General features: G+C 70.7%; 48 protein-coding genes and 1 pseudogene (2 of these 49 only partly in view). 13 read left to right on the forward strand and 36 right to left on the reverse strand.

Features of this window, described 5'->3' with window-relative positions:
* The 3 genes from KBX26_RS07155 to KBX26_RS07165 all read right to left on the reverse strand — a co-directional run.
* Window positions 1-129, reverse strand: the 5' portion of a protein-coding gene (locus KBX26_RS07155) for an RNA polymerase sigma factor (protein WP_245233678.1). Its footprint begins 426 nt before the window's first position; 129 of the gene's 555 nt are visible here — the first part of the coding sequence; its start codon is at window positions 127-129; its stop codon lies off the left edge, out of view.
* Between the two features lie 108 nt (window positions 130-237).
* Complete coding sequence (locus KBX26_RS07160; RefSeq protein WP_247680300.1) at window positions 238-1221, reverse strand: serine hydrolase; 984 nt, start codon at window positions 1219-1221, stop codon at window positions 238-240.
* 364 nt (window positions 1222-1585) lie between these two features.
* Window positions 1586-2056, reverse strand: coding sequence for a hypothetical protein (locus KBX26_RS07165; RefSeq protein ID WP_247680301.1), 471 nt, complete (start codon window positions 2054-2056; stop codon window positions 1586-1588).
* A gap of 387 nt (window positions 2057-2443) precedes the next feature.
* On the opposite strand from KBX26_RS07165, the gene KBX26_RS07170 reads away from it, so the two are divergent.
* A complete protein-coding gene (locus KBX26_RS07170; protein ID WP_030334188.1) occupies window positions 2444-3247 on the forward strand; it encodes an HAD family phosphatase in 804 nt (267 codons plus the stop codon).
* Between the two features lie 67 nt (window positions 3248-3314).
* Here KBX26_RS07170 and KBX26_RS07175 read toward each other — a convergent pair whose 3' ends face one another.
* Window positions 3315-4061 (reverse strand): oxidoreductase, encoded by a 747-nt coding sequence (locus KBX26_RS07175; protein WP_210858057.1) that lies wholly within the window; start codon window positions 4059-4061, stop codon window positions 3315-3317.
* 455 nt (window positions 4062-4516) lie between these two features.
* Between KBX26_RS07175 and acs the strand changes: the two genes are divergently transcribed.
* The 4 genes from acs (at window position 4517) to KBX26_RS07195 (ending at window position 13425) form a co-directional block, all read left to right on the forward strand.
* Window positions 4517-6481 (forward strand): acetate--CoA ligase, encoded by a 1965-nt coding sequence (gene acs / locus KBX26_RS07180; protein ID WP_210864990.1) that lies wholly within the window; start codon window positions 4517-4519, stop codon window positions 6479-6481.
* Between the two features lie 233 nt (window positions 6482-6714).
* Complete coding sequence (locus KBX26_RS07185) at window positions 6715-9510, forward strand: immune inhibitor A domain-containing protein (protein WP_030334182.1); 2796 nt, start codon at window positions 6715-6717, stop codon at window positions 9508-9510.
* Between the two features lie 335 nt (window positions 9511-9845).
* A complete protein-coding gene (locus KBX26_RS07190) occupies window positions 9846-12281 on the forward strand; it encodes an immune inhibitor A domain-containing protein (RefSeq protein WP_210865060.1) in 2436 nt (811 codons plus the stop codon).
* Between the two features lie 211 nt (window positions 12282-12492).
* On the forward strand, window positions 12493-13425 hold the full coding sequence (locus KBX26_RS07195) for an alpha/beta fold hydrolase (RefSeq protein ID WP_030334178.1): 933 nt from the start codon (window positions 12493-12495) through the stop codon (window positions 13423-13425).
* A 4-nt stretch (window positions 13426-13429) separates the two neighbouring features.
* Here KBX26_RS07195 and KBX26_RS07200 read toward each other — a convergent pair whose 3' ends face one another.
* Together KBX26_RS07200 and KBX26_RS07205 are read right to left on the reverse strand one after the other, a co-directional pair.
* A complete protein-coding gene (locus KBX26_RS07200; protein WP_030334177.1) occupies window positions 13430-13795 on the reverse strand; it encodes a hypothetical protein in 366 nt (121 codons plus the stop codon).
* Window positions 13792-16665: an SseB family protein gene (locus KBX26_RS07205; protein WP_210864991.1), complete on the reverse strand. Its 2874-nt coding sequence runs from the start codon at window positions 16663-16665 to the stop codon at window positions 13792-13794. The genes KBX26_RS07200 and KBX26_RS07205 overlap by 4 nt, the downstream gene beginning before the upstream one ends.
* A gap of 152 nt (window positions 16666-16817) precedes the next feature.
* Here KBX26_RS07205 and mycP point away from each other — a divergent pair, with 152 nt between their 5' ends.
* Window positions 16818-18041 (forward strand): type VII secretion-associated serine protease mycosin, encoded by a 1224-nt coding sequence (mycP, locus tag KBX26_RS07210; protein ID WP_210864992.1) that lies wholly within the window; start codon window positions 16818-16820, stop codon window positions 18039-18041.
* Between the two features lie 85 nt (window positions 18042-18126).
* Here mycP and KBX26_RS07215 read toward each other — a convergent pair whose 3' ends face one another.
* Both KBX26_RS07215 and KBX26_RS07220 read right to left on the reverse strand, forming a co-directional pair.
* Window positions 18127-18420 (reverse strand): WXG100 family type VII secretion target, encoded by a 294-nt coding sequence (locus KBX26_RS07215; protein ID WP_030334171.1) that lies wholly within the window; start codon window positions 18418-18420, stop codon window positions 18127-18129.
* A gap of 21 nt (window positions 18421-18441) precedes the next feature.
* Window positions 18442-18762: a WXG100 family type VII secretion target gene (locus KBX26_RS07220; protein ID WP_030334170.1), complete on the reverse strand. Its 321-nt coding sequence runs from the start codon at window positions 18760-18762 to the stop codon at window positions 18442-18444.
* 288 nt (window positions 18763-19050) lie between these two features.
* Between KBX26_RS07220 and eccE the strand changes: the two genes are divergently transcribed.
* The 4 genes from eccE (at window position 19051) to rarD (ending at window position 23022) form a co-directional block, all read left to right on the forward strand.
* Entirely contained in the window at window positions 19051-21009 is a 1959-nt protein-coding gene (gene eccE, locus KBX26_RS07225; protein ID WP_374224227.1) for a type VII secretion protein EccE, read from the forward strand.
* Between the two features lie 87 nt (window positions 21010-21096).
* Window positions 21097-21483 carry a phage holin family protein gene (locus KBX26_RS07230; RefSeq protein WP_030334166.1) on the forward strand — a complete coding sequence of 129 codons (387 nt, stop codon included), beginning with the start codon at window positions 21097-21099 and terminating at the stop codon, window positions 21481-21483.
* Between the two features lie 127 nt (window positions 21484-21610).
* Complete coding sequence (locus KBX26_RS07235) at window positions 21611-22108, forward strand: GNAT family N-acetyltransferase (protein WP_210864993.1); 498 nt, start codon at window positions 21611-21613, stop codon at window positions 22106-22108.
* Window positions 22105-23022 (forward strand): EamA family transporter RarD, encoded by a 918-nt coding sequence (rarD, locus tag KBX26_RS07240; RefSeq protein ID WP_030334162.1) that lies wholly within the window; start codon window positions 22105-22107, stop codon window positions 23020-23022. The genes KBX26_RS07235 and rarD overlap by 4 nt, the downstream gene beginning before the upstream one ends.
* Window positions 23023-23130: 108 nt before the next feature.
* On the opposite strand, the gene KBX26_RS07245 is transcribed toward rarD, so the two are convergent.
* Both KBX26_RS07245 and KBX26_RS07250 read right to left on the reverse strand, forming a co-directional pair.
* Window positions 23131-23838: an anti-sigma factor gene (locus tag KBX26_RS07245; RefSeq protein ID WP_210864994.1), complete on the reverse strand. Its 708-nt coding sequence runs from the start codon at window positions 23836-23838 to the stop codon at window positions 23131-23133.
* Entirely contained in the window at window positions 23835-24329 is a 495-nt protein-coding gene (locus tag KBX26_RS07250; RefSeq protein WP_030334158.1) for a sigma-70 family RNA polymerase sigma factor, read from the reverse strand. Before KBX26_RS07250 ends, KBX26_RS07245 begins: the two co-directional genes overlap by 4 nt.
* 249 nt (window positions 24330-24578) lie before the next feature.
* On the opposite strand from KBX26_RS07250, the gene KBX26_RS07255 reads away from it, so the two are divergent.
* Window positions 24579-26708 (forward strand): PhoX family phosphatase, encoded by a 2130-nt coding sequence (locus tag KBX26_RS07255; protein ID WP_210864995.1) that lies wholly within the window; start codon window positions 24579-24581, stop codon window positions 26706-26708.
* Window positions 26709-26811: 103 nt separating this feature from the next.
* Here the strand turns inward: KBX26_RS07255 and KBX26_RS07260 are convergent, their stop codons facing one another.
* Window positions 26812-27594, reverse strand: coding sequence for an IclR family transcriptional regulator (locus KBX26_RS07260; RefSeq protein ID WP_030334152.1), 783 nt, complete (start codon window positions 27592-27594; stop codon window positions 26812-26814).
* Window positions 27595-27748: 154 nt separating this feature from the next.
* On the opposite strand from KBX26_RS07260, the gene KBX26_RS07265 reads away from it, so the two are divergent.
* Window positions 27749-28978, forward strand: a complete 1230-nt coding sequence (locus KBX26_RS07265) for an MFS transporter (protein ID WP_210864996.1) — start codon at window positions 27749-27751, stop codon at window positions 28976-28978.
* On the opposite strand, the gene KBX26_RS07270 is transcribed toward KBX26_RS07265, so the two are convergent.
* The 25 genes and pseudogenes from KBX26_RS07270 to paaA form a co-directional block, all read right to left on the reverse strand.
* The gene (locus KBX26_RS07270; RefSeq protein WP_030334147.1) at window positions 28954-30039 is read right to left on the reverse strand and encodes a polyprenyl synthetase family protein; all 1086 of its coding nucleotides are present in this window, start codon (window positions 30037-30039) and stop codon (window positions 28954-28956) included. The genes KBX26_RS07265 and KBX26_RS07270 overlap by 25 nt on opposite strands.
* A 90-nt stretch (window positions 30040-30129) precedes the next feature.
* Window positions 30130-31683, reverse strand: coding sequence for an NADH-quinone oxidoreductase subunit NuoN (gene nuoN / locus KBX26_RS07275; RefSeq protein WP_030334145.1), 1554 nt, complete (start codon window positions 31681-31683; stop codon window positions 30130-30132).
* Between the two features lie 109 nt (window positions 31684-31792).
* Complete coding sequence (locus KBX26_RS07280; RefSeq protein ID WP_030334143.1) at window positions 31793-33328, reverse strand: NADH-quinone oxidoreductase subunit M; 1536 nt, start codon at window positions 33326-33328, stop codon at window positions 31793-31795.
* Between the two features lie 64 nt (window positions 33329-33392).
* Window positions 33393-35318 carry an NADH-quinone oxidoreductase subunit L gene (nuoL, locus tag KBX26_RS07285; protein WP_030334141.1) on the reverse strand — a complete coding sequence of 642 codons (1926 nt, stop codon included), beginning with the start codon at window positions 35316-35318 and terminating at the stop codon, window positions 33393-33395.
* 12 nt (window positions 35319-35330) lie between these two features.
* Window positions 35331-35630, reverse strand: a complete 300-nt coding sequence (nuoK, locus tag KBX26_RS07290; protein ID WP_030334139.1) for an NADH-quinone oxidoreductase subunit NuoK — start codon at window positions 35628-35630, stop codon at window positions 35331-35333.
* Window positions 35627-36397 carry an NADH-quinone oxidoreductase subunit J gene (locus KBX26_RS07295; protein WP_030334138.1) on the reverse strand — a complete coding sequence of 257 codons (771 nt, stop codon included), beginning with the start codon at window positions 36395-36397 and terminating at the stop codon, window positions 35627-35629. Before KBX26_RS07295 ends, nuoK begins: the two co-directional genes overlap by 4 nt.
* The gene (gene nuoI, locus KBX26_RS07300) at window positions 36394-37035 is read right to left on the reverse strand and encodes an NADH-quinone oxidoreductase subunit NuoI (RefSeq protein ID WP_030334137.1); all 642 of its coding nucleotides are present in this window, start codon (window positions 37033-37035) and stop codon (window positions 36394-36396) included. The genes KBX26_RS07295 and nuoI overlap by 4 nt, the downstream gene beginning before the upstream one ends.
* A 1-nt stretch (window position 37036) precedes the next feature.
* Window positions 37037-38389 carry an NADH-quinone oxidoreductase subunit NuoH gene (gene nuoH / locus KBX26_RS07305; RefSeq protein ID WP_030334136.1) on the reverse strand — a complete coding sequence of 451 codons (1353 nt, stop codon included), beginning with the start codon at window positions 38387-38389 and terminating at the stop codon, window positions 37037-37039.
* Entirely contained in the window at window positions 38386-40899 is a 2514-nt protein-coding gene (locus KBX26_RS07310) for an NADH-quinone oxidoreductase subunit G (protein WP_030334135.1), read from the reverse strand. The genes nuoH and KBX26_RS07310 overlap by 4 nt, the downstream gene beginning before the upstream one ends.
* A gap of 55 nt (window positions 40900-40954) precedes the next feature.
* Complete coding sequence (gene nuoF / locus KBX26_RS07315; RefSeq protein WP_030334132.1) at window positions 40955-42271, reverse strand: NADH-quinone oxidoreductase subunit NuoF; 1317 nt, start codon at window positions 42269-42271, stop codon at window positions 40955-40957.
* Entirely contained in the window at window positions 42268-43419 is a 1152-nt protein-coding gene (gene nuoE, locus KBX26_RS07320) for an NADH-quinone oxidoreductase subunit NuoE (RefSeq protein WP_210864997.1), read from the reverse strand. The genes nuoF and nuoE overlap by 4 nt, the downstream gene beginning before the upstream one ends.
* A 52-nt stretch (window positions 43420-43471) precedes the next feature.
* Complete coding sequence (locus tag KBX26_RS07325) at window positions 43472-44797, reverse strand: NADH-quinone oxidoreductase subunit D (protein ID WP_030334127.1); 1326 nt, start codon at window positions 44795-44797, stop codon at window positions 43472-43474.
* Window positions 44794-45531, reverse strand: coding sequence for an NADH-quinone oxidoreductase subunit C (locus tag KBX26_RS07330; RefSeq protein WP_030334125.1), 738 nt, complete (start codon window positions 45529-45531; stop codon window positions 44794-44796). The genes KBX26_RS07325 and KBX26_RS07330 overlap by 4 nt, the downstream gene beginning before the upstream one ends.
* Window positions 45528-46205, reverse strand: coding sequence for an NADH-quinone oxidoreductase subunit B family protein (locus KBX26_RS07335; RefSeq protein ID WP_030334123.1), 678 nt, complete (start codon window positions 46203-46205; stop codon window positions 45528-45530). The genes KBX26_RS07330 and KBX26_RS07335 overlap by 4 nt, the downstream gene beginning before the upstream one ends.
* Before the next feature lie 14 nt (window positions 46206-46219).
* The gene (locus KBX26_RS07340) at window positions 46220-46585 is read right to left on the reverse strand and encodes an NADH-quinone oxidoreductase subunit A (RefSeq protein ID WP_007454588.1); all 366 of its coding nucleotides are present in this window, start codon (window positions 46583-46585) and stop codon (window positions 46220-46222) included.
* Window positions 46586-46775: 190 nt separating this feature from the next.
* Window positions 46776-48053 carry a geranylgeranyl reductase family protein gene (locus KBX26_RS07345; protein ID WP_030334120.1) on the reverse strand — a complete coding sequence of 426 codons (1278 nt, stop codon included), beginning with the start codon at window positions 48051-48053 and terminating at the stop codon, window positions 46776-46778.
* Between the two features lie 139 nt (window positions 48054-48192).
* Complete coding sequence (locus KBX26_RS07350) at window positions 48193-48417, reverse strand: hypothetical protein (protein WP_030334118.1); 225 nt, start codon at window positions 48415-48417, stop codon at window positions 48193-48195.
* Between the two features lie 85 nt (window positions 48418-48502).
* Window positions 48503-49213 carry a demethylmenaquinone methyltransferase gene (locus KBX26_RS07355; protein ID WP_030334115.1) on the reverse strand — a complete coding sequence of 237 codons (711 nt, stop codon included), beginning with the start codon at window positions 49211-49213 and terminating at the stop codon, window positions 48503-48505.
* Between the two features lie 792 nt (window positions 49214-50005).
* Window positions 50006-51070 (reverse strand): annotated as a pseudogene (locus tag KBX26_RS32930) (cell wall anchor protein); the annotation flags it as partial.
* 374 nt (window positions 51071-51444) lie between these two features.
* The gene (gene mqnC, locus KBX26_RS07365) at window positions 51445-52635 is read right to left on the reverse strand and encodes a cyclic dehypoxanthinyl futalosine synthase (protein WP_030334111.1); all 1191 of its coding nucleotides are present in this window, start codon (window positions 52633-52635) and stop codon (window positions 51445-51447) included.
* Window positions 52636-52833: 198 nt separating this feature from the next.
* Window positions 52834-53952, reverse strand: a complete 1119-nt coding sequence (paaE, locus tag KBX26_RS07370) for a 1,2-phenylacetyl-CoA epoxidase subunit PaaE (RefSeq protein ID WP_210860069.1) — start codon at window positions 53950-53952, stop codon at window positions 52834-52836.
* Window positions 53949-54464, reverse strand: coding sequence for a 1,2-phenylacetyl-CoA epoxidase subunit PaaD (paaD, locus tag KBX26_RS07375; RefSeq protein WP_051708641.1), 516 nt, complete (start codon window positions 54462-54464; stop codon window positions 53949-53951). The genes paaE and paaD overlap by 4 nt, the downstream gene beginning before the upstream one ends.
* On the reverse strand, window positions 54458-55183 hold the full coding sequence (paaC, locus tag KBX26_RS07380) for a 1,2-phenylacetyl-CoA epoxidase subunit PaaC (protein ID WP_210860071.1): 726 nt from the start codon (window positions 55181-55183) through the stop codon (window positions 54458-54460). Before paaC ends, paaD begins: the two co-directional genes overlap by 7 nt.
* A 37-nt stretch (window positions 55184-55220) precedes the next feature.
* Entirely contained in the window at window positions 55221-55532 is a 312-nt protein-coding gene (paaB, locus tag KBX26_RS07385; protein ID WP_030334103.1) for a 1,2-phenylacetyl-CoA epoxidase subunit PaaB, read from the reverse strand.
* On the reverse strand, window positions 55529-56602 hold the full coding sequence (gene paaA / locus KBX26_RS07390; RefSeq protein ID WP_030334101.1) for a 1,2-phenylacetyl-CoA epoxidase subunit PaaA: 1074 nt from the start codon (window positions 56600-56602) through the stop codon (window positions 55529-55531). Before paaA ends, paaB begins: the two co-directional genes overlap by 4 nt.
* A 372-nt stretch (window positions 56603-56974) precedes the next feature.
* Between paaA and KBX26_RS07395 the strand changes: the two genes are divergently transcribed.
* A protein-coding gene (locus tag KBX26_RS07395; protein ID WP_210864998.1) for a hypothetical protein crosses the window boundary here: on the forward strand, window positions 56975-57671 show its 5' portion. 293 nt of this gene lie beyond the right edge of the window; the window shows 697 of its 990 coding nt (coding positions 1-697); its start codon is at window positions 56975-56977; its stop codon lies beyond the right edge, outside the window.

Below are 57671 nucleotides of genomic sequence, written 5' to 3' on the forward strand. Positions count from 1 at the left end.
GTCCTGCGCCAGCTCCGCCGCGGCATCCCCGTCGATGAGCCGACGCAGGCCGTATCGAACGATGTGCGCGTACTCGGTGGCGTAGAGACTGGTGAACCAGTCCTCGTCCCGCTTCTTCGGTGGACCCACCCGAACCCCCATTGCCTCGGTGACTCTCACCCTGGCTTGTGTCGCTGAGGGCCTCGGGATTACCGCGCGGCCAGGGGCGGGTGCCCGACCGGGAAACGAACGCTGCGGTCAGTCGTCGATCGCCTGGTAGACGGTGGTCCAGAAGTCGTGCCACATCGGCAGCCGCTGGTCGCCCGCGTGCGCCCGCTGCATGAACACCATCGCCGTCAGGTCCTCGGCGGGATCGTTGTACCAGGCGGTGCCATAGAAGCCGGGCCAGCCGTAGCTGCCGACCGAGGGCCCGAGGTGCGTACGGCGGGTGCGGACCGACAGTCCGAGACCCCAGCTGATGGCGTCGAAGTACCCCGGCCAGAACCCGGAGTTGGCCTTCTGCTCCGAGGTCAGGTGGTCGCTCGTCATCAGCGTCACCGCCGGCCGGGACAGCACCCGCTCACCGCGATGGGTGCCGCCCGCGAGCAGAGCCGACGCGAAGGCGAGGTAGTCCTGGGCGGTGGACACGAGCCCGCCGCCCCCGGACTCGAACAACCGCGGTCGGCTGAACCGTCCGTCGGGAGCGTCTTCGACAACCGGTGCGCCGTCGGCGGCGTTGTCGCGCTCGTACGCGGTCGCGAACCGGCCGATGCTCTCGCTACCCACGTGGAAGACGGTGTCGGTCATGCCCAGTGGCTTGCAGACCCGCTCCCGGATGGCATCCCCGAAGGACATGCCGGTGGCCCGGGCGATGAGCACACCGGCCACGTTGGCGGCGGTGTCGTACATCCAACGCTCACCCGGCTGGTGGACGAGGGGAAGAGCGCCGAGCTGGCGGATCCACTCGTCCATCGACGGATAAACGAGAGCGTCCAGCGCGTCGGCGATGGGTACCGTTCCCGGCTCGGCGGGGACCATCCCCGTGCCGAGGGTGCCGTCCAGGACGTCCCGCAGCGTTATCGGCCGTGCCGCCGGGACGGTGTCGTCCAGTGGGCCGTGCGGATCGGCGAGCACTGTCATGTCCGCCAGCTCCGGCAGGAGATCGTCGACCGGGTCGTCGAGGCGGAGGGTGCAGTCCTCGACGAGGGTCATCGCGCACACGGCGACGATGGGCTTCGTCATCGAGCCCAGGCGACAGATCGTGTCGGCCGCCATCGGCGTCTGCGACCCCGCCCCTCGAAGGCGAGGCGACCCGTTGCCTCGATGTGCACCTCACCGTGCCGGGCGAGGACGACCACCGCGCCCGGGACGAAGCCGGACTCGACGTGATGCTCAAGCAACCCCCGAACCCGAGCCAGCCGTTTCGACGAGAAGCCACCAGCAGCCACCCGTTACCTCCTCAGCTCGTCCCGTTCGGCAAATTACCCGCCACGCGGCGATCGCACTGTCCGCCACGAGGTCGGGCGGGAGGGCTGAATCCGACCCGCTCAGTTCAAGGACCTCATCGCCAAGGCCGCGAGGGCCGGACGGCTGAAACTGCGTACGCCTAGAGCGGATCCAGGCGCAGCGTGCCGTTTGCGGAGTAGAAGTACCGGCGTACGTGCGTGGCCCAGTCTTCGATCGTGGGGTCCGCCCCCTGCGACAGCCACTCAGACAGATGCGCGTGCTCGTCGGTGTAGCCGTTGTCCAGGAGCCACTGGAGCGTTTCGCCGGTGCCCGCTCCGAAGATCGCGTGCGCATCGAAGCCGATGCCCAGGTCCATGTCGCCGGTGCGGAACTTCGCCCCGTACAGGCGGGGCGAGTCCGCCGGATCGCCGATCAGGAACAGCAGGAACGCTGCCAGGTAAATCTGCTCGTACTCGTCGTTCTCGCCCGGGTCCGGACCTTCGCGCCACGCTCGTTCGAGGTCGAAGATCTCACGGAGCATCGCGTGCTGGGGAACCGGATCGTCCACGTCAACCATCCGGAGCGCTTCCCGACGCGCGACCGGACTGGAGAGGTCCAACGGCGTGGCCATGGGGGCAGGCTAGTCGGCGTGCGGCTCATCAGCGTGAGCTGCGGTGGCGCGCTCCCAGGAGAAAGGGACGACCCCCGTCGGGGGGAGACGGGGGTCGTCGGAGGTTCGGCTCCGGGGGGGTCGAGCCGAACCACTCAGCGGTCACGGGGGGTGCAACCGCTGAGGGTCTGCCTGTTTCGAGGATGTGAAAGCTCGTCGTACGGACAAGTCTGCCTGAGCGGGCCCGTCACGTCGAGTGGTGCCGACTCCACTCAGTGCGAAAATCTCCTCGCAGAGTGTGAGCGTGATCACGCGGAGCGGAGATGGTGCTGCCAGCCCGCAGGTCTGAGGGGTGGCATGACCCCGGGCACCCGCCGACGATAGACCATCCGGCTAGACTTTCGCGCCGTGGGCCGAAGTGCCGCTTTCTTCGATCTGGACAAGACCGTCATCGCCAAGTCGAGCGCCCTGGCGTTCGGTCGGCCGTTCTACCGGGACGGGCTGATCACTCGGCGTGACGTGGTCAAGTCGGCGTACGCGCAGCTGATGTTCCGGCTGGGCGGCACCGACGAGCAGACCATGGCCCGAACACGGGACTACCTGGCTGCGCTCTGCAAGGGCTGGCAGGTGGAGCAGGTCCGCCAGATCGTCGCGGAGACGCTGCACGAGCTGATCAACCCTTATGTGTACGCCGAAGCCGCCGCTCTGATCGAGGAGCACCAGGCGGCTGGGCGGGACGTGGTGCTGGTGTCGGCCTCCGGCGAGGAGATGGTCCGGCCGATCGGCGAGCTGCTCGGGGTGACCGACGTGATCGCCACCCGGATGACGGTGCGCGACGGCCGGTACAGCGGCGAGGTCGAGTTCTACGCGGCGGGCCCGAGCAAGGTGGAGGCGGTCAGCGAGTTGGCCGCCGTCCGGGGTTACGACCTGGCTGATTCGTACGCCTATTCCGACTCGTACAGCGATCGTCCGCTCCTTGAGTGCGTGGGCCACCCGAGCGTGGTCAACCCGGACCGGCAGCTGCGCAAGTTGGCGTCGGAGAACGCGTGGCCGGTGCTGGAGTTCCGGCACCCGATCCCGCTGGGCCGGCGCTGGCGGGAACGGCCTGCGGTTCCGGTGGCCGCGGCGGCCCTGGGGGTCGGGGTGGGTGTGGCCATCGGCATCGCCTGGTACGGGCGGCACCGTCGCACCCGGGCCGCCACCACCGCCTGACCGTTCCTCGCCCACCTGCCCAGGCCTTCAGGTCGCGGGACGGGCCGTTCCGGGGTGGCGGGACTGATCAGGCGGCGGCGAGGATCTCGTCTCCGATGGTGGTGAGCTGGTCGGCGCCGACCTCGACGGCCGCCATGTAGTGGCGTAGCCAGGAGCGCAGCCCGTCGGGGGTGCCGGTGGCGAAGGCACCGGCCGCGCCGACGTACTCCGGTTCCCGCTCGCGGTGCCCGACGTCGACGGCGAGCAGGCCACGCGGGTCGAGGCCGGTGGCGAGCAGCACCAGCCGGGCGGCTCCGCGCGCCACGACGCCGGACGGCCCGGCGAACGGGCGCAGGTTCAGCAGCTCCCCGTGGACGACGGCGGCGAGCACCAACGGGGAGACCTTCGTGCCACCGGCGATGAGGCCGGCGAGCCCGTCCAGCCGGGTGGCGACGACGGGGTCGGCCACCGGGCGGCCCAGTTCGGCTTCCGGCACCAGGTCCCGGGCGGCGAGCACGTGCAGCTTCGCGAGTGCCTGGCGGGGCGCCTTCGGCCACAGCTCGCTCAGGCCCGGCAACGCCCCGGCGACGCGCAGCGCCCCTTGCAGCACCGGGTCGGTGACGGTGCCGGCCCGGACGGCTTCGCGCTCGTGTCCGGCCCCCTCCAGGGCGGCGCTGGCCACCGCGCAGCGCAGGCTGACCTCGGCGGCGACCTGTCCGCCGTGCCGGCGCAGCGCCCGGTGCCCGAGCGCCTGGTCGAACCGTTCGCGGGCCTGCTCGACGGCGGCGGCGATGTCGGCGAGCGCGAGCAACGGGGCGAGCGGGTCGGTGGTCACCCCGTCACGCTAACGACCCGACCCGACCCGGCGGGCCGCACCCGCCCGCAACGCGACCCGGACCACCCGAGCCGCCCCGCCCCGACCCGGCCCGACGCGGCACGGCACGCCGCGGCCACGGCCCGACGCGGCCACGGTCCGACGCGGCCACGGCCCGACGCGGTCACGACCCGACGCGGCCACGGCCCGACGCGGCCACGGCACGCCGCAAGGTCAACACGGGTTTCTTGAAGTCGGGGCGTCCACCTCAGCAGGACACCGCAACTTCAAGGAACCCGTGTCGATCAAGGCGCCCCGCGCAGACGACCCGGGCGGGGACCGGCCAGCACGGGCCGTCGGGCGCGCGGCGGGGGCCACTCGGCGCGACGGAGTGGGCAGCCGTGGCCGGCCGAGGGCCCCGCGACTACCCTCGTGCCATCGAGACCCAGGTCACCCCGAGGATGAGGAGTCACGGCATGAGCGAGGCATTGGCCAATCTGCTGAACGAGACGCGCCAGTTCCCCCCGCCGGCCGAACTCGCCGCGCACGCCAACGTCACCGTCGACGCGTATGCCGAGGCCGAGGCCGACCGGCTGGCCTTCTGGGCGAAGCAGGCCGACCGGCTGGCCTGGTCGAAGAAGTGGGATGAGGTGCTCGACTGGTCGAATCCGCCGTTCGCGAAGTGGTTCGTGGGTGGGCAGCTCAACGTCGCGTACAACTGCCTGGACCGGCACGTCGAGGCGGGCCTGGGCGACAAGGTGGCGATCCACTGGGAGGGCGAGCCGGGCGACACCCGCACCATCACGTACGCGGACCTGCACGCGCTGACCTGCCGGGCGGCGAACGCGCTCACCGACCTGGGGGTGACCGCCGGCGACCGGGTGGCGATCTACCTGCCGATGATCCCGGAGGCCGCGGTGGCCATGCTGGCCTGCGCCCGGATCGGCGCCGCGCACAGCGTGGTCTTCGGTGGTTTCTCCGCCGACTCGTTGAGCAACCGGATCCAGGACGCCAGCGCCAAGGTGGTGATCACCGCCGATGGTGGTTACCGGCGGGGCAAGCCGTCGGCGTTGAAGCCCACCGTGGACGAGGCGGTGGCGAACTCCCCGTCGGTGGAGCACGTGCTCGTGGTTCGCCGCACCGGCGAGGACGTGGCGTGGTCGGAGAAGGACCACTGGTGGCACGAGACGGTGGAGACCGCCTCGGCCGAGCACACCGCGCAGCCGTTCGACGCCGAGCACCCGCTGTTCATCCTGTACACCAGCGGCACCACGGCCCGCCCGAAGGGCATCCTGCACACCACCGGCGGCTACCTCACCCAGGCGTCGTACACGACGCACGCGGTGTTCGACCTGAAGCCGGAGACCGACGTCTACTGGTGCACCGCCGACATCGGCTGGGTCACCGGGCACTCCTACATCGTGTACGGCCCGCTCTCCAACGGCGCCACCCAGGTGATGTACGAGGGCACCCCGGACACGCCGCACAAGGGCCGGTTCTGGGAGATCGTCGACAAGTACGGGGTGAGCATCCTGTACACCGCGCCCACCCTGATCCGGACGATGATGAAGTGGGGCGACGACATCCCGGCCGGCTTCGACCTGTCCTCGCTGCGCCTGCTGGGCAGCGTCGGCGAGCCGATCAACCCGGAGGCGTGGATGTGGTACCGCCAGCACGTCGGCCGGGGCGAGCTGCCGGTCGTGGACACCTGGTGGCAGACCGAGACGGGCTCCATCATGATCTCGCCGTTGCCGGGGGTCACCGCGGCCAAGCCGGGTTCGGCGATGACGCCGCTGCCGGGCATCGTGGCCGACGTGGTGGACGACCAGGGCCAGTCGGTGCCGAACGGTGGTGGCGGCTACCTGGTGCTGCGTGAGCCGTGGCCGTCGATGCTGCGCACCATCTGGGGTGACGACGACCGGTTCATCGACACGTACTGGTCGCGTTTCCAGGGGATGTACTTCGCCGGCGACGGCGCGAAGAAGGACGACGACGGGCACATCTGGCTGCTCGGCCGGGTGGACGACGTGATGTTGGTGTCCGGGCACAACATCTCGACGACCGAGGTGGAGTCGGCGTTGGTGTCGCACCCGTCGGTGGCGGAGGCCGCGGTCGTGGGCGCCACCGACCCGACCACCGGTCAGGCGATCGTCGCGTTCGCCATCCCGCGGGGCAGCACTGACATCAGTGGTGACGCGGGCGAGCAGCTCATCGCCGACCTGCGCAACCACGTGTCGAAGACGCTCGGCCCGATCGCCAAGCCGCGCCAGATCATGCTGGTGCCGGAGCTGCCGAAGACCCGCTCCGGCAAGATCATGCGTCGGTTGCTGCGGGACGTGGCGGAGAACCGGTCGCTCGGCGACGTGACCACGTTGCAGGACTCCTCGGTGATGGACCTGATCTCTTCGGGGATGGGCGGCGTGAAGTCCGACGAGGACTGACGGTAGGCGTACCCCAACGGTGGGTGGCGGCCCGGACGGGCCGTCACCCACCGTCGTCTTTTGTGGAGGCACGTCCGTCGCACATATGTGATACGGGAGTTAAACAGATAACGCATCGATCACGATCCCGCCGTACGGGTTGTTTGTCATTTAGTTTCACGCTCGTCGGGCGGCCCCGATGAGCCCACGCCACCGGATCCGGCCGACGTCCTCTGCCCGAGAAACGGAGTGGCATGAACAGAAACTCCCGTCCGGGGTCGCGCCGACGACTACTCGTCGCGCTACCCGTCATCGCCCTCGCGGCCACGTCACTGACCGTGAGTGGCAGCGCGGCCGCCAAGCCTTCGTCCGACACCCCGCGGGCGGTGATCGGGGCGGACGAGTACTACATCAACTACGCCGAGCCCGAGGTGCAGCCGGACACCGCCGGCCGTGAGGTGAAGGGCAAGGGTGGCGTCTACACCCCTGCCGTGGAGTCCGCGCGCGAGTTCGACCAGAAGCACGCCCGGGGCAACCCGGTGACGGCGCGGCAGCTGGCCAAGGACGAGGCCAAGTCGCTGAAGACGGGCCAGAACCCGCGCAAGTTCAAGAAGGCGCCGACCACCCAGACGGCGAAGTTGCTGACGCTGCTTGTCGAGTTCAACGACAAGGCCAACGACGACTTCACCGACGTGATGGTCCCCAAGACGGTGTTCGAGGACCGCACCTGCGTGCCCGGCACGGTCCAGAACGGCCCGAAGCACAACAAGATCCCGGACCCGGCGCGCCTGCCCCACGAGGACAACAACTCGATGTGGGTGCCGGACTTCTCGCCGCAGCACTACAACAAGATGCTGTACAGCAAGAAGGGCATCACCGAGCGGGTCCGCACCGACCTGAAGGGCCCGGACGGCAAGAAGGGCATCGACCTGTCCGGTCGCACCATGCACAACATGTACCTGGAGATGTCCAAGAACGCGTACACGGTGGACGGGCAGGCCAGCCCGTGGATCACCGTGCCGCACTCGGAGGGCTGGTACGCGGCCAACCGCTGCTTCCAGGACGAGACCGGCGCCTGGGTTCCCGGCCGTGAGCAGTCGATGAACGGCCACCCGGACAACCCGGCCGGCGCGGGCCGCCTGGCGACCGACGCGATCGACGCGCTCGTCGCGAAGGACCCGAACTTCCCCTGGGCCGACTACGACATCGAGGACCAGGCCGACCGCGACGGTGACGGCAACGTCTTCGAGCCGGACGGCGTGATCGACCACCTCGTGCTGGTGCACGCCGGTCAGGGCAAGTCCCGTGGTGGCGGCGCCGAGGGCGTGTACGCCGTGTGGGCGCACTCCTCCACGGTCGCCGGTGGCTACACCATCCCGGGCACCAACATCAAGGCGTCGAACTACATCGTGCAGCCGGAGGACGCCGGTGTCGGCGTCTTCGCTCACGAGTTCGGCCACGACCTGGGCCTGCCGGACCTCTACGACACGTCCGGCAACGCCGACTCCGACGTGGACTTCTGGGACCTGATGGCCTCGGGCTCGCACTCGGGTGAGATCTTCCAGGCGCTGCCGACGCACATGGGCATCTGGGACAAGTGGGTGCTCGGTTGGGCCGACCCGCTGACCATCCGCCCCGGGTCGAACCCGCGCGAGGTGAAGCTCGGCCAGACCTCACGCACCCCGATCGACTCCGAGGACGGCATCAAGGTCGACCTGCCGGACAAGGTGACGACGCTGGCGACCCCGCACAGCGGCACCAAGATGTGGCACAGCAACAACGACCAGGAGTGGGCCGACGTCAAGCTCAGCCGCTCGGTCGACGTGCCGGCGGCCGCCGACTCGAAGTTCTGGATGTGGAACAACTACATCATCGAGGAGGACTGGGACTACGGCTTCGTCGAGCTCTCCACCGACGGCGGCACGACCTGGACCGAGCAGAAGGTGTACGACGAGGGTGGCACTGTTGTCACCACGCCGGACGGTTACCCGGACCCGAACGGCCGGATGAACGACTTCGGCGGCAAGAAGTACGGCCTGACCGGCAGCACCGACGGCTGGCGGCACGACTACGTCGACCTGTCGGCGTACGCGGGCACGACAGTGCAGCTGCGGCTGCGCCTCGCCACCGACGAGGCCTTCGAGGAGCGCAACTGGTTCGTCGACGACTTCTCGGTCACCGGCGGCGGCGCCACCACCTGGAGTGACGACGTCGAGGGCGGCGACAACGGCTGGACCGCCACCGGCGGCACCTTCGTCGACACCACCGGCGCGGGCTGGAAGGTCTCCAGCGGCACCGAGGTCCACGCCCAGTACTACCTGGCGGAGTGGCGCAACTTCGACGGCTTCGACAAGGGCCTGCAGTACACCTACGACACCATCTACTCCCACGAGGCGTGGAAGGTCGACCGGATCAAGTACAACGCGCCGGGCATGCTGGTCTGGTACCGGGACACCGCGCTCGGCGACGTCAACCACGTCACCGGGCAGATGACCGCGCTGCCCAGCTACGGCGCGAAGGGCGGCCTGCTCATCGTCGACTCGCACTTCGACCCGTACCGGCGTACGGGCGAGGCGGCGGAGAAGGACCCGTCGGTAACGGACAACCTGCCCAGCCGTCCGCAGTCGTCGAACGCGGCCTTCTCGTTGCAGCGGACCTACCCGTTCACCGAGTGCCTGGAGGCGGCGGACGAGCCGTACAGCTCGTACTGCACGAAGTTCAAGGGCCAGGCGCCGGTCAAGGCGTTCACCGACGCCAAGGGCTGGTACCCGGGCATCGAGATGCGCGATGGCGCGGCGTACGCCCGGGACAACGACGCGTCGGTGGTCCTGCCGTCGCGTGACAACGCGCCGTACACCACCCGGGTCACCAACCCGGACGGCAGCCCGGCGCCGGAGTTCTACGGCGTGACCCTGGGCGGTGGCGCGATCGTGCTCGGCACCGGCAACCCCGGTGACCAGGGTGTGAACTACGGCGTCTCGCTCACCATCAAGAAGGCGGCCGCGGACAACTCGTCCGCCACGATCTACGTGACGCCGGCCAAGAAGTAACGGTTTCGCAGATCGACAACTGTAACGGTGGGGCCGGTGGCGGAGACGCTACCGGCCCCACTGTCGTAAGTGCGATCAAACTGATCGAGGGATGTCGTTGTATACGTTCGCGTCTGGGTCTGCGCTGCTCAGCGCGGCTGATGAACCGGTGGGGTGTGACGGTGAAAAGCATTCCCAACAAAATCTTGCAACAAATCGACGCGTTCGTCTTCCCACCCGTCCCGCCAGTGTCTAAGTTCACCATTGGTCCCACTAGTGGGATCGATCTCCCACCGGCCCGTACCCCCGTTGGGCCGGTTCCCTCACACCGGAGGTACCACGTGCGCAAAGTCGCAGTGGGTCTGCTCGGGCTCTCACTGACGGCGACAGGCCTGGCTTTCGGCCCGTCCGCCTCGGCGGCGCCTCAGCCCAAACTGCCGGCCACGGCACCGGCCGCTGCCGAACCACAGGCACTGAAGGATGAGCTCCCCGACAAGCTCGAGGACAAGCGCCGCGAGCTGCGTGAGCAGGGCCTCGCCGACGTGCTGAGCGGGCGCAGCAAGCCGATCGAGCGCAACGGCAGCACTGTCGTCAAGGTCGGCCAGGTCGGCAAGGCGGGCACCAACGCCAAGGCGCGCTCCGCCGCCGGCGGCGGCCAGGAGACCAGGGATCAGTACGTCGAGCTCAAGCGTGAGCGGACCGACAAGATCTTCGTGATCCTGGCCGAGTTCGGCGACGAGCGCCACCCGTCCTTCCCGGACAAGGACATGAACCCGGACATCGCCGGACCGGCGACGTTCGACGGTCCGTTGCACAACAAGATCCCCGAGCCCAACCGGGCCGTGGACAACTCCACCATCTGGCAGCCGGACTTCAGCCCGGAGCACTTCCGCCAGCTCTACTTCGGCACCAACCCGGGCGACGAGTCGCTCAAGCAGTACTACGAGGCTCAGTCCTCCGGTCGCTACACCGTCGAGGGTGAGGTGACCGACTGGGTCAAGGTCCGGTACAACGAGGCCCGTTACGGTCGTTCCGACGACCCGAAGGCCGACGACGACCCGACCGGCGACCCCGCCGTCTGCGGCGACAACGTCTGCTCGAACACCTGGAACCTGATCCGCGACGCCGCCAACCAGTGGGTCGCCGACCAGAAGGCCAAGGGCCGGACGGACGAGCAGATCGCCGCCGAGATGAAGTCCTTCGACCAGTGGGACCGTTTCGACTACGACGGTGACGGCGACTTCAACGAGTCGGACGGCTACATCGACCACTTCCAGATCGTCCACTCCGGCGGCGACCAGGCCGACGGTGACCCGCAGCAGGGTGAGGACGCGATCTGGAGCCACCGTTGGTCGGCGTTCAACAGCTCGCCCGTGGGCCCGCCGAACTTCCCGATCGGCGGCACCCAGATCGGCAACACCGGCGTCTGGATCCGCGACTACACGATCCAGCCGGAGAACGGCGGCCGCAGCGTCTTCTACCACGAGTACGGCCACGACCTGGGCCTGCCGGACGACTACGGCCCGGCCGACAACAGCAACGAGCACTGGACCCTGATGGCCCAGAGCCGGCTCGGCGCGAAGAACGACGCCGGCATCGGCGACCGGGGCGGCGACCTCGGCGCGTGGAACAAGTTCCAGCTCGGCTGGCTCGACTACGAGGTGGTCGTGGCAGGGCAGAAGCAGACGCTGAAGCTCGGCCCACAGGAATACAACTCGAAGGAAGCACAGGCCGTCGTGGTCGTGCTGCCCAAGAGGGAATACACCTTCAACTACGGTCCGCCGTTCGAGGGCGCCAAGCAGTACTTCTCCGGTAACGAGGACAACCTCGACAGCAAGATGACGAGGACGTTCGACCTCACCGGCAAGTCCGCCGCGGCGCTGTCGCTCAAGGGCAAGTACAGCATCGAAGCGGGTTACGACTACCTCTACTTCGAGGCGTCGACAGACGGCGGTCAGTCCTGGACCGACCTGGACGGCACTGTCAACGGCAAGCCGATCGGCGTGGACGGTGCCGGTCGCCCGGCCCTCGCCGGCAGCAGCAACGGCGCCTGGGCGGACATCAACATCCCGCTGACCTCGGTCGCCGGCAAGTCGGCGCAGGTCCGCCTGCACTACGTCACCGACGGTGGCGTCTCCGAGGGCGGCTTCTTCGGTGACGCGATCACCGTGACCGCCGACGGCCAGACCGTGTTCAGCGACGGCGCCGAGACCGACGCCGGCTGGAACCTGGAGAAGTTCGAGGTGGTCGGGGCGACCTACACCCGACTGTTCGACAACTTCTACATCGCCGGCAACCGGTCGTACGTCTCGTACGACAAGTACCTGAAGACCGGCCCGTACTTCTTCGGCTACGCGAACACCCGCCCGGACTGGGTGGACCACTACGCGTACCAGGAGGGCCTGCTCATCTCGTACTGGAACACCCGGTTCTCCGACAACAACACCGCCCCGGCCTCCCCGACCAACCCGGGTGGTCACCCCGGTGAGGGTCGCAACCTGTACATCGACGCGCACCCGCGCCCGATCTACAACCTGACCGGGGCACCGTGGCGGGCCCGCGTCCAGATGTACGACGCACCGTTCAGCCTGAACAAGGCTGACTCGTTCACCCTGCACCTCAACAGCCAGCCGCAGTACATCCGTGGCCAGGCCGCTGAGCCGCTGTTCGACGACACCAAGAAGTACTTCTACGAGGAACTGCCGAACCACGGCGTCAAGCTCCCCGCGACCGGTGTCAAGATCAAGGTTCTGGAGCAGGACGGCACCTCGATGAAGATCCGGATCAGCTGACCACTGATCCCGCACCAACCAGCGACGCCCGGGCAGGTCAACTGCCCGGGCGTCGCCCGTTGTACGACACCCGCTGACGACGCGGACCGGCTTCTCCGAGGGACGGTCGAGGCGGCTCCCCTGGCCCCCGGTCCGGGACAACCCGGGGCTTTCCCCTGTTCAACGCGACCACCGGGGCCGCCTGCGGCAACCGGGTCCTAGGCTGTCTGCCATGACCGACCAGCGCGACGGAGCCGTCGACGAGTCCTGTGTCCTCACCGAGGGGCCGTGGACGCACCGTTTCGTCGGTGCCAACGGCAGCCGGTTCCACGTGGTCGAGGCCGGCACCGGGCCTATGGTGCTCTTCCTGCACGGCTTCCCCGAGCACTGGTGGGCCTGGCACCAGATGCTGCCGGCGATCGCCGACGCCGGCTTCCGGGCGGTCGCCGTCGACCTACGCGGCTACGGCGCCAGCGACAAACCACCACGGGGGTACGACGGCTACACCCTCGCCGCCGACATCGCCGGGCTGATCCGCGCGCTCGGTGAACGATCCGCGACCATCGTCGGCAGCGGACTCGGCGGCATGGTGGCCTGGACGGTGGCCTCGTTCCACCCGTCCCTGGTCCGCCGGCTCGTGGTGCTGGCGGCACCGCACCCGTTGCGGCTGCGCGCCGCCATCTTCGCCGACCCACGCGGGCAGTTCACCGCCTCCACGCCGGCGTTGAAGTTCCAGCTACCCCGTTACGAGCACGTGCTGACCCGCGACGGCGCCGCGGCGGTCGGCGAGATCATGCGTCGCTGGGGCGGCCCACAGTGGGTGGCCGGGCCGGACTTCGAGGCGTACGCCGAGCGGTGCCGGGAGGCGATGTGCATCCCGCAGGCCGCGTTCTGCGCGCTGGAGGGTTACCGCTGGGCGTTCCGCTCCCTGCTGCGGCTGCACGGCTACCGGTTCGTCCGCCTGATGCAGAAGCCGCTGTCCACCCCGACCCTGCAACTGCACGGCGCCCTGGACGCCGCCTCCCTGCCCCGGACCGCACTGGGCTCCGGCCGGTACGTCGTCGCCCCGTACGAGTGGCGACTGCTCGACGGGGTGGGGCACTTCCCGCACCTGGAGGCACCGGAGCTGGTGCTCGGTGAGATCCTGCGGTGGGCGAAGACCTGACGCGTCAGACCCGCTGTTCGCGCAGGTCGGTGACCTCGGCGGCCGGTGCCCAACCCTGGTAGACGCCGAAGTCGAAGACCTCCAGCCGCATCGCCTCGGCCACCGGCCAGCGACCACCGGTGTACTCCACCCGCAGCCACGCGTCGTGCTCGCCGAGCACGATGAACGGCTGCCCCTTCCAGGTGCAGGTGGTCCGCACGTACGCCAGATCCTCGATCTCGCTCGCCGGCAGCACCCGGACGTAACGGCCCGCCCGGACCTCCTCGAAGCCCTCACCGGGCTCGGGCTGGTAGAGGCGGATGTCGTCGCCGTCCGGGCTGGCCTGGTATTCCCGGCCCTGCCACCGGGCCACGTAACCGTCGCGCATCACGCCTCACCGACCCGTCGCCAGGTGACCGAGTCGGTGTCCAACTCCGCGACCACCCGCTCGGTGCCGTCCGCGCCGATCCGCCAGAGTTGGGCACCGTGCGGCAGGCGCGCGCTGTCCACTTTGAACTCGGCCACCACGTCGCTGCTCTCACCCGGAGCGAAGCCGTTGCCCCGGAAAGGCGGGCGTTCGATGACCCAGCCCTCCATGGCCCGCATCGCCGACTCGTTCTGACCGCCGTAGGGGATGCGGTAGAGGCTCGGCCGGTGCGCCGGCCAGCGCAGCACGTAGATCTCGTCGGCGTCCGGGGCGAACGGCGAGCCGGGGTAGCTGAGGCCGAGCGCCTCGTGCAGCTGAGCCGGTGTGGTCAGGTGGGACAGTTCGCCGGCCCGGTGCACGAACCCGGACACCCGGTCGTACCCACGGTCCAGGTAGTACGCGAGCTGGCTCGGTGCGATCGCCTTCTGCATGACCGTCGGGCGGGTCGGGTCGACAGCCGTCGGGGCGTACCGGGGGCGGGCGGCCGGTTCGGCCGCGGCTGGTGCCTCCACCTGGTCGACTTCCAGGTCGTCGCCGAGCCCCACCTCGGCGGCCCAGTTGGCCAACGCGACGATCTGCTCGCCGGGCAACTTCGCACCGACCGGCGTGCCCGGGTTGACGGCGAACGACCAGTCCTCGTCGGGCCAGCGCCGGATCAGTTGGGCGAACTTCACCCGGACCGTGTCGACGTCCCCGTCGACGTGGTCGGCGAGGCGCTCCGGCGACGTGTAGACCACCACGTACGTCTCGCCGTCGAGTTGCCCGGTACGCCAGACGAAGCCGGGATCTCCCGGGCGGCTTCCCGCCGCCGAGTCCGGTGCCGCCGGAAGCAGCACCCGGGCCAGCAGCAGGGTGGACAGGAAGGTGTCGGTGCTGCCGGAGCTGGCGGCGCTGAGCAGGTCCTCCTCGACCGTGTTGGCCGGCTCGAACTCGACCGGCGCCGGCTCGTCGGCCGGCGGGTGCGGACCGTCGCCGCCGAACACGCTCTCGCCGCCGAACATGCTTTCAGCGCCGGTCTGCTCCGAACCGGTCAGGCCGGCCGACGGGGCACCGCTGTCGGCGCGGTCGGCACCGAGCGGGGTGTCGACACGGCCGCCGAAACCCGGATCATCGAGGCCACCGCCGGCCTCCGTCGGAATCGAGGGGTGCGGGACGGGCGGGCTCGCAACCGGTTGACCGAGGTTGAACGACGCGGGAGCGGAGGGGCCGGGGGGCGACGGATCGAACAGGCCGGGGCCGGGGGGCGACGAGCCGAACGGCGGCGGGGTGGCCTCGGCGGGGCTGGGGCCGGGAGGCGAGGGAACGAACAGGCCCGGACCGGGGGACGGCGAGCCGAACGGTGGCGGGGCGGCCTCGGCGGGGCCGGGCCGGTGGGCCGTCTCGGCCGGCGCGCCGCTCTCGACCGGGTCGGTGAGGTCGCGGGACTCGATGATGGTGCCCTCGATGACGATGGGCGTGAAGCCGCGGCGCGGCGCGGGTGGCCCGGAGACCGGTTCCGCGACGGACTCCGGCAGGTCCTCCGCCGGCCCGAACCGGCCCGGCCGGTCCTGCGGGATCGCCTGCGTCGCCTCCGCCGAAGGGTCGGGCCGCCCAGGCGCACCTGTCAGGGGAGGCTCAGCGGTCACCCGGAACGCGCGGGTGGGCTCCTCGGCAAGCGGGTTGTGCCGACGCGGCGGCAGCGGCTGGGTGATCTCCTCGCCGGATGCCGGTGCGTCCACGCCCCGGGACGTGCCGAGGCCGCCCTCCGGCCGACGGATCGGCTGGGTGGCTGCCGGGTCCGCTGCCACCTGGAAGGCCCTCGTCGCCGGCTCGTCGGCTGGCGCATCGGCTGGGCGACGGCGCGGAAAGGGCTGACTGCCTCGCCCGAACCGGGTCGGCGGGGCCGCCCGGTCACCCTGACGACCCCCGCTCGGGGCCGGATCACGGGCGGGGCTCGGGTCGAAGAAGGAGCGCCGGGGTGCCGCTTGGGGACCGCTGTTGCCGTTGCCCACGGCGGGGCCGTCGTCGACCGGCCGGGTCGGCGCCGGCCAGCCCCCGCTCGGCCCCTGCTGCTCGGTGGTGGGGGCGGCGGACGCCAACGGGGTGAACCGGGACGGCCGGCCGGTGCGGGGCAGGGCTCCGGCGCCGGGTGCGGGCCGGGGCGGCTCGCTCGGGTGCCGCTGGCCGGCGGCGGGCAGGTCCTCCTGGCCGGCGCGGCGCGGCGGCTCGGCGGGAACCGGTGGCCGGGGTGCCGGGCCCGGCACCGACGGCGTACCGACCCGGGGCAGTCCGCCCCGGCTGGGCCTTCGGGGCGCGATCGGAACACTCTCGGACGCGGGCGAGGCAGCCCCGGTCGCCGGGGCCGATCCGGCGGCTGACGCGGCGTCGCGAGGTGGCATGCCGGGCCGGGTGCGGGCCAACGTCTCGGCTCGCTCCAGCCGAGCGCGGGCACCCATGGCCCGGCCGGGCAGTCGCACGTCGCCCCGGGACAGCTGCGACACGAACCAGGCCGGCAGGTAACCCTCGACCGGCAGCCCTGGGTTGACGGCGAGCCACCACTCATGGTTGGGCCAACCGGCCGCGAGATCGGCGAAGGGGATGCGGCGGTTGCTGCCGGCGTTGTCGCCCAGGCAGGCCCGCAGTGCGGCGGCGGAGGTGAAGGCCAGGACGTGGGTCCGGCCGCCGGTGGTCCAGGTGCCCCATCCGGCGGGTGGCTGGCCGGGCCGCGTCGGCGCGGAGATCGGCAGCAGCACATCGGTGCGGGACAGGAGCCGGAAGTAGAGCTCCTGGTCGTTGGCGCGCAGCGCGTCGCGCATCGCCACCTCGGCCTCCGTGGCCGGCTCCCATGCGGTCACGGCCACCTCCCCTTCCGAGAACAGGCCACAGGTATCGCGTACAACCTACAAGGTGGCACCAAGATCACAATGGCAGGCCGGCGGCGGTCGGTCAGGGTGTCGAGGAGGCGATAACATCCCGTTCCGGAGCCGACACGATACGGAGGGCGTCGATGTCCCGGTCGATCACGCGCCCGGTCCTCGCAGGTCTGGCCGCCAGCCTGTTGACCGTACCGGCCCTTCCGACCGTCGCCGTCGCCGCCGGGTTCCGGGCGGCGCCGGCCTGCGCGACAGCACTCGCCCCCGTCCGGCCGGTCACCGCCACGCCCTGGCCGCAGCAACGGTACGACCCCGCGCGGCTCGCGCCGCTGGCCACCGGCGTCGGGGTGACCGTCGCGGTGGTCGACTCCGGGGTGGACCGGGCGCACCCGCAACTGGCCGGGCGGGTGCTGGCCGGCGCCGACCTGCTCGACCCCGGCGGGGACGGCCGTCGGGACTGCGCCGGGCACGGCACCGGTGTGGCGAGCATCATCGCGGCGGCGCCCCGCCCCGGCGTCGCCTTCCGCGGGCTGGCGCCGGGCGCCCGGATCCTGCCGGTGCGGGTGAGTGAGCAACAGGTGGTGCAGGGGCGGGAGTCGGGGCGTACGGTCAGCGCCGACGAGTTCGCCCGGGCCATCCGGTGGGCCGTCGACCATGACGCCGACGTGGTGAACCTGTCTGTGGTGCTGTACGCGGACGACCCGGAGGTCCGTGCGGCCGTCCGGTACGCGGTCGACCGGAACGTGGTGCTGGTGGCCGCCGCCGGGAACCTGCACGACAGCGGGGACCCCCGACCGTTCCCCGCCGGCTACGACGGGGTGCTCGGCGTGGGTGCGATCGGGGCGGACGGCGGGCGGGCGACCTTCTCGCAGACCGGCCCGTACGTCGACCTGGTGGCACCCGGCAGCGAGGTGCTGACCGCCGCCCCCGGCGCGGGCCACCACCGGGTCGAGGGCACCAGTTACGCGGCGCCCTTCGTGGCCGCCACGGCAGCTCTGCTGCGGGAGTACCGGCCGGAGCTGACCGCCGCCCAGGTCGCGGAGCGGATCATCGCCACCGCCGATCCGGCTCCGGGCGCGGGCCACGGTGGCGGGTACGGCGCCGGGGTGTTGAACCCCTACCGGGCGGTCACCGAGACCAGCGGCGGCCGGCCGGCGGGAGCGCTGCCGGTGGCCGCGCTCGCCGACGATCGGGCCGACCCGGCGCGACTCGCCCGCCAGACCCGCCGGGCCGCCGCTCGGGACCGGGCCCTGTTGGTCGGCGCGGTGGTCGGCATGACGGCGCTCACCGTGGCTCTGCTGGCAGTGGTGGTGCCCCGGGGCGCCCGTCGGCGCTGGCGCCCGGCCGGCCCGGCCTGAGCCCACCCACCCGCGGCCCGAACCTGCGACCGGCCGCGGGCGGGGCGCTGACCCGGACACGGTCAGCGCTCCCGGCCCACATCGCTCACTGGAACAGCCCGGTGTTCTTCTTTTCGGTGTCCAGGTAGTCGGTGGCGGAGTCGTTCACCGCCAGCCTGATGTCACGCAGCATCGCCTGGAGGTCCTGTGAGGCCGAGCGCCACCGCGCCTGCCGCTGCTCGTAGGCCTGCCGCGCCTCGCCCGTCCAGCTCGCCACCAGCGGGGCGGCGTCCCGTTCGAGTTGCCCGAGTTGCGCGTCGAGGGTGTTCAACGCTTTCTGGATGTCAGCGCCGGCCTGCTGCAGCGCGGCGAAGTTGACGACCAGCACACCATGGTCCATCGGATTCCCTCCCCAGCGGGATCAGAGCGGCAACTGGATGCCGCCGCGGTTGGTGCCGGCCACCCGGCTGGCCACCTCGTCGTCGGACACGTCGTACTGCCGGCCGGCGGTGCGGATCGCACCGGCGGTCTCCCGCAGGGCGCGGTGCAGCGCGGCCTGGTCCTGTGACCACTGCTGCTTGACCTGCTCGAACGACCGGCCGCCAGCGCCACGCCAGGCCTGCTGCAACACCTCCAGCTCGGCCAACAGGCCGGTCAGCATGGACTGCAACGACTGGTCCACCTGCTCGAACTTCGCGGCGGTCTGCTGCATGACTGCGGCTTCTGCCTTGGTTTGGGACACCCGGACGTCACCTCGTCTCTCGGATCGCACCTGGCCGTCGACGCGTCCACGGTGGGCGACACGTCGTCGCTTGGCCCGGTCGTCGAGCACTGAGACACGGGTCAGCGAAGGACTTCGTGGCTGACGGTAGCGACCTCGTAGCAGTTCTGCTACCCCCCGGGCTTCCCCTGTGGACAACCGAGGCGGCCATCGGTCGCTTACGATGTGCCGCAGCCACGTCGCGGCGCGTGACGGGCCGTCAGCGGCGGCCGACCGCCCGACCCGGTCCCCACTGGTCGAGGAGGCACGGTGCCGCACCCACCGACCCCTGTCGACTCCGGGGCAGGGGCCCGCGCACCGGCGACCGGGCCGGGCCGACCCACCGACAGTGGCCTGGCGTCGGCCGATCAGCGCGCGCCCCGCCGCCGGTCGACGGTGGGCCGCTGGGTGGCGGTCGGCCGCTGGGCGGCGGTCGGCCGTCGCGCGGGTGCCCGCACGCGAGCCGGCCAACTGGTCACCGCGCAGGTAGCGGCGGCGCTCGTCCTCGTCGCCCTGGGCCGGCCCGCACCAGTCGTCGCGGTAGCCGCCCTGATGGCCGTGCTGCTGGTGGCGGCCGCCTGGGTGCCGCTTCGGGGGCGCTGGCTCTTCGAGTGGCTGGGCACCGCCGTCGGGCACCTCACCCGCCGCCGGGCGCTGACCGGGCCGGCCGGAGCAGCCGAACTGCTCGACCTGGTCGCCCCGGGCACCGTCGTCCGCTCGACCGAGCTGACCGGTGGGCCGGCGGCCGTCCTGGAGGACACCACGGGAATGGTCGCGCTGCTGGAGTTGGGGGACCCGGGCGACCTGCTGGGTGACGCGTCCCAGGCGATCCCCGCCCCGGCCGCGTTGCTCCCGCCGGCCGGGCCGGACCTGCCCCCGCAGCTGGTCCAACTGCTGCTCGCGGGCGCACCGGCACCGGTACCGAGCGCCGGTGGCACGGTCGGCACCTCGTACCGGCAGCTCACCGACGGGCGGCTCGCCGGGCGGGAACGGGCGGTGGTTGCCGTCCGGGTGCTGCGGGTCGACGGTTGGTCCGAGGAGGATCTGCGCCGGGTGCTCGCCGGCACGGTCCGCCGGATCGTCAGGCGTCTCGGGCCGTTGGCCGCGCGACCGCTCGGGGTGCCGGCGGCGCTGCGTGTCCTGGGCGAGTTGGCCCACCAGGACGGCGAACCGGTCCGGGAGTCCTGGGCGGTGATCCGGTCGGGCACCCTGGTCCAGGCCACCTTCCTGCTGACCCGGTGGCCCGACCCGGGCGGTACGGGCGGACGCCGGCTGGTGCCCCGCCTGCTCGCGCTGCCGGCGACGGCCACGACGGTGTCCATGTGCTCGGGTCCGGCGCCGACGATGACGCCGTCGTCGCATTCACCGGCGACCACAACAGTGCCGACCGAGCTGACGGTGCGTCTGGCGGCCGGGACTGCGGCCGAGTTGGCGGCGGCCACGGAGGCGCTGATCCGACTGGTGACCGACCTGGGCGGAAAGTTGCGGCGGCTCGACGGTGCCCACCTGAGCGGGCTGGCCGCCACGCTGCCGCTGGCGTTGCCGGCGTCCGGAGCGCAGCCCCGCCCATCGGCACCCGGGTCGCCGCCCGGCGCCGCGGTGACCGACTGGGAGCTCTCGGTGGGCGACGCGGGGCTGATGGTCGGCACCAACCGGCACGGCCGGGCCGTCACCGTACGACTGTTCCGGCCGGAGAGCACCCGGGTGCTGCTGGTCGGCGGGGTGCGCGCCGCCCAACTGGTGGGCCTGCGCGCGCTGGCACTCGGCGCCCTCGTGGTGGTGCAGACGGTCCGGCCACGCGCCTGGGAGCCGTTCGTCCGGGGGGTTGGCGCACCGGGCGGCACGATCCCGTTGCTGCCGCCGGGTCGGGCGGTCGCCGACGGGGTGGGTACGGCGCTGCGTCCGTTGCTGGTGATCGTCGACGCCGGGCCGGTGGCGGCCGAGGCCGCGCCGGGCCCGCCGTGGCGGGCCACACTGGTGGTACGCGACGAGCTGACACCGGCGGATGTGGACACGCTGAGCCGGGCCGACCTGGCGTTGCTCCAGCCGTTGACCTCCGCCGAGGCCGCCCTGGCCGGAGCCGCGCTGGCGCTGGGCGGCTCGGCCGAGTGGCTGACCCGGATCCGGGAGGACATGGTGGCGGTGGTCAACCGCCGGGCGCTGCGCTGGGCGCTGCTGTCCCCCACACCGATCGAGGGGCAGCTGATCGGGCCGCCGAGGCGCGGCTGACCAGTCGGGCCGCCGAGGCGCGGCTGATCACCAGGATGGCCAGCTGTCGGGTTACGCCGGTGCGTGGTCCGTGGCACGATCCCCGCCATGGGTTTTCTGAAAGGTCTGCTGATTCGGCTGGCCAGCACAGCTCTGGCTTTCTGGCTCGCCACGCTCCTCATTCCGGGCATCTCCCTGGATTCGAACTCGGCCACCGAGACGGTGACCACGCTGCTTCTGGTGGCGGTGATCTTCGGTGTGGTCAACGCGGTTCTCCAGCCGATCATCAAGACCGTCGGCTGCGGCTTCTACCTGCTGACCCTGGGTCTCATCGCCCTGGTGGTGAACGGTCTGCTGTTCCTGCTCACCAGCTGGATCGCCGACCAGGCCGGGCTGCCGTTCGAAGTGGACGGTTTCTGGCCGGCGGCGGTGCTCGGCGCCCTCTTCGTGAGCATCGTGACCTGGATCCTCGGCGCCGTCCTCGACCGGGACTGACCGGCGACCAGCCAGCACCGACCCGGCTTGCCGGGGCCCCGACCTGGTCCGGGGCCCCGGCGGGCCGCTGACCAGAGTTCGGGAATTGGCCGGCCCGGGTGCCCATCCCGGCGGTTAGCGTCGCGGCATGTTCTCACTGACCTACGCCGACGGCCACCTGCTCAGCACCGATCCGGCGCGGATCGATCTGGACCTGGTGCACCACTGGTTGTCCACCGACGCGTACTGGGCGCTCGGGCGGGACCGGGAGACCACCGAACGGTCGTTCGCCGGCTCACTGCCGTTCGGCATCTACCGTCCGGGGGACGGCCGCCAGGTGGCGGTGGCCCGGGTCGTCACGGACGGTGCCACCTTCGCCTGGCTCTGCGACGTGTACGTCGACCGGGCCGCCCGAGGTCGGGGGTTGGGCGGGTGGCTGGCCGGTGCGGTCCGCGACCACCTGGCCGAGCTGGGCGTACGCCGGATCCTGCTCTGCACCAACGACGCGCACCAGGTGTACGCGGGGGTTGGCTTCACGCCGCTGGACAACCCGCAGCGGTGGATGCAGCTCGACCGGCGACCGCCGGTGACCCCGATCACCGGAAAGGAACAAAGCAGCACTACGCCCCTTACGGTGGAAGCGTGACACCACTCCGCCTGGGATACCTCTACGGCCTCGGCGCGTACCTGCTCTGGGGTTTCTTTCCGCTCTACCTGAAGCTGCTGCGACCCGCCGGCCCGCTGGAGATCCTGGCCCACCGGATCGTCTGGTCGGTGGTCTTCGTGGCCCTGCTGCTGGCGGCGCTGCGCAACGTCGGCTTCCTGCGGGCGCTGCTGCGCCGCCCCTGGGCGATGGCGGGGATCGTGGCCGCCGCCGCGCTGATCGCTGTCAACTGGGGCACCTACATCTACGGGGTGAACTCCGACCGGGTGGTGGAGACCGCGCTCGGTTACTTCATCAACCCGCTGGTCGTGGTGCTGCTCGGGGTGACGGTGCTGCGGGAGCGGCTACGCCCGACGCAGTGGGTGGCGCTCGGGATCGGCGCGTCGGCGGTCGCGGTGCTCACCGTTGACTACGGTCGGCTGCCCTGGCTGGCACTGACCCTGGCGTTCAGCTTCGCCGGCTACGGCCTGGTCAAGAAGCGGCTGGGGCTGCCGGCGGCCGAGGGGCTCTTCGTCGAGTCGGCGGTGCTGGCGTTGCCGGCGCTGGGCTACCTGGGATGGCTGACGGCGAAGGCCGACCTCACCTTCGGGCACGTCTCCGCCGGGCACACCGCGCTGCTGGTGCTGGCCGGCGCGGCCACGGCGATTCCGCTGCTCATGTTCGCCGGGGCGGCCAACCGGCTACCCCTGAGCGGCCTCGGCATGATCCAGTACCTGGCGCCGATCCTTCAGCTCGGCTGCGGTGTGCTGATCTTCCACGAGCCGATGCCGCCGGCCCGTCTGGCCGGCTTCGCGCTGGTCTGGCTGGCCCTGATCGTCTTCACCGCCGACGCGGTCCGCAACTCCCGCCGCACCCGGGCCCAGGCCCGGATCCTGGAACCCGTCCCCACCCCGTAATCCCACCCCCCGGCCCCCGCGATCTTGCAGTTTCGGTCGTCGATATGCCCTTCCATGCCCCTTATGAGAGTGCAGAAAGTGCAAGATCGCGGAGGACCGCGCGCAGGGTCAGGGGACGGCGTAGGTGAGGATCGGCGTGCCGTCGGCTCTCTGCAGTTCCACGCTGACCAGCTCGGCGTCGGTGAACCTGGTGGCACCGGTGAAGCTGAGATCGTCACCGGGGGCCGCCAGCCAGGAGCCGATCTGCTCGGTGGCGCCGTTCGGTCCGTGCGCCACGAGCCGGAACGGGTACGCCTTGCCGTAGCTCGTCCGCGCGTCGTACCCGCAGCGCATGGTCACCTCGGTACCCCACTTGGTGCCGGTGAGCCCGAGGTCGGCGTGCACCGGCCCGGCGGCGGCCACCGGTCGCATGGCCACCATCGACACCTGCGGGGCCGGGGTGCCCTGCGCCCCGGGCGGCCCGGCCGGTCGAGGCAGCGCCATTGCGGTGCCCACGCCGACCAGCAGCGCCAGCCCGGCGGCGGCCAGTGTGGTCAGCGCGTACCGTCGCCGGTCCGCGGAGCGTTCCCGACGTCGGCGCTGGCGGGCCTCGGCGAGCAGCGCGGGCACCCTGGGCGGTGCCGGCGGCGGCAGGATCTGCTCCAGTCCCGCCGGGTCGAGGCGTCCGAGCAACCCGGGCAGCACGGCGATCTCGGCGACCGCCTCCCGACACGAGGCGCAGCCGCCGAGGTGCCGCTCGTAGGCCGCCCGCTCGGCAGGGGCCAGGGCACCCAGCACGTACGCGCCGTCGTCGTACGCGAACTCGCACCGGGTCATCCCGTCACCCCCATCTCGGCAAGGACCAACCGTAGAGACCGCAGCGCGTAGTGGGTGCGGGATTTCACGGTCCCCGGCGGCACGCCCAGGCGGGATGCCGCCTCGGCTACCGACCGCCCCTGGTAGAAGCACTCGACCAGCACTTCCCGGTGGGTCGGGCTGAGCCGGTTCAGCGCCTCGGCGACGGTCCACGCCTCCACCGCCCGTTCGGCCTCGTCGATCACCTCGGGCGGTTCGGGCAGGTCGTCGGTGAACACCTCGCCGACCCGGGTGGACCGCCGCCGCCAGGCGTCGATGGCCAGGTTGCGGGCGGTGGTGAACAGCCAGGACCGCACCGATCCGCGTCTCGGGTCGAGTGACTCCGGATGTCGCCAGGCCCGCAGCAGCGTCTCCTGGACCAGGTCCTCGGCCCGCTGCCGGTCCCCGTTGACCAGCCGCAGGGCGTGGGCGTACAGCGCCTCCGCGTGCTCGTCGTGCAGCGCGCGCAGCAGTTGGGCGTCGTGGTCGCTGATGGCGGTCTCCTCGCTTCCGGCGCGCGTGCGGCGGTGGCGTCCGCCTGGGAATACGTGCGGTCACGCCGATCGGTTCAGCCCGAGGTCAGGCCGGTTGCGGGGTGGTTGCCGCCCACGAAGGTGTTCATGCCCGGTTCACACCGTGGCCGACGTGCGCTCACCACGTCCTCCTAGCGTCCGGCTGGTACGCCGCCTGTCGTGCCACCGACTCCTCTGGAGGCCTCCCCCATGAGCGACCGCCCCCGGCTGCTCCCCCTGTTGACCGGCGCCCGCCATGGCACCCGTGACGCCATGACCTGTCTGTACCGGTGCGGAAACGCCTGCGACCACCCGGTGCCGAACACCTCCGACAACGCGTACTTCGGCGACGTGGTGAACGCCGAGATGTCCCGGCGTGGCGTGGTCCGGGCCGGCGCGGTGGGCGCGCTGGTGCTCGGTTTCGGCGGCGCGGCGGCCGGTGCGCTCGCCGGTGCGGCCCCGGCCGTGGCCGCACCGGCCACCACCCCGGACGTCCCGGAGGCCTTCGGTTTCGGCCGTCCGAGCACCGGGGTCGGCAGCGGAGCGCTGACCTTCAAGCCGATCCCACCGAACAAGTTGGACACCCTCGTCGTGCCGAACGGCTACGACCACGCCGTGGTGATCAAGTGGGGTGACCCGGTGCTGCCGGGCGCACCGGAGTTCAACCTGCACCACCAGAGCGCCGCCGCACAGTCCAAGCAGTTCGGTTACAACAACGACTTCGTGGGTGTGCTGCCGCTGGACAAGCAGGGCCGGCGGGCGCTGCTCGTGGTCAACCACGAGTACACCAACGAGGACCTGATGTTCCCGGGCTTCCCCGGCCTGGACGGCCTCTCCGTGGAGCAGCTGCGCACCGCCATGGCCGCGCACGGCATGTCAGTGGTGGAGCTCGAACGAGTCGCGGGCACCGGGCAGTGGCAGCCGGTCAGCAAGGGCCCCCGGCCCTACAACCGGCGGGTCACCGCGCTGAGCACCAAGTTCGACCTCACCGGCCCGGCCGCCGGCTCGGCCTGGTTGAAGACCGCCGCCGACCCGAAGGGTCGTACCGTCGTCGGCACGTTGAACAACTGCGCCGGTGGGGTGACCCCCTGGGGCACCGTGCTCTCCGGCGAGGAGAACTTCAACCAGTACTTCGTGGGCGCCGACGCGGCCCCGGCCGAGCTGAAGCCGAAGCTGGACCGCTACGGCATCGGCACCGCCAGCCGCTACCCCAGCGGCAGCCGCAGGTGGGAGCGCGCGGACGAGCGCTTCGACCTGGCGAAGCACCCCAACGAGGCACACCGCTTCGGCTGGGTCGTCGAGATCGACCCGTTCGACCCGGAGAGCCGCCCGCGCAAGCACACCGCGCTGGGCCGGTTCAAGCACGAGGGCGCCAACGTGATCGTCGCGAAGGACGGCCACGTGGTCGCGTACATGGGCGACGACGAGCGGTTCGACTACCTCTACAAGTTCGTCTCGGACAAGAAGTTCATGAAGGGCAACTCCTGGGCTGCCCGCAAGCACAACCTGACCCTGCTGGAGTCCGGCACGCTCTACGTGGCGAAGCTCGACCAGAGCAGCGCCGCCGAGATCGACGGCTCGGGCAGGCTCCCCACCGACGGCGCCTTCAACGGCCGGGGTCGCTGGATCAAGCTGGTCAGCGGCAACCGCTCGTTCGTCGACGGGATGACCGCCGCGGACGTGCTCACCTTCACCCGGCTCGCCGGTGACAAGGTCGGCGCGACCAAGATGGACCGCCCCGAGGACGTCGAGCCGAGCCTGCTCACCGGCAAGGTGTACGTGGCGCTGACCAACAACACCAACCGCGGCGTCGGCAGCAACCCGAAGGCGGACGAGGCCAACCCGCGCACCGCCAACAAGCACGGGCAGATCCTGGAACTGGTCGAGGACCGCAACGACAACGCCGCGGAGACCTTCGCCTGGTCGCTGCCGATCGTCTGCGGCGACCCGACCGACCCGTCGACCTACTTCGCCGGGTACGACAAGGCCCAGGTGTCAGCGATCTCCTGCCCGGACAACGTCGCCTTCGACGCCACCGGCAACCTCTGGATCTCCACCGACGGCAACGCGCTGGGCAGCAACGACGGCCTGTTCGCCACCGCCGTGGAGGGTCCGCAGCGGGGTCACCTCAAGCAGTTCCTGACCGTGCCGCTCGGCGCGGAGACCTGCGGACCGTTCATCACCGGCGACAACCGTTCGCTCTTCGTCGCGGTGCAGCACCCGGGCGAGATCAGCGGGGCTTCGGTGGAGAACCCGGCCTCGAACTGGCCGGACGGTGACTACGCCAAGCCGGGCGTGGTGGTCACCTGGCGCCTCGACGGCGGCCCGGTGGGCAGCTGAGGTCGTAACCGCGGCCGAGAGGCCGATGACGTTGTTCCCGGTGGTCCGGCGCTGGACCGCCCCGAGAGGCCCTCTCCCAACCGGGGAGAGGGCCTCTCGGCGGTCAGTTGTCGGAGGCGATGCCGTCGGCCACGCTGCGGGCCACGGTGAGCAGCTTGGCGCGTACCACCCGGGCGGAGGTCATCATCTCGCTGGCCGGCAACGCGCAGGCCAGCACGACGCGGCGTTCCATGTCCTTGTCCGGCGCGACGAGCACCGCGGCGCAGGCCACCCCCTGCCGGAACTGCCCCATCTCCAGCTGCATGCCGCGCCGGTCACCGGCGGCCAGGTCGGCCTCGAAACTCTCGGGGGTGGTCAGCGTGGCGGTGGTGAACGGGCGCATGCCGTACTCACGCAGATAGCGGTAGCGCTGGTCGCTCGTGAGGGTGGCGAGCAACGACTTGCCGAGGGCTGTGGCGTGCGCCCCCTCGTCGAAGCCGGGGACCAGGTCCTCCAGGTAGGGCGAGCGGTGCCCCTCGGCGACCGCGGTGAGGGCCACCTGGCCGCCGACGAACCGACCGAGGTAGTGGCTGTAGCCGGTGTCCAGGGCGGCCCGCCGCAGCGTCTCACCGACCGCCGGTGGACCCCGGAACGCGGTGACAAGCTCCCGGTACCGGTCGGCCACCTCCAACCCCACGATGTACGTGCCGTCCTCGCGACGGATCACGTAGCCCTCGTAGGCGAGGGTGCGGACCAGGTGGTAGGTGGTGGCCACGGTCAGCTCACAGCGCCGGGCGATCTGCTTGACGGTCAGGCCCTTCGGGGCGCGACCGACCGACTCCAGCACCCGTAGCGCTCGGGACACGCTGCGAATCAGGTCCGAAGGTTCTGCCAAGGGGTCGCGCACAACCACCTCCGCCGCCGGGGACTTACACCATATGAAAAACAGGCCCGGTGCGAAATGCCTGTTCGGGTCGAGGATGCCAGATCACCATCCACAGCTAGTGCCCCGCCGGTCACCAGGAGTGCGCTGAGCGGGGCTCACGTAGGTTTGCCCAACGATGACCAACACCGCCAACACCCCCGATCCGGCGCTCGCCCGACCCCATCCGGTCCGGGCCAGCGCCGGCGCAGTCGCCACCACCGTGGCCTGCGTACTCCCCGTCTTCCTGCTCGGCGGTCTCGCCGTGCAGATGGGCACCGACCTCGGCTTCTCGCCGGCCGGCCTGGGCCTGGCCGTCTCCGTCTACTTCGGGGTCAGCGCGCTGGCCTCGGTGCCCTCCGGCCGCCTCGTCGAGCGGTACGGACCGGCAGTGGTGGCCCGCAGCGGCATCCTGCTGGCCGCCGGGTCGATGCTGGCCGTGGCCGCCTTCGCCCGGTCGTACCCGGTGCTGGTCGGCCTGCTGGCGCTCAGCGCCGCCGCAAACGCGCTCGGCCAACTGGCCAGCAACACCGCGCTCGCCCAGCACGTGCCGGCGCGACGGCAGGGGCTGTCGTTCGGGGTCAAGCAGGCCGCCATCCCGGTCTCCACCCTGCTGGCCGGGGCGGCGGTACCCACCATCGCGCTCACCGCCGGTTGGCGCTGGGCGTTCGTGGCCGCCGCCGTGGCCGCGCTGACCACGCTTGCCGCCGTACCCCGGCAGCTGCCCGGCCCGGCCCGGCGAGCCGGCGCGACGCGCGCTGCTCGGGCGACGGTGGCGCTGGTGGTGATCGGCGCGGCGGCGACGTTGGCGTCGGGCGCGGCCAACGCGCTGGGCACCTTCCTGGTCGACTCCGCCGCCGCCCGGGGCCTGTCGCCGGGTCTCGCCGGCCTCACTCTGACCCTGGGCAGCGCGGTCTGCGTGGCGGCCCGGGTGGGCGCCGGCTGGTTGGCCGACCGTCGCGACACCGGCCACGTCGCCCTCATCGCCGCGATGCTGCTGGTCGGCGCGGTCGGGCTGGGCCTGCTCGCGGTGACCGGCTCGGTGCCGCTGGTCGTCGGTGTGGTGCTCGGCTTCGGCCTGGGCTGGGCCTGGCCCGGCCTGATGAACTTCGCGGTGGTCCGGCTGCACCCGCAGTCACCGGCCGCCGCCACCTCGATCACCCAGACCGGGGTGTACGCGGGCGGCTGCCTCGGCCCGTTGAGCCTCGGCCCCCTCGCCGCGCACCTCGGCTACCCGGCGATGTGGACCACCGCGGCCGTGGCGATGCTCCTCGCCGCCGCTCTCATGCTCGCCGGCAGCCGACTGTTGACCCGCGTCGCCGCCGCAGCGGGGCGGGGCGGGGATCAGCTGGTGCGGTCGGCGATGTAGTCGCAGAGCGACTCGAGCGCGCTGCGGGAGGGGCCGTGCGGCAGCGGGGCGAGCTGCGCGCGGGCCTCCTCGGCGTAGCTGCGCACCGTCTCCCGGGCCCGCTTGAGCGCCGGGCTCTCCCGCAGCAGCCCCAACGCCTCGGCGTGCAACGCGTCGTCAGTCAACGGGCCGGTCGCCAGGATCTCCCGCAGCCGCACCGACGACGCGTCGGAGTCGTCCGCTTCACGGGCGTAGAGCACCGGCAACGTCGGGACGCCCTCGCGCAGGTCCGTGCCGGGGGTCTTGCCCGACTGCACCGACTCGGAGGCGATGTCCAGCAGGTCGTCGGAGAGCTGGAAGGCGACGCCGATCGTCTCGCCGTACCCGGCGAGGGCCTCCACGTGCTCGGGGGCGGCGCCACCGAACATGCCGCCGAACCGGGCCGACGTGGCGATCAGCGAACCGGTCTTCTCCGCGATGACGTGCAGGTAGTGGCTCACCGGGTCGTCGTCGGGGCGTGGCCCCACGGTCTCCGCGATCTGACCGTGCACCAGCCGGGCGAAGGTGCGCGCCTGCAACCGGACCGCCTCGGGGCCCAGATCGGCGGCGATGTCCGCCGCACGGGCGAAGAGGTAGTCACCGACCAGGATGGCGACCGAGTTGGTCCACCGGGAGTTCGCACTCGGCGCGCCCCGACGCACGGCGGCCTCGTCCATCACGTCGTCGTGGTAGAGGGTGGCGAGGTGAGTGAGCTCCATCACCACGGCGGCCGGGACCACCTGCGCACCGGTCGGGTCACCGAACTGCGCGCCGAGCGCCACCAGCAACGGCCGGAAACGCTTCCCACCGGCCTCCACGAGGTGCCGGGCAGCCTCCGTGACGAACGGGTCGGCGCTGGACACGCTGGCCCGCAACTCGACCTCGACCGTGTCGAGCAGGCCCACCACGGACGCCTCGACACGGGGATCGGCGAGATTGAGACCAAGCGCGCCGAACTGACTCGTGCTCGCCCGACCCCGCCGACCGCCGGAGCCGGAGGCACCTGAACGCTCGCCCGCCGGATTCACCACGCCATCAACCATGCCACACCCGTACGACCTGCTCCGGGCCGGGGATACGCACCGGGGGCCGGCACGTGAACACGCGCCGACCCCCGGTGATCGATCCTTCGGCTATCGAACGAATTCGGCAGCTCCGGTCGCCAGATCGAGCAGCGGCGCCGGGGCGACACCCAACACCAGGGTCGCCAGCACACCGATCATCAACGCGGCGGCGGTGAGCCCACCGGGCACTGTGACGGTCGGGGTGGACTCGCCCGGCTCGGAGAGCCACATCATCACCACGACCCGCAGGTACGGGAACGCGAGGATCATGCTGGTCAGCACACCGGCGATCACCAGCCAGGCCTGGCCACCCTCCAGCGCCGGCCCGAAGATGGCGAACTTGCTGGTGAAACCGCTGGTCAGCGGAATACCGGCGAAGGCCAGCAGGATGAACGTGAACAGCGCGGCGAAGAACGGCGACCGCCGGCCCAGCCCGGCCCAGCGGGACAGGTGGGTGGCCTCGCCGTCGTCGTCGCGGACCAGCGTCACCACGGCGAACGCCGCCAACACCGAGAAGCCGTACGCGACCAGGTAGAACATCGTGCCGGCGAGCCCGTCACGGCTCGGCGCCAACACACCGACCAGCAGGTAGCCGGCGTTGGCGATCGAGGAGTACGCGAGCAGCCGCTTGATGTCGGTCTGGGTGACCGCGAGCACCGCACCGACCAGCATGGTCAGCACCGCCACCGCGCCGAGGACCGGGGTGAAGTCCCAGTTGGCGTCGGCGAACGCGACCTGGAAGACGCGCAGCAGCGCACCGAACGCGGCGACCTTGGTGCAGGCCGCCATGAACCCGGTGACCGGGGTCGGAGCACCCTGGTAGACGTCCGGGGTCCAGACGTGGAACGGGGCCGCCGCCGCCTTGAAGAGCAGACCGATGGCGAGCAGCGCCATGCCGGCGAAGAGCAGCACCGGGCTGGCCGGCGACTCGCTCACCGCCGCGTGGATGGTCGCGAAGTCGACGCCGGCCGAGCGGCCCGGGATGCCGGCGGTGAAGCCGTAGATCAGGGCCACGCCGAACAGGAAGAACGCGGAGGCGTACGCGCCGAGCAGGAAGTACTTCATCGCCGCCTCCTGGCTCAGCAGACGCCGGCGACGGGCCAGCGCGCAGAGCAGGTAGAGCGGCAGAGAGAAGACCTCCAGCGCGATGAACATGGTCAGCAGGTCGTTCGCCGCCACGAAGATCAGCATGCCGCCGATCGCGAACGTGGTGAGCGGGTAGACCTCGGTGAGACCGTTGCGCCCCTCGGCCTGCCGCCGGTCGTCGGCCGACTCGGCGGTCACCGCGGCCTGGGCGACGAACGCCCCGCCCCGCTCGACCGAGCGGTCACCGATCAGCAGCAGCGCCATCGCGGCCAGCACCAGGATCGCGCCCTGGAGGAAGAGCGTCGGCCCGTCGATGGCGAGGGCCTGCCCGACGGTGATGATCCGCTCGTCGGCGCTGAGGACCACCATGGTCAGTGCCGCGAGCACCGCGAGCAGCGCCAACGTCAACTGCACCAGATGCCGCCAGCGCCGCGGCACCAGGGCTTCGACCAGCACACCGAACAGCGCGGCGCCCAGCATGATCAGGATCGGAGCGATTGCCGCGTACTCGATCGACGGCAGTTTCAACTCGGTCACAGTGCCGACCTTTCGTTCGCGACTGCGCAAGCCTCTGCCCGCGACTGCGGGGCTCGCTTCGCTCTCTCCTCGCGCGGGCGGATGGGGCTCGCAAGCTCACTCCTCGCGCTCACCGAGCCGCCTCCTGGACGGTGCCGCCCACGGACGGCGCCGGGTCGGTTCTGCCGATGTCGTCCATGGTCGCCTGGACGGCCGGGTTGATCACGTCAGTGACCGGCTTGGGGAAGAAGCCGAGCAGCACGATCAGCGCGATCAGGGGGGCAACCACGACCTTCTCGCGCAGGTTGAGGTCCCGGCGCATGCCGTCGACCTCGGTCAGCGCCGGGTTCAACGTGCCCTGGGTGGTGCGCTGCACCATCCACAGCACGTACGCGGCGGCCAGGATGATGCCGAGCGTCGCGATGACCGCTACCGGCTTGTTCACAGTGAACGTGCCGATCAGCACCAGGAACTCGGAGATGAACGGCGCGGTGCCGGGCAACGCCAGCGAGGCGAGACCGGCGAAGAACAGCACCCCGGCGAGCACCGGCACCAGCTTGCCCGCGCCACCGAAGTCACTGATCAACGACGAGCCGCGCCGGGCGATCAGCATGCCCACCACCAGGAAGAGCAGGCCGGTGGCCAGGCCGTGGTTGAGCATGTAGAGCACCGCGCCGGTGCCGGCCTGCGTGGTGAAGGCGAAGATGCCCACCCCGATGAAGCCGAAGTGCGCGATCGAGGTGTACGACACCAGCCGCTTGAGGTCGTTCTGGCCGACCGCCAGCAGCGCGGCGTAGACGATGCCGATCACGCCCAGGGCCAGCGCCCATGGGGCGAACCACTTCGACGCCTCCGGGAACAACGGCAGGCAGTACCGCAGGATGCCGAAGGTGCCGACCTTGTCCAGCACCCCGACGAGCAGCGCCGCCGCGCCCGCCGGGGCGGCCCCACCGGCGTCGGGCAGCCAGGTGTGGAACGGGAAGAACGGCGCCTTGATGGCGAACGCGAGGAAGAAGCCGAGGAACAGCCACCGCTCGGTGCCGGTGCTGATGTCGACCTGCGAGAGCGCCTGCCAGTCGAAGGTCTTCCCGCCGACCACCCACAGGCCGATCACCGCGGCCAGCATGAACAGACCGCCGACCAGCGAGTAGAGGAAGAACTTCACCGCCGCGTACTGCCGCTGGTGGCCGCCGTAGCTGCCGATGAGGAAGTACATCGGCACCAGCATGACCTCGAAGAACACGTAGAACAGGAAGACGTCGGCGGCCGCGAAGACGCCGATCATCGTGCACTCGAGGACCAGCAGCAGCGCGAAGTAGACGGGCACCGACCGCTTCGACGACTCGGCGTCGTGCCAGGACGCCAGGATCACCAGCGGCACCAGCACCGCGATCAGCATCAGCATCACCAACGCGATGCCGTCGGCGGCGAAGGTAAAGCTGACCCCCCAGTTCGGAATCCACGAGTACGACTCGCGGAACTGGAACCGGTCACCGCCGGCGTTGAAGCTGACCCACATCACCACCGAGAGCACCAGCACGAGCAGCGACCAGGCGAACGCCACCTGCTTGGCCAGCTCCGGGCGGTGACGCGGCAGGAAGGCCACCACCAGGGCGCCCACCAGCGGCGCCACGGTGAGCACCGAGAGGAACGGGAAGTTGGACATTATGCGGCCTTACCTCCGTCGTCACTGCGTGGTCCGCCGGCGGGGGCGGGCGTATTGAGGTCGATCACGCCAACCACCCCGCCTGCACCGCCAGGAACGCCGCCATCACCAGCAGCGCACCGGCCAGGATCGAGGTGGCGTACGAGCGGACAAAGCCGGTCTGCATCCGGCGGAGGCGGCCCGAGCCACCGCCGACCGCGGCGGCGAGCCCGTTGACGAGCCCGTCGACGCCCCGGTTGTCGAGGTACACCAGCGCCCGCGTGAGGAAGATGCCCGGCTTCTCGAAGACCGCCTCGTTGACGGCGTCGGTGTAGAGGTTGCGCCGGGCGGCGGTGACCAGCACCCCGGCCGGCTGCGGCGCGGTGGCCGTACCGGCCCGGAAGAGGAACCAGGCGAGCCCGGCGCCGAGCACGGTGACCAGCAGCGACAGCGTGGTGATCACGGCGTGCGAGAGGACCGCCTCGTGCTCGGCGTGTTCGCCGCCCAGCCCGGCGGTCTGGGTCAGCCAGTCCGGAACGGACGTGGAGAGCAGGAAGCCGGCACCGACCGAGCCGACCGCCAGCAGGATCAGCGGGATGGTCATCAGCTTCGGCGACTCGTGCGGGTGCTCGATGTCCTCGGTCCACCGCTGCGGGCCGTGGAAGGTGAGCACGAACAGCCGGGTCATGTAGAACGCGGTCAGCCCGGCGCCGAGCAGCGCCGCCCCACCGAAGAGCCAGGCGGTCCAGTCGTCCCGCTCGAAGGCGGCCACGATGATCGGCTCCTTGGAGAAGAAGCCGGAGAACGGGAACATGCCGATGATGGCCAGCCAGCCCATCATGAAGGTCAGCCAGGTGATCTTCATGTGCTTCGACAGGCCACCGAAGCGGCGGATGTCGACCTGGTCCTTCATCCCGTGCATGACCGAGCCGGCGCCCAGGAACATGTTGGCCTTGAAGAAACCGTGCGCCAGCAGGTGCACGATGGCCAACGCGTACGCCGCGCCGCCGAGACCGACACCGAGGAACATGTAGCCGATCTGGCTCACCGTCGACCAGGCGAGCACCCGCTTGATGTCGTCCTTGGCCGCGCCGATGATGCAGCCGATCAGCAGGGTGAGCGCGCCGACGCTGACCACCACGAGTTGCAGCGTCGAGTTGGCGGAGAAGATCGGGTTGGACCGGGCGATCAGATAGACACCGGCGGTGACCATGGTGGCGGCGTGGATGAGCGCCGACACCGGGGTCGGGCCCTCCATCGCGTCCGGCAACCACGCCTGGAGCGGGAACTGACCGGACTTACCGGCCGCGCCGAGCAGCAGCAACAGGCCGAGGACCAGCACTGTGGTGCCGGTCAGCGCGCCGACACCGTTGAACACCTCGTCGTACTGGGTGGTGCCCAGGGTGGCGAACATGATGAAGATGCCGATGGCCAGGCCGGCGTCGCCGACCCGGTTCATCAGGAACGCCTTCTTTCCGGCGGTGGCCGCGCTCGGCCGCTCGGTCCAGAAGGAGATCAGCAGGTACGACGCCAGACCGACGCCCTCCCAGCCGAAGTACAGCATCACGTAGTTGTTGCCGAGCACCAGCAGCAGCATCGCCGCGACGAACAGGTTGAAGTACGCGAAGAACCGACGACGGCCCGCGTCGTGCGACATGTACTCCACCGCGTACAGGTGGATCAGGAAACCCACCCCGGTGATCAGCAGTACGAAGACCGCGGCCAGCGGGTCGAACAGCAGGCCGAAGTCGACGCGCAGATCACCGACCGCGATGAAGTCCCAGAGGCTCAGCTCGACCGACTTGTTCTCCAGGCCACGCAGCTGAAAGAAGAAGCTCAGGCCGAGCACGAACGCGGCGCCGATGGCAGCGACGCCCAACCAGTGCCCCCAGCGGTCGGCCCGGCGGCCGAGCAGCAGCAGGATGGCCGCGCTGACCAGCGGGATCGCCACCAGCAGCCAGACGCCCCCGAGCAGCCCCGTGGCCTGGGCGTATTCCACAGTCTCTTCCACCGGTGGACCCCTCTAGTACTTCAGCAGGTTGGCGTCGTCGACGCTCGCGGAGCGTCGCGTCCGGAAGATGGACATGATGATCGCGAGCCCGACCACGACCTCGGCCGCCGCCACCACCATCACGAAGAACGCCATGATCTGACCGTTGAGGTCACCGTTGATCCGGCTGAAGGTGACCAGCGTCAGGTTGGCCGCGTTGAGCATCAGCTCCACGCACATGAACAGCACGAGCGCGTTGCGCCGGACGAGCACCCCGGCGGCACCGATGGTGAACAGCACCGCCGCGAGGACCAGGTAGTAGTCAGGCGTCATGAGTCTGTCCCCTTCAGCGTGGTCTCCTGCGCGGTCAGCTCCCGCACCGGCAGGATCTCCGGCGTGCTCCGCTCCGAGAGGCGGCCGTCCGGCAGTCGGGCCGGGGTGGCCACCGAGGACGAGGTCGCGAAGACGCCGGGGCCGGGCTTCGGGCCGGGGTAGTTGCCCGGCGCGAACCGCGCCCGCATCGTCGACACCTGGTCGACCTTGTCCTGCTTGCGGCGCTCGATGTGCGCGAGCACCATGGCGCCGACCGCCGCGGTGATCAGCAGCGCCGAGGTCAGCTCGAACGCGAAGACGTACTTGGTGAAGAGCAGTCGGGCGATGCCCTGCACGTTGCCCTCCGCGTTGGCCTGCTCCAGGCCGACCGCCGTGGTGCCCTCCAGCGCCCGGTAGAGCGCGCCGCCCACCAGACCGGCGAAGCCCAGCCCCAGCACGATCGCGGCGACCCGCTGGCCGCGCAACGTCTCGATCAGCGAGTCGGTGGAATCCCGGCCGACAAGCATCAGCACGAAGAGGAAGAGCATCATGATCGCGCCGGTGTAGACGATGATCTGCACCATGCCGATGAACGGCCCGGCCTGGAGCACGTAGAAGACGCCCAGGCAGAGCATGGTGAGCACCAGCCAGAGCGCGGAGTGCACCGCGTTGCGGGCCGCCACCATCCCGATCGCGCCGATCAGTGCGAGCGGCCCGAGGATCCAGAAGGTGACCTCCTCGCCGCCGGACACCGCACCCGCCGCGGCCAGCACCGTAGACGTGGTCATGCGTTCTCTCCCTTGCCGGCCGCGACCCGCTGGGCGGCCTGCTCGGCGCCCGGGAACGTCACGCCGGGGTGCTCCTCGACCTGGTAGCGGCCGGGGCCCATCGGTGACGTCTCCGCACCGGCGGAGGTGCCCGGGTTGTCCAGCGCGCCGACGTAGTAGTCCTTCTCGCTGTCACCCAGCCGCATCGGGTGCGGCGGCTGCTCCATGCCCTCCAGCAACGGCGCGAGCAACTGCTCCTTGGTGAAGATCAGGTCCTGCCGGTTGTCCCGGGCCAGCTCGTACTCGTTGCTCATGGTCAGCGACCGGGTCGGGCAGGCCTCGATGCACAACCCGCAGAAGATGCACCGGGCGTAGTTGATCTGGTAGATGCTGGCGTACCGCTCACCCGGCGAGAAGCGCTGCTCGTCGGTGTTGTCGCCACCCTCGACGTAGATCGCGTCCGCCGGGCAGGCCCAGGCGCACAGCTCACAGCCGATGCACTTCTCCAGGCCGTCCGGGTGCCGGTTGAGGATGTGCCGCCCGTGGTAGCGCGGCGCCGACACCGGCGGCTTGAACGGGTAGTCGGTGGTGACGACCTTCCTGAACATGTGCGAGAAGGTGACACCGAATCCCTTGAACGTTCCGGTGATCGCGCCCACGTCACACCTCCCTGGAGTCCGAGCCGGCAACGATGTTGGCCGGCTCCCGCTCGGCGACCACGCGCGTGATACGCGGGCTCGGTGGTACCTGAAGGTCCATCGGCGGCAGCGGGAAGCTCCCGTGCGGCCGGTTGTCGACCTGTTCCTGCGTCGTCGGCTTCGGCTTCGGACGCCGGCTGGGCCAGAAGATCGTGGCGATCAGCAGGATGCCGGCCGGAATACCGACGGCGATCATCTTGCCGCGGGTGTCCCAGTCCTCGATGGAGCGCAGGCCCGACAGGACCAGGATCCAGACCAGGTTGATCGGCAGCAGCACCTTCCAGCCGAGCCGCATGAACTGGTCGTACCGCAGCCGGGGCAGCGTGCCCCGCAGCCACACGAAGACGAAGACCAGCGCGATCACCTTGCCGAAGAACCAGAGCATCGGCCACCAACCGGAGTTGGCGCCCTCCCAGATGGTGATCGGCCAGGGTGCCCGCCAACCGCCCAGGAACAGCGTCGTGGTGACAGCCGACATGGTCACCATCGCGACGTACTCGCTGAGCATGAAGAGCGCGAACTTCAGCGAGCTGTACTCGGTCATGAAGCCGGCGACCAGCTCGGACTCGGCCTCGGGAAGGTCGAACGGTGCCCGGTTGGTCTCACCCACTGTGGCGATGAAGAAGATGATGAAGCTCGGCAGCAGCAGGATCGCGTACCAGCCCGGGGCCGGAACCGTCTGGCCGAAGATGGTCAGCTCGGTGCCGTCTCCCTGAGCGGCGACGATCCCGCTGGTGCTCATCGTGCCGGCGGTCATGAAGACCGCCACGATGCTCAGCCCCATCGCGACCTCGTAGGAGATCATCTGGGCGCTCGACCGGAGACCACCGAGCAGCGGGTACGTCGAACCGGACGCCCAACCACCCAGGACGACGCCGTAGACGCCCATCGAGGAGCAGGCGAGCAGCAGCAGCACCGCCACCGGCACATCGGTGACCTGCAACGGGGTGTGGTGACCGAAGATGCTCACCATCGGGCCGAACGGCACCACCGACAGCGCGGTGACCGCGCAGATCACCGAGATGGTCGGGGCGAAGAAGTACACGACCTTGTCGGCCGCCTTCGGCAGGATGTCCTCCTTGAAGGCCATCTTCAGACCGTCGGCGAGGGTCTGCAGCAGGCCGAACGGGCCGACCTGGTTGGGGCCGGGCCGCACCTGCATGTAACCCACGACGCGCCGCTCGAACCAGACACCGAGCAGGGTGGCCAGCAGCCCGAAGGCGAACGCGAAGACAATCTTGCCGAGAACCAGCCACCACGGATCCCGGCCGAAGTCGGCCAGCGTGGGGTCCTGGGCGAGGATTGACGGAGTCACTGGTTACCCCCGGAGTTAAGGAGCGGACCCGGGAGACCGGTCTCGTCGGCCGCCACGCGCCCGGCCGGAATGGCCGTACTCGGTGCGGGGACGGAGATCCGGACGACCGCGCCGGACGTCGCCCCGAGGCTGCGCCGCACTGTCGAGCCGGGTGAGTTGGTCGGCAGCCAGACCACGCCGTCCGGCATCTCGGTGAGTTCCGCGGGCAGGGTCAGCGCCCCCCGGTCGGTGCCGACAGTGACGGCGTCACCGTCGACCACACCGAGCGCCTCGGCGGTGCCCTTACCCAGCCGGACCACCGGCGGACGGGCGGTGCCGGCGAGGTTCTCGTCGCCCTCGGTCAGGGTGCCGAGGTCCACCAGCTGGTGCCAGGTGGCCAGCACGGCTTCCCCGGCCTTCGGCTCCGGCACCCGGCCCGGCGCGACCGACGGCGCGGCCGGCCGCGACATCCGCGTCGCCGGCAGCGTGCCCAGCTCGCGGCGCACGCTCAGCACGTCGGCGGTGCCGAGGCGCACGTCGAGCAGCGCGGCCAGCGCGTCGAGCACCCGGCCGTCGGTCATCGCGGTGGTGTTCAGGACCGCCTCGAACGGGCGCAGCCGACCCTCCCAGTCCAGGAAGCTGCCGGCCTTCTCGGCCACCGGGGCGACCGGCAGCACCACGTTCGCCCGCCGGGTCACCGCGCTGGCGCGCAGCTCAAGGCTGACCAGGAACGGCACCGCGTCCAGGGCGGACTCGGCCAGTCGCGGGTCGGCCAGGTCGGCCGGGTCGACACCGCCGACGACCAGCGCGCCGAGCTGCCCGTTGGCCGCCGCGCTCAGGATGCCGTCGGTGTCCCGGCCGGCCTGACTGGGGATCACCCCGGCCGGGATGTCCCACGCCTCACCCAGTTCGGCCCGAGCGGCCGGTTCGGTCACCAGGCGTCCACCGGGCAGCAGGTTGGGCAGGCAGCCCGCGTCGACCGCGCCGCGGTCACCAGCGCGCCGCGGCACCCAGGCCAGCTTCGCGCCGGTACGCCGGGCCACGTCGGCCGCGGCGGAGAGCCCACCCGGCACGGTGGCCAACCGCTCGCCGACGATCAGGATCGCGCCCGGAGCGCTCAGCGCCTCGCTGACCGTGGCGTGCTCGGCGAGCACGCTGGCCTCCTCGCCCGGCACCACCCGGGCCAGCTTGGCACCGAGCTTCTCCAGGCCGCGCGTGGCGAAGGGCGCCAGCGCGTACACCGTCAGGGTCTTCTTCAGGTACGCCTTGCGCAGCCGCAGGAAGAGGATCGGGCACTCCTCCTCGGGCTCCAGGCCGACCAGCACCACCGCCGGCGCGTTCTCCACGTCGGTGTAGGTGACGTCGGTGACCCCGGCGACCGAGCTGGCCAGGAAGTCGGCCTCCTCGCGGGAGACCGGTCGGGCCCGGAAGTCGATGTCGTTGGTGTTCAACGCGACCCGGGCGAACTTGGCGTACGCGTACGCGTCCTCGACGGTCAGCCGACCGCCGGTGAGCACCGCGGTGCCCTGCCCGCTCTCCCGAGCCGTGTGCAGCCCCTCGGCAGCGACCGTGAGCGCCTCACTCCAGGACGCCTCGCGCAGCTCACCGGTCTGCTCGTCGCGGACCAGCGGCGTGGTCAGCCGGTCGGCGGCCCGGGTGTACTGGAAGCCCCACCGGCCCTTGTCGCAGTTCCACTCCTCGTTGACCTCCGGCTCGTCGCCGGCCAGCCGGCGCAGCACCTTGCCGCGCCGCCAGTCGGTGCGCTGCCCGCAGCCGGCCGAGCAGTGCTCGCAGACGCTCGGGCTGGAGACCAGGTCGAACGGGCGGGCGCGGAACCGGTACTGGGCACCGGTCAACGCTCCCACCGGGCAGATCTGCACGGTGTTGCCGGAGAAGTAGGAGTTGAACGGGACGTCCCCGCTGTCCTCCCCGGACTCCACGCCGTACGCGTCGTCCCGGTAGATGTTGATCTCCTCAGCGGACGACCGGCCCATCAGGTCGATGAACTTGTCGCCGGCGATCTCCTCGGAGAACCGGGTGCAGCGCTGGCAGAGCACGCACCGCTCGCGGTCCAGCAGCACCTGGCTGCTGATCGCCATCGGCTTCTCGTACTCCCGCTTGTGCTCGTGGAAACGCGAGTCGGTGCGGCCGGTGGACATGGCCTGGTTCTGCAGCGGGCACTCACCACCCTTGTCGCACATCGGGCAGTCCAGCGGGTGGTTGAGCAGCAGCAGCTCCATCACCCCCTCCTGCGCCTTCTTGGCCACCGGGGAGGTGATCTGGGTGCGGACCACCATGCCGTCGGCGACGGTCTGGGTGCAGGAGGCGACCGGCTTGCGCTGCCCCTCCACCTCGACCAGGCACTGCCGGCACGCGCCGGCCGGGGCCAGCAGCGGGTGGTCGCAGAACCGGGGGATCTCGGTGCCCATCTGCTCGGCGACCCGGATCAGCAGTGCCCCCTTGGGGGCGGTGACCTGGACGCCGTCGATGGTGAGGGTGACGGTCTCGGTCTGCTTGGCTACGTCGGTCATCAGAGTCGCCCTTCATTCGCGACTGCGGGACTCGCAAGCTCGTTCCTCGCGCTCATCAGTGCGCACCCACCAAGGTCTTCTCCGACAGCTTGGGAGCTTTACGACCCTCGATGTAGTCGAGGTAGTCCTGCTTGAAGTACTTCAGCGAGGAGGTCACCGGGCTGGTCGCGCCGTCACCCAGGCCGCAGAACGACCGGCCGAGGATGTTGTCACAGGTGTCCAGCAGGGTGTCCAGGTCTTCGTGGGTGCCCTGACCGGCGAGGATCCGCCGGTAGACCCGGACCATCCAGTAGTTGCCCTCACGGCACGGGGTGCACTTGCCGCACGACTCGTGGTGGTAGAACTCCAACCACCGGTACGTCGCGTAGACCGGGCAGTCCTGGTCCGAGAAGATCTGCGTGGCAGTGGTGCCGAGGATCGAGCCGGCCGCCGCCACCCCCTCGAAGTCGAGTGGCACGTCCAGGTGCTCGGCGGCCAGCAGCGGGGTGGACGAGCCGCCCGGGGTCCAGAAGCGCAGGTTGTGCCCGGGCTGCATGCCACCGGCCAGCTCCAGCAGCTCGCGCAGCGTGACACCCATCGAGCACTCGTACTGGCCCGGGTTGGCGACCCGCCCGGAGAGCGAGTAGATCATCGGCCCGGAGGACTTCTCGGTGCCCATGCTCTTCCACCAGTCGGCCCCACCGAGCACGATCGGCGGCACGCTGGCGATGGTGCCGACGTTGTTCACCACCGTCGGGCTCGCGTACAGGCCGTGGGTGGCCGGGAACGGCGGGCGCAGCCGGGGCTGGCCCCGGAACCCCTCCAGCGAGTCCAGCAGCGCCGTCTCCTCGCCGCAGATGTACGCGCCGGCGCCGGAGTGCACCACCAACTCCAGGTCGTAGCCGCTGCGCAGGATGTTCCGGCCGAGGTAACCCTTGTCGTACGCCTCCTGGACCGCGTTGCGCAGCCGACGCGCGGCGTGCACCGCCTCGCCCCGGATGTAGATGTAGGCGCGGGCGGCCCGGATCGCGTACGACGCGATGATCACGCCCTCGACCAGCGCGTGCGGGTCGTGGGTCATCAGCGGCAGGTCCTTGCAGGTGCCCGGCTCGCCCTCGTCGGCGTTGACCACCAGGTAGTGCGGCTTACCGTCGCCCTGCGGGATGAAGCCCCACTTGAGGCCGGTCGGGAAGCCGGCGCCACCCCGGCCGCGCAGCCCGGAGTCCTTGATCAGCTGGATCAGGTCGTCCGGGTGGGCCTTGAGCGCCTTGCGCAGCGCGGCGTAGCCGTCGAGCTGCTCGTACGTGCCGATGCGCCAGGCGTCCGGCGACAGCCAGCGCTTGGTCAGCACCGGCGTCAGCTTGGCCAGCGTCTCCGGGCGGGGAGTGGTCACTTCTGGGCCCCCGTTTCGCTCGCGTCAGCCGATCCGGCGCCGTCGGCGTCCGTGTCGGCCTTCGCTTCGGTGAGGTTGCGCTCCTGCGCCCCGGCCTCGTCGCCGGCGGGCTTGCCGTCGCCGGCCGGCGCGTTGGCCGCCACGCCGGCCGCCTCGGCCGAGCGCGCGTCGCCGGCCTGTGGCGCGGTGCCGCTGCTGTCCGCCGGGGCCTTCGTGCCGGGCGCGTCCGGCACAGCGGTGCCCGCGTCCGGCTGCCGGGTCTCGGCGGTACGCACCTGCGGCGACTTGTCGTCCGGTGCCTTCACGTCCCGGGCGGTGCTGCCGGCGGCGGCCGCCGGCTCGGCGACCCCGGTCGGGGCGGACGCCCCGTCGCCACCCTTGACCGGCGCGGCGCTGGCCTCGACGGGCGCCGGCTTGGCGGCCTCCGCCTTCGCCTTCGCCTCGGCGGCGGCCTTGTCGGCCTCGGCCTTGCTGCGGATCGGGGTGTTGGGGTCGAAGTTCGGCACCGAGACGCCGTGCTGCTGGGCCAGCCGCAGCCCGCGCAGGGTCGGCTCGCCCGGCCCGCCGTCGGCGACGGCACCGTCGCGGTCGTCGGCGAAACCGGCGAGCTGCACCGCCATCTCCTTGAGGGTGCAGAGCCGGGCGCCCCGGGTCGGCATCGGCCGGCCGCCGGCCCGCAGCTCGTCGACCACACCGACAGCGGTGGAGGGGTCCACGCCGTCGAAGAAGTCGTAGTTGACTGTCATCACCGGGCCGTAGTCGCACGCCGCCAGGCACTCGGCGTGCTCCAGCGTGATCGTGCCGTCGGCGGTGGTCTCGTCGTGCCCGACGCCCAGGTGCTCGGAGAGGGTGTCGTAGACCTCCTGGCCACCGAGCACGTTGCACATGGTGTTGGTGCAGACGCTGACCAGGAAGTCACCGGTCGGCTTGCGCTTGTACATCGTGTAGAAGGTGGCCACCGCGCCGACCTGGGCCTTGTTCAGCCCCAGCACCTCGGCGCAGAACGCGACACCGGCCGGGGAGACGTAGCCCTCCTCGGCCTGCACCAGGTGCAGCAGCGGCAGCAGCGCCGAGCGGGACCGGTCCGCCGGGTAACGGGCGATGATCTCGCGCGCCCGCTCCCGGGTCTCGTCAGTGAAAGTCGTCATCAGCGCCGCCTTCCGTTCGCGACTGCGGGGCTCGCAAGCTCACTCCTCGCACTCACCGGTCACAACCCCCCATGACCGGGTCCAACGAGGCTCCGCCGGCGATCACGTCGGCGATCAGACCGCCCTCGGCCATCGCCGGGAGGGCCTGCAGGTTGACGAAGCTCGGCTCCCGGTAGTGCACCCGGTAGGGCCGGGTGCCACCGTCGGAGACCGCGTGGACGCCCAGCTCGCCGCGGGGCGCCTCGATGGCGACGTACACCTGGCCGGGCGGGACCCGGAAGCCCTCGGTCACCAGCTTGAAGTGGTGGATCAGCGACTCCATCGACTGACCCATGATCTTCGCGACGTGCTCCAGCGAGTTGCCCATGCCGTCGACGCCGATGGCCAGCTGCGCCGGCCAGGCGATCTTGCGGTCGGCGACCATCACCGGGCCCGGGCGGAGCCGGTCCAGCGCCTGCTCGACAAGCTTCAGCGACTCCCGGATCTCGGCGAGCCGGACCTGGTAGCGACCCCAGACGTCACCGTCGGGGTGGGTCGGCACGTCGAACTCGTACGTCTCGTAGCCGCAGTACGGCATGGTCTTGCGCAGGTCCCAGGCGAGGCCGGCGGAGCGCAGCACCGGGCCGGTGATGCCGAGCGCCACGCAGCCGGTGACGTCCAGCACCGCGACGTTCTTCGTCCGCTCGGTCCAGATCGGCTGGCCGGAGAGGAGGTCCTCGTACTCCTTGAGCTTCTTCGGCATCATCTTGAGGAACTCGCGGATCTTGACGACCGCGTCGTCCGGCACGTCCTGCGCCACACCGCCGGGCCGCACGTACGCGTGGTTCATCCGCAGACCGGTGATGGTCTCGAAGATGTCGAGGATGTACTCCCGCTCCCGGAAGCCGTACAGCATGATCGAGATCGCGCCCAGCTCCATGCCGGTGGTAGCCAGCCAGACCAGGTGCGACGAGATCCGGTTGAGCTCCATCATCAGCACGCGGATGGTGGTGGCCCGCTCGGTGATGTCGTCGGTGATGCCGAGCAGCTTCTCGACGGCGAGGGCGTACGCGGTCTCGTTGAAGATCGGGGCGAGGTAGTCCATCCGGGTCACGAAGGTCGAGCCCTGGACCCAGTTGCGGTATTCGAGGTTCTTCTCGATGCCGGTGTGCAGGTAGCCGACGACCGAACGGGCCTCGCGGACCGTCTCGCCCTCCAGCTCCAGGATCAGCCGCAGCACCCCGTGCGTGGACGGGTGCTGCGGACCCATGTTGACCACGATGCGCTCGTCGTTGATCGGGTCGGTGCCCGAGACGATCGTGTCCCAGTCCCCACCGGTGACGGTGAAGACCCGACCCTCGTCGGTCTCACGCTCGCTGGCGTAGTTCGACGTCGTCACTGGTACGACCTCCGCTCGTTCGGCGGCTGGATCTCCGCGCCCTTGTACTCGACGGGGATGCCGCCGAGCGGGTAGTCCTTGCGCTGCGGGTGCCCCTCCCAGTCGTCCGGCATGAGGATCCGGGTCAGGCTGGGGTGGCCGTCGAAGACGATGCCGAACATGTCGTACGCCTCCCGCTCCTGCCAGTCCGCGGTCGGGTAGACGGCGGTCACGCTGGGCAGGTGCGGGGCCTCGACGGAAACAGCGGCCTCCAGCCGGACCCGCCGCCGGTACGTCATCGAGGTGAGCAGGTAGACCACGTGCAGGCGACGCTCGTCGGCGCCCAGGTAGTCCGCGCCGGACACCGAGGAGCAGAGCTCGAACCGCAGCGCCAGGTCGTCGCGCATCACCTGGCAGACCTCGGCGATCCGCTCCGGGCGTACGTGCAGGGTCAGCTCACCCCGGTCGACCACGACCTTCTCGATGGCGTCGTTGAAGGCCGGGTACGCCTCCTCCAGCGCGTCGCGGACCTCGTCGAAGTAGCCCCCGTACGGCCGGGACGCCTCCTCGATGGGCTGGCGCTGGCGGACCAGGCCGCCGTAACCGGACACGTCGCCGGTGCCCTGGTTACCGAACATCCCGCGACCGGCCGGGCTGGCCGGCGGGAACTCGGCGGGGGCGCCACTGGTGGCGCCGGCCGGCACCACCGGCAGCGGTACGCCGCCGTCGTTTGGCTTGTCCGTGGGTGACGTCATTTCGGGCCTGCCTGCGGGTGGAGGTGGTTCTGAGCGTTCATCCAGTTCTCGATGCGCAGCTGCTCCTCGCGGCCCTCGCGGACCGCCCGGGTCCACTCGGCGCGCCGGGCCTTGTCGTTGCGGTACGAGGACGGCATCGAGCCGTAGGGCACCACCGGAACGTCGCCGCGCTCCTGGCGGGCGGCCAGCATCTTGCGACCGTTCGGGCCCAGTGGCTCGTACATGATCTTTTCGCGGAGCTTGAGGATCGCGTCGATGAGCATCTCCGGCCGGGGCGGGCAGCCGGGGAGGTACATGTCGACCGGCACCACGTGGTCGACGCCCTGCACGATCGCGTAGTTGTTGAACATGCCGCCGCTGCTGGCACAGACGCCCATCGAGAGCACCCAGCGCGGCTCGGCCATCTGGTCGTAGATCTGGCGCAGAACCGGGGCCATCTTCTGGCTCACCCGGCCGGCCACGATCATCAGGTCGGCCTGCCGGGGCGACGCCCGGAAGACCTCCATGCCCCAGCGGCCCATGTCGTAGTGCGGACCACCGGCGGCCATCATCTCGATGGCGCAGCAGGCCAGGCCGAAGGTGGCGCCCCACACGGACGACTTCCGAGACCAGTTGACCAGCTTCTCCACCGAGGTGAGCAGGACGCCGGCGGGAAGCTTCTCCTCGATGCCCATCTGACGTTCCTTCCTCAGTCCCAGTCCAGGCCGCCGCGCCGCCACACGTAGGCGTACGCAACGAAGACCGCGACGATGAACAGGACCATCTCCACGAAGCCGAAGATCGGCAGAGCGTCGAACGAGACCGCCCAGGGGTAGAGGAAGATGATCTCGATGTCGAAGACGATGAAGAGCATCGCCGTCAGGTAGAACTTGATCGGGAACCGCCCGCCGCCGACCGGCTGCGGGCTGGGCTCGATGCCGCACTCGTAAGCCTCGAGTTTGGCCTTGTTGTAGCGCCGGGGACCGGCGAAGCGGGCGGCGCCGACGGAAAACAGCGAGAACGCCGCGGCGAGGGCGAACAGCCCGATGATCGGTGCGTAAGGCGAGAGCGACATCGTTTTCTCCTGCTCGTCCTTCCCTGCCCTCGGTGCTTGACGAAAATCACACTATTCACGTCCCTCGCAGTGGCAGTCGGCGGGGGTCGATCTTTGTCGGCGTCGGGGCCGTGACCAGCGCCGATGCCGTCCTACGTATACAGTTCCGGCTGTCGTCGATGACCGCTGGACCCGCAGGCCACTCCTCGCGCTACACGGCGGGAGCGGCTTTCGTCATCGCGTTGATGACCCGGTCCATCGCGTCCCCGCCGCGCGGGTCGGTCAGGTTGGCCAACAACTTGAGCACGAAACGCATCAGCGTCGGATGCGGCATGCCGTGTTTGGTGGCGATCCGCATGATCTCGGGGCGGCCGATCAGTTTCACGAAGATGCCGCCCAACCGGTAGTAGCCGCCGAGTCGGGCCTTCAGCTCGTTCGGGTACGCCAGCAGCGCGCGCTCCCGCTCCGGGCCGGCCGGCCGGGCGAGGGCCTGGACCACGACCTCCGCGGCCAGCTCGCCGGACTCCATGGCGTACGCGATGCCCTCGCCGTTGAACGGGTTGACCATGCCGCCCGAGTCGCCGACCAGCAGCACGCCGCGCGTGTAGTGCGGCACCCGGTTGAAGCCCATCGGCAGCGCGGCGCCCAGGATCGGGCCGTCGGCGTTGGCCTCGTCGGTCATCCCCCAGTCTTCCGGGGTGTTGGCGAGCCAGTCGGTGAGCAGCCGGCGGTAGTTGGTCTTGCCGAACGCCGAGGACGAGTTGAGCACGCCGAGGCCGACGTTGACCCGCCCGTCACCGAGGCCGAAGATCCAGCCGTACCCGGGCAGCAGGTTGTCGCCGCTGTCCTTGCTGCGCAGCTCGAGCCAGGACTCCAGGTAGTTGTCCTCGTGCTTGGCCGGCGAACGGTAGTAGCGGCGGACGGCCACACCGATCGGCCGGTCCTCCCGCTTGGCCAGCCCGAGCGCGAGCGGGAACCGGCCGGAGACACCGTCGGCCGCGACGACCAGCGGGGCGCGGAAGGTGGTGGGCTCCTTGCCCGGCCCGACCTCCGCCTCGACGCCGGTGACGCGACCATCGTCGTCGAGCACGGGGCCCAACACGTTGACGCTGGTCCGCAGCTTCGCGCCGGCCGCCACCGCCCGCTGGGCGAGCAGGTCGTCGAAGTCCAGTCGCGTGCGCACCAGACCGTAGTTGGGGAAGCTGGCCAGCTCCGGCCAGTCCAGTTCCAGGCGCACCCCACCGCCGATGACCCGCAGGCCGCGGTTGTGCAGCCAGCCCGCCTCAGGCGAGGTGTCCACACCCATCCGGATGAGTTGGCGCACCGCGCGCGGGGTCAACCCGTCGCCGCAGACCTTCTCCCGTGGGAACTCGGTCTTCTCCAACAACAGCACCCGTACGCCGTGCCGGGCCAGGTGGTACGCAGTCGCTGATCCACCGGGACCGGCGCCCACGACAATGACGTCGGCGTCGTGTTCCACCGCGGTCATTCGCGCCTCCTCCCGCATGCTCGTGAAATGCTTCACAAGCCAGACGGGACGAGTGTATGACCGGCGTCATACCAGCGCAGGATCAGGGGTACCTAACTCGCCGATGTGACACCCCATGACCGTCCACAGCGGTCAGGTGTCAGGCCGGGCTGGAGGCGTCCAGGCCCGCGTCGACCCGGATCGTCTCCGGCAGATGCTCGCGGAGCGCCCCGCCCGCCGCGCGGTCCAGCGCGGCCAGCACCTCGGCGACCACCTGCCGGACCTCGACCGGGTCGGCCCCGGCCAGCTCGCGCAACTGGGCGATGAGTTCGGCCGCGTCGTCGTCGGTGGCGGCCACCGGGTCCGCCGGGTCTGCTCCGGTCATGCGGTCGAGCGTACGGGGCAAAGTGGACTAAAGCCTGATATTAGCGGAACCTGAATAATGTCCGCGCCCGCTGGAGGGCCCGCCGCTACTGGCGGATCCCCCGGTGCAGGGCCACCACGCCACCGGTCAGGTTGCGCCACGCCACCCGCCCCCACCCGGCCGCGGCCACCCGCCCGGCCAGCGCGGACTGCGCCGGCCAGGCCCGGACCGACTCGGCGAGATAGACGTACGCCTCGGGGTTGCTCGACACCGTACGAGCCACCGCCGGCAACGACCGCATCAGGTACGACAGGTAGACCGTCCGGAAGACCGGGTTGACCGGGGTGCTGAACTCGCAGACCACCAACCGGCCACCCGGCCGGGTCACCCGGGCCAGCTCACGCAGCGCCGCGTCGGTGTCGTTGACGTTGCGCAGCGCGAAGGAGATCGTCACCGCGTCGAAGCTCGCGTCGGCGAACGGCAGGCGCAGCGCGTCCCCCGCCAACAGCGGCACCTCGGGCCGGGCCCGCTTGCCGGTGTGCAGCATGCCCAGCGACAGGTCCACCCCGACCGCGTACGCCCCGGACTGGGCCAGCTCACGCGTCGAGACGCCGGTGCCCGCGCCCACGTCCAACACCCGCTCGCCCGGCCGCAACCCGAGCGCCGCCCGGGTGGCCCGACGCCAGGAGCGGTCCTGCCCCAGCGAGATCACGGTGTTGGTCAGGTCGTAACGCTCTGCCACGCCGTCGAACATCGCGGCGACCTCGTGCGGCTGCTTGTCCAGACTGGCGCGCTGGCCCTGCGGGGTACGGCTCACCCCTCCACTCTGCCAGCCGCCCGCCAATCGACACTCGCTGGGTGGCGTGGCACGCACCACTGACGCGAAAGGGCGGGGTGGTCGCCCACCCCGCCCTCGCGTCGTGCCTGCGTCCCTGACGCCTCAGTCAGGACGCGTACCGCCGTCGCTGTCGCGCCTCGTCCGCGCGCCGTCGCCAGCGGCCCGGTGTCAGTCGGTCGACTTCTCGTCGGCCGGCGAGACCACCACCACCTTGCGGCGACGGGTGAGCACCAGCAGCGCCCCACCCACGAGCAGGATGATCGCGCCGATACCGCCGATCAGGCCGACCTGCACACCGGTCACCGGCAGGCCACCACCGCCCGAGCCGCCACCGGTGGAGCCGCCACCGGCACCCGGCGAGACGGTCGCGCCCGGCGTCGTCGTACCGCTCGGACCCGGCGTCGGAGTGACAGTCGCGCTCGGCGTCTGGGTCGGCGTGGCCGTCGCGGTCGGCGTCGGCGTGACCGTCGGAGTGTCAGTCGGGGTCGGGGTCGGGGTCGTCGTCTCCGTCGGAGTGGCCGTCGGGGTCGGCGTCTCGGTTGGGGTGACCGTCGGCGTCGGGGTCGGCGTCTCCGTCGGGGTCGGCGTCTCGGTAGGAGTCGGGGTCGGGGTCTCCGTCGGAGTCGGAGTCTCCGACGGGGTCGGGGTCTCGGTAGGAGTCGGGGTCGGGGTCTCCGTCGGGGTCGGCGTCTCCGTCGGGGTCGGCGTCTCCGTTGGCGTCGGGGTCTCCGTTGGGGTCGGGGTCTCTGTCGGCGTGACGGTCGGGGTCGGCGACCCGGTCGGGGTGACCGTCGGCGTCGGAGTGGGCGACCCCGTCGGAGTGACAGTGGGCGTGGGCGTCGGCGTCGGGTCCACGGCCAGGTCGACGAAGACGTCGAAGACCGCCTGGTTGTCGCCCTCGTCGACCTCGGTGAAGGCCTTCCGCTGTGCGGTGCTGGCCCGCCGCGGCTGCTCCTCGGGCCTGCCGGCTGCCACGTCCAGACCGTGCGCCACCAGCTCGCCGACCCGCAGCACCGGCTCGGTGACGTCCTTACCGACGGTCACCTTGATGTCCGCCGTGTAGTAGTCACCGGGCCGGATCACCGCGCCGTCGTCCTGACAGAGCGCCTGAGCGACACCGAACGTCTGCGTGGTGCAGGTGTCCGGCAGCGTGTCGAAGGTGACGCCCGCCGGGAGGGTGAGCACGTAGGCGAGGCCGGTGGCCTTGCGACTGCCGTCGTTGTAGACCGCCCAGTCGACCGGCACCGTCTCGCCCGGCCGCACCGGACGAAGGTCGGGGTCGTCACCGTTGACACCGTTCACCACGACGTTCGCGTTGACGTCCTGCACCCAGCTGGTGAGGTCGTACCCGGGCTCGGTGACGGCGATGTCGTGCTCGACCTTGTTGTCTTCCTTGTTGGGGTCCTCGGTCGCCGACCGGATGGTGACCACCAGAGTGCCGGCAGCGCCCTTACCGCCGGTGGAGAAGATCGGGATGCCGAAGTCCTCGCTGGTGCCGGCGGCCAGGTCACCAAGGCGGCAGGTGAACTTCTTGCCGTTCACCCGGCAACCGTCGGGCACCACGACCCGAACCTTGTTCATCGTCAGCTTGCTGGTGTCCACCGTGTAACTGACACCCTTGGCGTCTTCCTTGCTCCGGGTGTTGTCGACAGTGAACTTGAACGGCTTGCTCTTGGCCTCCGTCACGCCCTTGGCCAGGTTGTAGCTGAGCGGCACCAGGGCCAGATCGGCCTGCTCGGCCGCCAGCACCGGGGCGGCAACGGCGGCGATGCCACCGGCCGCGATCAGCGCCACGACACTGGCGCGCACCAGCGTCGAGCGGTGGAACGCTGTCATCAGTCCCCCGGGGGTAGGGAAGAAAGAATGGTTGCGGAACGAGCGGACGCTATCGGAGGCCGTTCTCCCACGCCAGCAGGCGGACCCGATTTCATCCGTCCGGCCCGAGCTGGGCAGACAGTGCGGGCGGGATGGTCACCCATCCCGCCCGTACTGCCGTGCGTTATATGAACGACCCGCAGCGGGCCGATGGAGGACAGCCCCGTACGTCGACGGTGGTGCCAGATATGAGCCGGGACGCTAGCCGCCGACGATCATCTCCACCAGACCCGGACCGGACAGGCTGACGCTGCGGCGGCGGGGACCACCCGTACCGCCGGGGCGATTCGGCGGGAGCATGAGCGTCGATCAGCCGAACGGCCACCTGCCGACCGTCAGCTGACGTCCACCAGGGGTAGGGACTTTCCCGCACCACCGCCGGGCAGCGCGATCGAGGAGAAGTGCGAGACCACCCGCTCGTCGGTCGGGTCGTCGGCCGGCGTGTGGTGCACGGCGAGCCGGTTGTAGAGGGTGTCGCGCTGTGCGGGGATCCGGTCCGCCGAGCGGATCATGCCGATCAGCTCGTGCAGGTTGGAGCGGTGCCGCGCACCGGCGGAGGAGATCACGTTCTCCTCCAGCATGATCGAGCCGAGGTCGTCCACGCCCATGTGCAGGGAGAGCTGCCCGACGTCCTTGCCGGTGGTCAGCCAGGACGCCTGCAGGTGCGGGACGGTCTCGAAGAACAGTCGGGCCACCGCGACGAGGCGCAGGTATTCCACCGTGGTCGCCTGGGTGCGGCCCTTGAGGTGGTTGTTCTCCGGCTGGTACGTCCACGGGATGAAGGACCGGAAACCGCGGGTGCGGTCCTGCACGTCCCGGATCATGCGCAGGTGCTCGATCCGCTCGGCGTGCGTCTCGCCGGTGCCCATCATCATGGTGGCGGTCGACTCGATGCCCTGCCGGTGGGCCAGCTCCATGACCTCCAGCCAGCGCTCGCCCGACTCCTTGAGGGGGGCGATGGCCTTGCGGGGCCGCTCGGGCAGCATCTCCGCGCCGGCGCCGGCGATCGAGTCCAGACCGGCGGTCTTGATCCGGGCGATGGCCTCGTCCAGGCTCACCCCGGAGACCTTGGCCATGTGCAGGATCTCGCTGGGGCCGATCGAGTGGATGACCAGGTTCGGGTACGCCTGCTTGACCGAGGAGAACAGCTCCTCGTAGTACTCCACGCCGTAGTCGGGGTGGTGCCCGCCCTGGAGCATCACCTGGGTCGCGCCCAGCTCGACCGCCTCGCCGCACCGGCGCAGGATCTCCTCGGTCGGGTGGGTCCACCCTTCCTGGTGCTTGGGCGCGCGGTAGAAGGCGCAGAACTTGCACGCCGTCACGCAGACGTTCGTGTAGTTGATGTTGCGGTCGATCAGGTACGTGACGACGTTGTCCGGGTAGCGCCGCCGGCGCACCGCGTCCGCCGCCTCACCCAACGCGTGGAAGGGCGCCTCGGTGTAGAGCAGCAGGGCCTCCTCGGGCGTGATCCGCCCGCCGTCCGCGCCGCGCTGCAGGATGTCGTCGATCTCCCGGCTCACCGTCACACCCCGAGCCTACGCCGACGACGCGCCCCTTCCCTGAGGGGTGCTTAAGGCTGTGATTCGCTCCGCACGGGCCAGGCCGGCACTGAACCGGGTCACCGCCACACCCTCACCGCGATCTTGCGGGTACTGTCGCGACACACGGGGCATTCCACGCATATCGACGACCGAAACTGCAAGATCGACGCGGGCGAGAGGCGATCAGGCGTCGTAGTCGATCGTGAGCTTGTCGGTGGTCGGGCTGGACTGGCAGGTCAGGACGTAGCCGGCGGCCAGCTCGTCGGGCTCCAGCGCATAGTTGCGGGCCATCGTGACCGCGCCGTCGACGACCTTCGCCTTGCAGGTGGAGCAGACGCCACCCTTGCAGGCGTACGGCAGCTCGCCGCGCACCTTCAGCGCGGCGTCCAGCACCCGTTCCTCGCGACCCATGGTGAAGCTCGACGAGCGGCCGTCCAGCACGATGGTGACCTCGGCCCCGGCACCCGCCTGGTCGACGGGCCGGCGCACCGGCTCCGGCGGCGCGTCGACGTGGAACAGCTCGGTGTGCACCGCCGACTCGGGCAGACCGCGTGCGGTCAGCACGTCCCGGACGTCGACCACCATGCCGTACGGGCCGCAGAGGAACCACTCCTCGATGACGTCGCCCGGCACGATGGTGTCCAGCAACCGGCTCAGCCGCTCGGCGTCGATCCGACCGGACAGCAGCGGCGACTCGCCCTGCTCCCGGGAGAGGACATGCACCAGGTGCAGCCGGGTCGGGTGGCGGTCCTTCAGGTCGGCCAGCTCCTCGGCGAACATCACGGTGTTCGCCGTGCGGTTGCCGTACACCAGTGTGAAGGTGCTGGCCGGCTCGACGGCCAGGGCGGTCGCGACCAGCGCGAGCACCGGGGTGATGCCGGAGCCGGCGACGACCGCGCCGTAGTGCCGGGCGCGGTCCGGTGCGAACGCCGTGGTGAAGGTGCCCAGCGGCGGCAGCACCTCGACGGTGTCGCCACCGCGCAGCGCCCCGCAGGCGAACGCGGAGAAGGCGCCGCCGGGGATCTCCCGCACCCCGATCCGCAACCGGCCGCGCCGGGCCAGGTCGTCGGGGGTGGAGCAGATCGAGTACGACCGACGCACGTCAGCGCCGTCCGGCGCGGCCTGGCCCGGAAGACGCACGGTGAGGTGCTGGCCCGCACGGAACGCGAATGTCTCCCGCAGTTCCTCGGGTACGGCGAAGGTCACCGCCACGGAATCGTCGGTGAGCCGGTCGACGGCGGCGACGGACAACGGGTGGAAGACCGGCCGACGGCGAACCGGGCGGGTGATGGTGACAGTCACAGCGCCTTCAGGTGGTCGAAGGGTTCGGAGCAGGAACGGCACCGCCACAGCGCCTTGCACGCGGTGGAGCCGAACCGGCTGACCTGCTCGGTCTCCGGCGAGCCGCACCGCGGGCAGCGGACCGCGAGGGTCAGCGACACGACGCCGGCGGCGGGCACCGGGGCGGGCGGGGCGATCCCGGCGGCAGCGAGCTTGGCCCGCCCGCCCTCGGAGATCCAGTCGGTGCTCCACGGTGGGCTGTAGACGGTCCGGACCTCGGCGTCCGGGTGGCCGGCGGCGGCGAGTGCGCGGCGGATGTCGGCCCGGATCACGTCCATCGCCGGGCAGCCGGTGTAGGTCGGGGTGATGGTGACGGTGACCCGGCCACTGGCCGGATCCTCCTCGACCGCGCGCAGGATGCCCAGCTCGTCGATGGTGATGACCCGGATCTCCGGGTCCACCACGCTCGCCACGGCCGTTCTCGGGTCGGTGCCGGCCGCCACCCGCTGCGCTGCACTCCTCACGCTCACCATTTCGCTCCCGGGTGGGCGCGGTGCAGCACCTGCATCTCGGCGAGCAGGTAGGCCAGGTGCTCGCTGTGCACACCGGCCCGCCCGCCGGCCGGGGCCCAGGCACTGCCCGGCCGGGCGAGCGTCGCCTCGACCAACACCGGGCCGACGACCTCGTCGAACGCCGGCCGCAGGGTGGCCGGGTCGACCGGCGCCGCCGGGTCCGCGGCGAACAGCTCGTGGGTGTACGGCCACACGTGGTCGACGGCCGCCTGCATCCGACGGTGCGACTCCTCGGTGCCGTCACCGAGCCGCTTCACCCACAGCGCGCCGTGGTCCAGGTGGTACGCCGACTCCTTGCGCGCCTTCGCGCCGATCGCCGCCAACCGCTCGTCAGCACAGCCGGCCAGCGCCGTGTACAGCGGCAGTTGGTACGCCGCCAGGAAGAACAGCTTCGCCATCGTCACCGCGAAGTCGCCGTTGGGCAGCTCGACCAGGAGAACGTTGCGGAACTGGCGGTCGTCACGCAGGTACGCCAGCGCGTCCTCGTCGCGCCCGGCGCCCTCCAACTCGCCCGCGTACGACAGCAGCAGGCGCGCCGCGCCGAGCTGGTCGAGGGCGATGTTGGCCAGCGCGATGTCCTCTTCCATCTCCGGGGCACGGGTGGTCCACTCGGCCAGCCGCTGGGCCGCGATCAACGCGTCGTCGGCGAGGGCGAGGGTGAAGTCGAAGGGCCCGTTCACGCCGTCACCCCGCTGCTGAGCTGACTGGTTCGCTCGCTCACAGGTGAGCCACCCCGTCCGGCACCTCGTAGAAGGTGGGGTGGCGGTAGACCTTGTCGGCGGCCGGGTCGAAGAAGGCGTCCTTCTCGTCCGGGCTGGACGCGGTGATCGCGCCGGCCGGCACCACCCAGATCGACACGCCCTCCTGACGGCGGGTGTAGAGATCGCGGGCGTTGCGCAGGGCAAGCTCGGCGTCGGGGGCGTGCAGGCTGCCGACGTGGGTGTGCGACAGCCCGCGCCGGGCCCGCACGAAGACCTCCCACAGAGGCGAATGACCTGTCACGCCGGATTGCTCGGCACGCTCGCTCACGCGGCCACCTTCTCCTTGTTCGTCCGCTTCGCGGCGTACGCCGCGGCGGCCTCGCGTACCCAGCTGCCGTCGGCGTGCGCGGCGCGGCGGTGGGCCATCCGCTCGCGGTTGCACGGCCCGTCGCCGGAGATCACCCGCATCAGTTCGTCATAGTCCGGCTGGGTGTAGTCGTACGCCTGCCGCTCGTCGTTCCAGCGCAGGTCGTCGTCGGGGATGCGGACCCCGAGGATCTCGGCCTGCTGGACGCACATGTCGACGAAGCGTTGACGCAGGTCGTCGTTCGAGAAGCGCTTGATCTTCCAGGCCATCGACTGGGTGGAGTGGGTGGAGTCGCCGTCCGGCGGGCCGAACATGGCCAGCGACGGGTACCACCATCGGTCCACCGCGTCCTGCGCCATGGCGTGCTGCTCGGGGGTGCCGTGCGCCAGGGTGTGCAGGATCTCGTAGCCCTGCCGCTGGTGGAACGACTCCTCCTTGCAGACCCGGATCATCGCGCGGGCGTACGGGCCGTAGGAGCAGCGGCACAGCGGCACCTGGTTGACGATCGCCGCACCGTCCACCAACCACCCGATGGCGCCGACGTCGGCCCAGCTGAGGGTGGGGTAGTTGAAGATCGAGCTGTACTTCTGGCGGCCGTCGAGCAGCAGCTGGACCAGTTCGTCGCGGCTGATGCCGAGGGTCTCGGCGGCGGCGTAGAGGTAGAGGCCGTGACCCGCCTCGTCCTGCACCTTGGCCAGCAGGATCGCCTTGCGCTTGAGTGACGGCGCCCGACTGATCCAGTTGCCCTCCGGCTGCATGCCGATGATCTCGGAGTGGGCGTGCTGGGCGATCTGCCGGATCAGCGTCCGCCGGTACGCGTCGGGCATCCAGTCGCGGGGTTCGATCTTCTGCTCGGCGTCGACGACCTCGGCGAAGTACGCCGCCAGGTCCTCGTCCGGCGCGGGCCCGCCCCGCCGCCCGCGCGCCGCCGCTGCCCGCAGCTCCGCCTCGGCGGCCTCGACCTCGCCCAGCAGACCGCCGGGCGCCTCGTCCGGGGCGCTGTTCGGGGCGGAGAAGTCGTTGCCATACATGAGGCTAAGTGTTACAGCTTGCGCCTCGTTGCACCAGGGGGTGTAACAGGAATCCGCGCATCCCATCCGTAGCCGAATGACTGCTTTGCGCGACCTGGGCGGCCTTCCATCGCCGTGACTTGGGCCACGAAACAAAGGTGAACCCCTGCAAAAACCTCATACCGGCCCCATAACTCGCCTTTATCGCAGGTTGCCTAGTGTCGAAGTCTGGCGGTCGGGCGGTCCGGACGTAGACTTCTGCCGGACAACCGATCGGCTGCCGCGCATCGATATCTCCACCGAGGCCACCTCCCCCGGCCTCGGCGATCGCACCCGATTCGTCCCGACGACAAGCCGGTCCCCCCGGCCCTGACACCTGGAGTTCACCCACTCATGCGATCTCGCGTGACCCTGGTGCTCGCCATCACGGCAGTCGTGCTCGGCGGCGTCCTGCTGGTCCCCACCGCGTACGCCCGGCTTGCCAGCGACGACAGCGGCGGAGGCGGCGGTGGCGGCACGTCGAGCGTCGCCGCGCCCGCACCCGCGCCACCGCCGCCGCCCACCCTGGCGGCCGGTCCGGTGTCGGTGAGCTTCAAGGGTGACTTCTTCTCCTGGGCCCTGATGGACCGCAAGACGGGCAAGATCTCCGGGTCGTCGAACATGGCCGCGACCAGCTCCACCGAATCGATGATCAAGGCGTGGATCGTCTCCGACTACCTGCGACAGCTCGGTGACAAGGAGCCGTCGGCATCGTTGAAGGAGGCGTCCCGACTCGCCATCGTCGACAGCAACGACAAGGCCGCCAACGCGGTCCACCGGGCTGCCGGCGGGTCCTACAAGGCCTCGTCGAGCAGCGTTCCGGACGCGGTGATCCAGCGGGCGATCAAGATCTGCGGGCTGACCGACACCAAGCGCGGCAACACCAAGCCGTACACCGGCTTCTGGAGCTACACCCGGATGTCTCCCCGCGACGCGGTCCGACTCGGCGACTGCATCGCCGACGGCAAGGCCGCCGGCCCGAAGTGGACGAAGTGGGTGCTGGACCAGATGAGCAAGGTCACGGGCACCACCGCGGCCAAGGACCAGAAGC

This window comes from Micromonospora sp. C97 (assembly GCF_018070385.1).
GTDB classification, from domain to species: domain Bacteria; phylum Actinomycetota; class Actinomycetes; order Mycobacteriales; family Micromonosporaceae; genus Micromonospora; species Micromonospora parva.

What these genes read in the sequence shown, in the direction of transcription:
- KBX26_RS07330 (WP_030334125.1), bottom strand. Translation starts at nt 45,531, where the DNA reads ATGACGTCACCCACGGACAAGCCAAACGACGGCGGCGTACCGCTGCCG.
- KBX26_RS07345 (WP_030334120.1), bottom strand. Translation starts at nt 48,053, where the DNA reads ATGACCGCGGTGGAACACGACGCCGACGTCATTGTCGTGGGCGCCGGT.
- nuoK (WP_030334139.1), bottom strand. Translation starts at nt 35,630, where the DNA reads ATGACGCCTGACTACTACCTGGTCCTCGCGGCGGTGCTGTTCACCATC.
- KBX26_RS07235 (WP_210864993.1), top strand. Translation starts at nt 21,611, where the DNA reads ATGTTCTCACTGACCTACGCCGACGGCCACCTGCTCAGCACCGATCCG.
- KBX26_RS07215 (WP_030334171.1), bottom strand. Translation starts at nt 18,420, where the DNA reads ATGGACCATGGTGTGCTGGTCGTCAACTTCGCCGCGCTGCAGCAGGCC.
- KBX26_RS07160 (WP_247680300.1), bottom strand. Translation starts at nt 1,221, where the DNA reads ATGACGAAGCCCATCGTCGCCGTGTGCGCGATGACCCTCGTCGAGGAC.
- KBX26_RS07295 (WP_030334138.1), bottom strand. Translation starts at nt 36,397, where the DNA reads ATGACCACGTCTACGGTGCTGGCCGCGGCGGGTGCGGTGTCCGGCGGC.
- KBX26_RS07340 (WP_007454588.1), bottom strand. Translation starts at nt 46,585, where the DNA reads ATGTCGCTCTCGCCTTACGCACCGATCATCGGGCTGTTCGCCCTCGCC.
- paaD (WP_051708641.1), bottom strand. Translation starts at nt 54,464, where the DNA reads ATGGTGAGCGTGAGGAGTGCAGCGCAGCGGGTGGCGGCCGGCACCGAC.
- acs (WP_210864990.1), top strand. Translation starts at nt 4,517, where the DNA reads ATGAGCGAGGCATTGGCCAATCTGCTGAACGAGACGCGCCAGTTCCCC.
- KBX26_RS07230 (WP_030334166.1), top strand. Translation starts at nt 21,097, where the DNA reads ATGGGTTTTCTGAAAGGTCTGCTGATTCGGCTGGCCAGCACAGCTCTG.
- KBX26_RS07350 (WP_030334118.1), bottom strand. Translation starts at nt 48,417, where the DNA reads ATGACCGGAGCAGACCCGGCGGACCCGGTGGCCGCCACCGACGACGAC.
- KBX26_RS07185 (WP_030334182.1), top strand. Translation starts at nt 6,715, where the DNA reads ATGAACAGAAACTCCCGTCCGGGGTCGCGCCGACGACTACTCGTCGCG.
- KBX26_RS07195 (WP_030334178.1), top strand. Translation starts at nt 12,493, where the DNA reads ATGACCGACCAGCGCGACGGAGCCGTCGACGAGTCCTGTGTCCTCACC.
- KBX26_RS07335 (WP_030334123.1), bottom strand. Translation starts at nt 46,205, where the DNA reads ATGGGCATCGAGGAGAAGCTTCCCGCCGGCGTCCTGCTCACCTCGGTG.
- paaA (WP_030334101.1), bottom strand. Translation starts at nt 56,602, where the DNA reads ATGTATGGCAACGACTTCTCCGCCCCGAACAGCGCCCCGGACGAGGCG.
- KBX26_RS07270 (WP_030334147.1), bottom strand. Translation starts at nt 30,039, where the DNA reads ATGGTTGATGGCGTGGTGAATCCGGCGGGCGAGCGTTCAGGTGCCTCC.
- nuoE (WP_210864997.1), bottom strand. Translation starts at nt 43,419, where the DNA reads ATGACGACTTTCACTGACGAGACCCGGGAGCGGGCGCGCGAGATCATC.
- KBX26_RS07310 (WP_030334135.1), bottom strand. Translation starts at nt 40,899, where the DNA reads ATGACCGACGTAGCCAAGCAGACCGAGACCGTCACCCTCACCATCGAC.
- KBX26_RS07245 (WP_210864994.1), bottom strand. Translation starts at nt 23,838, where the DNA reads ATGACCCGGTGCGAGTTCGCGTACGACGACGGCGCGTACGTGCTGGGT.
- KBX26_RS07165 (WP_247680301.1), bottom strand. Translation starts at nt 2,056, where the DNA reads ATGGCCACGCCGTTGGACCTCTCCAGTCCGGTCGCGCGTCGGGAAGCG.
- KBX26_RS07280 (WP_030334143.1), bottom strand. Translation starts at nt 33,328, where the DNA reads ATGTCCAACTTCCCGTTCCTCTCGGTGCTCACCGTGGCGCCGCTGGTG.
- KBX26_RS07265 (WP_210864996.1), top strand. Translation starts at nt 27,749, where the DNA reads ATGACCAACACCGCCAACACCCCCGATCCGGCGCTCGCCCGACCCCAT.
- KBX26_RS07255 (WP_210864995.1), top strand. Translation starts at nt 24,579, where the DNA reads ATGAGCGACCGCCCCCGGCTGCTCCCCCTGTTGACCGGCGCCCGCCAT.
- mycP (WP_210864992.1), top strand. Translation starts at nt 16,818, where the DNA reads ATGTCCCGGTCGATCACGCGCCCGGTCCTCGCAGGTCTGGCCGCCAGC.